General features: G+C 60.4%; 53 protein-coding genes and 1 pseudogene (1 of these 54 running past the window's edge). 19 read left to right on the top strand and 35 right to left on the bottom strand.

Annotation, left to right across the window (positions count from 1 at the left end):
• The 7 genes from AAE029_RS09095 to AAE029_RS09125 all read right to left on the bottom strand — a co-directional run.
• On the bottom strand, positions 1-178 hold a 178-nt coding region (locus AAE029_RS09095), incomplete at its 3' end, for an ACT domain-containing protein (protein ID WP_371072843.1).
• Between the two features lie 97 nt (positions 179-275).
• The gene (glnT, locus tag AAE029_RS09100; RefSeq protein ID WP_371072510.1) at positions 276-1,583 is read right to left on the bottom strand and encodes a type III glutamate--ammonia ligase; all 1,308 of its coding nucleotides are present in this window, start codon (positions 1,581-1,583) and stop codon (positions 276-278) included.
• Between the two features lie 80 nt (positions 1,584-1,663).
• Entirely contained in the window at positions 1,664-2,992 is a 1,329-nt protein-coding gene (locus AAE029_RS09105; RefSeq protein ID WP_371072511.1) for an FMN-binding glutamate synthase family protein, read from the bottom strand.
• Between the two features lie 18 nt (positions 2,993-3,010).
• The gene (locus tag AAE029_RS09110) at positions 3,011-3,697 is read right to left on the bottom strand and encodes a protein GlxC (protein WP_371072512.1); all 687 of its coding nucleotides are present in this window, start codon (positions 3,695-3,697) and stop codon (positions 3,011-3,013) included.
• Positions 3,698-3,752: 55 nt separating this feature from the next.
• A complete protein-coding gene (locus AAE029_RS09115) occupies positions 3,753-4,649 on the bottom strand; it encodes a glutamine amidotransferase family protein (RefSeq protein ID WP_371072513.1) in 897 nt (298 codons plus the stop codon).
• A gap of 90 nt (positions 4,650-4,739) precedes the next feature.
• Entirely contained in the window at positions 4,740-5,423 is a 684-nt protein-coding gene (locus AAE029_RS09120) for a helix-turn-helix domain-containing protein (protein ID WP_371072514.1), read from the bottom strand.
• 81 nt (positions 5,424-5,504) lie between these two features.
• Positions 5,505-6,464, bottom strand: coding sequence for a GlxA family transcriptional regulator (locus AAE029_RS09125; RefSeq protein WP_371072515.1), 960 nt, complete (start codon positions 6,462-6,464; stop codon positions 5,505-5,507).
• Positions 6,465-6,550: 86 nt separating this feature from the next.
• On the opposite strand from AAE029_RS09125, the gene AAE029_RS09130 reads away from it, so the two are divergent.
• The 5 genes from AAE029_RS09130 (at position 6,551) to AAE029_RS09150 (ending at position 12,639) form a co-directional block, all read left to right on the top strand.
• A complete protein-coding gene (locus AAE029_RS09130) occupies positions 6,551-7,801 on the top strand; it encodes a sarcosine oxidase subunit beta family protein (RefSeq protein WP_371072516.1) in 1,251 nt (416 codons plus the stop codon).
• 12 nt (positions 7,802-7,813) lie between these two features.
• Positions 7,814-8,095, top strand: a complete 282-nt coding sequence (locus tag AAE029_RS09135) for a sarcosine oxidase subunit delta (RefSeq protein ID WP_371072517.1) — start codon at positions 7,814-7,816, stop codon at positions 8,093-8,095.
• A complete protein-coding gene (locus AAE029_RS09140) occupies positions 8,092-11,049 on the top strand; it encodes a sarcosine oxidase subunit alpha family protein (RefSeq protein WP_371072518.1) in 2,958 nt (985 codons plus the stop codon). The genes AAE029_RS09135 and AAE029_RS09140 overlap by 4 nt, the downstream gene beginning before the upstream one ends.
• A complete protein-coding gene (locus AAE029_RS09145) occupies positions 11,042-11,557 on the top strand; it encodes a sarcosine oxidase subunit gamma (protein WP_371072519.1) in 516 nt (171 codons plus the stop codon). The genes AAE029_RS09140 and AAE029_RS09145 overlap by 8 nt, the downstream gene beginning before the upstream one ends.
• A gap of 155 nt (positions 11,558-11,712) precedes the next feature.
• Positions 11,713-12,639 carry a cation diffusion facilitator family transporter gene (locus tag AAE029_RS09150; RefSeq protein ID WP_371072520.1) on the top strand — a complete coding sequence of 309 codons (927 nt, stop codon included), beginning with the start codon at positions 11,713-11,715 and terminating at the stop codon, positions 12,637-12,639.
• Between the two features lie 29 nt (positions 12,640-12,668).
• On the opposite strand, the pseudogene AAE029_RS09155 reads toward AAE029_RS09150, so the two are convergent.
• From AAE029_RS09155 to AAE029_RS09195, 9 genes and pseudogenes are all read right to left on the bottom strand, one after another.
• A pseudogene (locus tag AAE029_RS09155) lies at positions 12,669-13,987 on the bottom strand (glucoamylase family protein).
• Positions 13,984-17,868 carry a GH36-type glycosyl hydrolase domain-containing protein gene (locus tag AAE029_RS09160; protein ID WP_371072521.1) on the bottom strand — a complete coding sequence of 1,295 codons (3,885 nt, stop codon included), beginning with the start codon at positions 17,866-17,868 and terminating at the stop codon, positions 13,984-13,986. Before AAE029_RS09160 ends, AAE029_RS09155 begins: the two are co-directional and overlap by 4 nt.
• 179 nt (positions 17,869-18,047) lie before the next feature.
• A complete protein-coding gene (locus tag AAE029_RS09165; RefSeq protein WP_371072522.1) occupies positions 18,048-20,513 on the bottom strand; it encodes a phosphoketolase in 2,466 nt (821 codons plus the stop codon).
• Positions 20,514-20,936: 423 nt separating this feature from the next.
• Entirely contained in the window at positions 20,937-21,611 is a 675-nt protein-coding gene (locus AAE029_RS09170) for a CBS domain-containing protein (RefSeq protein ID WP_371072523.1), read from the bottom strand.
• Positions 21,612-21,688: 77 nt separating this feature from the next.
• Positions 21,689-23,383, bottom strand: a complete 1,695-nt coding sequence (locus tag AAE029_RS09175; protein ID WP_371072524.1) for an ABC transporter ATP-binding protein/permease — start codon at positions 23,381-23,383, stop codon at positions 21,689-21,691.
• A gap of 60 nt (positions 23,384-23,443) precedes the next feature.
• Positions 23,444-24,631, bottom strand: a complete 1,188-nt coding sequence (locus AAE029_RS09180; RefSeq protein WP_371072844.1) for an acetate/propionate family kinase — start codon at positions 24,629-24,631, stop codon at positions 23,444-23,446.
• Between the two features lie 274 nt (positions 24,632-24,905).
• The gene (locus AAE029_RS09185) at positions 24,906-25,562 is read right to left on the bottom strand and encodes a helix-turn-helix domain-containing protein (RefSeq protein ID WP_371072525.1); all 657 of its coding nucleotides are present in this window, start codon (positions 25,560-25,562) and stop codon (positions 24,906-24,908) included.
• A gap of 194 nt (positions 25,563-25,756) precedes the next feature.
• A complete protein-coding gene (fixJ, locus tag AAE029_RS09190; RefSeq protein WP_371072526.1) occupies positions 25,757-26,380 on the bottom strand; it encodes a response regulator FixJ in 624 nt (207 codons plus the stop codon).
• The gene (locus AAE029_RS09195; protein WP_371072527.1) at positions 26,367-27,866 is read right to left on the bottom strand and encodes a PAS domain S-box protein; all 1,500 of its coding nucleotides are present in this window, start codon (positions 27,864-27,866) and stop codon (positions 26,367-26,369) included. Before AAE029_RS09195 ends, fixJ begins: the two co-directional genes overlap by 14 nt.
• Before the next feature lie 488 nt (positions 27,867-28,354).
• On the opposite strand from AAE029_RS09195, the gene AAE029_RS09200 reads away from it, so the two are divergent.
• On the top strand, positions 28,355-28,561 hold the full coding sequence (locus tag AAE029_RS09200; protein WP_371072528.1) for a hypothetical protein: 207 nt from the start codon (positions 28,355-28,357) through the stop codon (positions 28,559-28,561).
• Positions 28,562-28,567: 6 nt separating this feature from the next.
• Here the strand turns inward: AAE029_RS09200 and AAE029_RS09205 are convergent, their stop codons facing one another.
• Positions 28,568-28,735, bottom strand: coding sequence for a hypothetical protein (locus tag AAE029_RS09205; protein WP_371072529.1), 168 nt, complete (start codon positions 28,733-28,735; stop codon positions 28,568-28,570).
• 90 nt (positions 28,736-28,825) lie between these two features.
• Here AAE029_RS09205 and AAE029_RS09210 point away from each other — a divergent pair, with 90 nt between their 5' ends.
• The 5 genes from AAE029_RS09210 (at position 28,826) to AAE029_RS09230 (ending at position 32,026) form a co-directional block, all read left to right on the top strand.
• Positions 28,826-29,173, top strand: a complete 348-nt coding sequence (locus AAE029_RS09210) for a DUF3302 domain-containing protein (RefSeq protein ID WP_371072530.1) — start codon at positions 28,826-28,828, stop codon at positions 29,171-29,173.
• The gene (locus tag AAE029_RS09215; protein ID WP_371072531.1) at positions 29,173-30,330 is read left to right on the top strand and encodes an HlyD family secretion protein; all 1,158 of its coding nucleotides are present in this window, start codon (positions 29,173-29,175) and stop codon (positions 30,328-30,330) included. Before AAE029_RS09210 ends, AAE029_RS09215 begins: the two co-directional genes overlap by 1 nt.
• 33 nt (positions 30,331-30,363) lie before the next feature.
• Positions 30,364-30,567 (top strand): hypothetical protein, encoded by a 204-nt coding sequence (locus AAE029_RS09220; protein WP_371072532.1) that lies wholly within the window; start codon positions 30,364-30,366, stop codon positions 30,565-30,567.
• Positions 30,548-31,387, top strand: coding sequence for a polyphosphate kinase 2 (gene ppk2, locus AAE029_RS09225; protein WP_371072533.1), 840 nt, complete (start codon positions 30,548-30,550; stop codon positions 31,385-31,387). The genes AAE029_RS09220 and ppk2 overlap by 20 nt, the downstream gene beginning before the upstream one ends.
• 168 nt (positions 31,388-31,555) lie before the next feature.
• The gene (locus AAE029_RS09230) at positions 31,556-32,026 is read left to right on the top strand and encodes a hypothetical protein (protein ID WP_371072845.1); all 471 of its coding nucleotides are present in this window, start codon (positions 31,556-31,558) and stop codon (positions 32,024-32,026) included.
• Between the two features lie 234 nt (positions 32,027-32,260).
• Here the strand turns inward: AAE029_RS09230 and minE are convergent, their stop codons facing one another.
• The 6 genes from minE to AAE029_RS09260 all read right to left on the bottom strand — a co-directional run bounded on the left by minE (position 32,261) and on the right by AAE029_RS09260 (position 37,923).
• Positions 32,261-32,521, bottom strand: coding sequence for a cell division topological specificity factor MinE (gene minE / locus AAE029_RS09235; protein ID WP_371072534.1), 261 nt, complete (start codon positions 32,519-32,521; stop codon positions 32,261-32,263).
• Complete coding sequence (gene minD / locus AAE029_RS09240) at positions 32,518-33,333, bottom strand: septum site-determining protein MinD (RefSeq protein ID WP_371072535.1); 816 nt, start codon at positions 33,331-33,333, stop codon at positions 32,518-32,520. The genes minE and minD overlap by 4 nt, the downstream gene beginning before the upstream one ends.
• Positions 33,334-33,361: 28 nt before the next feature.
• The gene (gene minC, locus AAE029_RS09245) at positions 33,362-34,108 is read right to left on the bottom strand and encodes a septum site-determining protein MinC (RefSeq protein WP_371072536.1); all 747 of its coding nucleotides are present in this window, start codon (positions 34,106-34,108) and stop codon (positions 33,362-33,364) included.
• A gap of 183 nt (positions 34,109-34,291) precedes the next feature.
• The gene (locus tag AAE029_RS09250; RefSeq protein WP_371072537.1) at positions 34,292-35,677 is read right to left on the bottom strand and encodes an MFS transporter; all 1,386 of its coding nucleotides are present in this window, start codon (positions 35,675-35,677) and stop codon (positions 34,292-34,294) included.
• 73 nt (positions 35,678-35,750) lie between these two features.
• A complete protein-coding gene (locus AAE029_RS09255; RefSeq protein WP_371072538.1) occupies positions 35,751-37,274 on the bottom strand; it encodes an aldehyde dehydrogenase in 1,524 nt (507 codons plus the stop codon).
• A gap of 16 nt (positions 37,275-37,290) precedes the next feature.
• On the bottom strand, positions 37,291-37,923 hold the full coding sequence (locus tag AAE029_RS09260) for a GntR family transcriptional regulator (RefSeq protein WP_371072539.1): 633 nt from the start codon (positions 37,921-37,923) through the stop codon (positions 37,291-37,293).
• 136 nt (positions 37,924-38,059) lie between these two features.
• Between AAE029_RS09260 and AAE029_RS09265 the strand changes: the two genes are divergently transcribed.
• The gene (locus AAE029_RS09265) at positions 38,060-38,857 is read left to right on the top strand and encodes an alpha/beta fold hydrolase (RefSeq protein ID WP_371072540.1); all 798 of its coding nucleotides are present in this window, start codon (positions 38,060-38,062) and stop codon (positions 38,855-38,857) included.
• A gap of 1 nt (position 38,858) precedes the next feature.
• On the opposite strand, the gene AAE029_RS09270 is transcribed toward AAE029_RS09265, so the two are convergent.
• The 3 genes from AAE029_RS09270 to AAE029_RS09280 form a co-directional block, all read right to left on the bottom strand.
• On the bottom strand, positions 38,859-39,440 hold the full coding sequence (locus AAE029_RS09270; protein ID WP_371072541.1) for an RBBP9/YdeN family alpha/beta hydrolase: 582 nt from the start codon (positions 39,438-39,440) through the stop codon (positions 38,859-38,861).
• Between the two features lie 64 nt (positions 39,441-39,504).
• Positions 39,505-39,648: a hypothetical protein gene (locus tag AAE029_RS09275; RefSeq protein ID WP_371072542.1), complete on the bottom strand. Its 144-nt coding sequence runs from the start codon at positions 39,646-39,648 to the stop codon at positions 39,505-39,507.
• Positions 39,649-39,659: 11 nt separating this feature from the next.
• Complete coding sequence (locus tag AAE029_RS09280) at positions 39,660-39,848, bottom strand: hypothetical protein (RefSeq protein ID WP_371072543.1); 189 nt, start codon at positions 39,846-39,848, stop codon at positions 39,660-39,662.
• 201 nt (positions 39,849-40,049) lie between these two features.
• Between AAE029_RS09280 and AAE029_RS09285 the strand changes: the two genes are divergently transcribed.
• On the top strand, positions 40,050-40,304 hold the full coding sequence (locus AAE029_RS09285; protein ID WP_371072544.1) for a DUF3313 family protein: 255 nt from the start codon (positions 40,050-40,052) through the stop codon (positions 40,302-40,304).
• An 84-nt stretch (positions 40,305-40,388) separates the two neighbouring features.
• Here the strand turns inward: AAE029_RS09285 and AAE029_RS09290 are convergent, their stop codons facing one another.
• Genes AAE029_RS09290 through AAE029_RS09310 form a run of 5 tightly spaced genes read right to left on the bottom strand, consistent with a single transcriptional unit; the run spans position 40,389 to position 45,640 of the window.
• Positions 40,389-41,186 (bottom strand): ABC transporter ATP-binding protein, encoded by a 798-nt coding sequence (locus AAE029_RS09290; protein ID WP_371072846.1) that lies wholly within the window; start codon positions 41,184-41,186, stop codon positions 40,389-40,391.
• Positions 41,187-41,193: 7 nt separating this feature from the next.
• A complete protein-coding gene (locus tag AAE029_RS09295; protein ID WP_371072545.1) occupies positions 41,194-42,042 on the bottom strand; it encodes an ABC transporter ATP-binding protein in 849 nt (282 codons plus the stop codon).
• Complete coding sequence (locus tag AAE029_RS09300) at positions 42,035-42,946, bottom strand: ABC transporter permease (protein ID WP_371072546.1); 912 nt, start codon at positions 42,944-42,946, stop codon at positions 42,035-42,037. Before AAE029_RS09300 ends, AAE029_RS09295 begins: the two co-directional genes overlap by 8 nt.
• A 4-nt stretch (positions 42,947-42,950) precedes the next feature.
• Complete coding sequence (locus AAE029_RS09305; RefSeq protein ID WP_371072547.1) at positions 42,951-44,042, bottom strand: ABC transporter permease; 1,092 nt, start codon at positions 44,040-44,042, stop codon at positions 42,951-42,953.
• Positions 44,039-45,640: an ABC transporter substrate-binding protein gene (locus tag AAE029_RS09310; protein ID WP_371072548.1), complete on the bottom strand. Its 1,602-nt coding sequence runs from the start codon at positions 45,638-45,640 to the stop codon at positions 44,039-44,041. Before AAE029_RS09310 ends, AAE029_RS09305 begins: the two co-directional genes overlap by 4 nt.
• A gap of 122 nt (positions 45,641-45,762) precedes the next feature.
• Here AAE029_RS09310 and AAE029_RS09315 point away from each other — a divergent pair, with 122 nt between their 5' ends.
• From AAE029_RS09315 to AAE029_RS09330, 4 genes are all read left to right on the top strand, one after another.
• Positions 45,763-46,473 carry a GntR family transcriptional regulator gene (locus tag AAE029_RS09315; RefSeq protein ID WP_371072549.1) on the top strand — a complete coding sequence of 237 codons (711 nt, stop codon included), beginning with the start codon at positions 45,763-45,765 and terminating at the stop codon, positions 46,471-46,473.
• A gap of 13 nt (positions 46,474-46,486) precedes the next feature.
• Positions 46,487-47,386 (top strand): dihydrodipicolinate synthase family protein, encoded by a 900-nt coding sequence (locus AAE029_RS09320; protein ID WP_371072847.1) that lies wholly within the window; start codon positions 46,487-46,489, stop codon positions 47,384-47,386.
• Positions 47,387-47,397: 11 nt separating this feature from the next.
• Positions 47,398-48,537 (top strand): mandelate racemase/muconate lactonizing enzyme family protein, encoded by a 1,140-nt coding sequence (locus AAE029_RS09325; RefSeq protein WP_371072550.1) that lies wholly within the window; start codon positions 47,398-47,400, stop codon positions 48,535-48,537.
• Positions 48,538-48,737: 200 nt separating this feature from the next.
• A complete protein-coding gene (locus AAE029_RS09330; RefSeq protein ID WP_371072551.1) occupies positions 48,738-50,366 on the top strand; it encodes a Na+/H+ antiporter in 1,629 nt (542 codons plus the stop codon).
• 61 nt (positions 50,367-50,427) lie between these two features.
• Here the strand turns inward: AAE029_RS09330 and AAE029_RS09335 are convergent, their stop codons facing one another.
• Entirely contained in the window at positions 50,428-51,027 is a 600-nt protein-coding gene (locus tag AAE029_RS09335; protein WP_371072552.1) for a hypothetical protein, read from the bottom strand.
• 165 nt (positions 51,028-51,192) lie between these two features.
• On the opposite strand from AAE029_RS09335, the gene AAE029_RS09340 reads away from it, so the two are divergent.
• The gene (locus AAE029_RS09340) at positions 51,193-51,966 is read left to right on the top strand and encodes a TIGR01458 family HAD-type hydrolase (protein WP_371072848.1); all 774 of its coding nucleotides are present in this window, start codon (positions 51,193-51,195) and stop codon (positions 51,964-51,966) included.
• Between the two features lie 352 nt (positions 51,967-52,318).
• Positions 52,319-53,383: a class II fructose-bisphosphate aldolase gene (fba, locus tag AAE029_RS09345; RefSeq protein WP_371072553.1), complete on the top strand. Its 1,065-nt coding sequence runs from the start codon at positions 52,319-52,321 to the stop codon at positions 53,381-53,383.
• Between the two features lie 96 nt (positions 53,384-53,479).
• On the opposite strand, the gene AAE029_RS09350 is transcribed toward fba, so the two are convergent.
• The 3 genes from AAE029_RS09350 to AAE029_RS09360 all read right to left on the bottom strand — a co-directional run.
• Positions 53,480-55,240 (bottom strand): glycerol-3-phosphate dehydrogenase/oxidase, encoded by a 1,761-nt coding sequence (locus AAE029_RS09350; RefSeq protein WP_371072554.1) that lies wholly within the window; start codon positions 55,238-55,240, stop codon positions 53,480-53,482.
• Positions 55,241-55,300: 60 nt separating this feature from the next.
• Positions 55,301-56,830, bottom strand: a complete 1,530-nt coding sequence (locus tag AAE029_RS09355) for an FGGY-family carbohydrate kinase (protein ID WP_371072555.1) — start codon at positions 56,828-56,830, stop codon at positions 55,301-55,303.
• A gap of 72 nt (positions 56,831-56,902) precedes the next feature.
• On the bottom strand, positions 56,903-57,671 hold the 3' portion of the coding sequence (locus AAE029_RS09360) for a DeoR/GlpR family DNA-binding transcription regulator (protein ID WP_371072556.1). 74 nt of this gene lie beyond the right edge of the window; only the last 769 of its 843 coding nucleotides appear in the window; the start codon falls outside the window, past its right edge; it ends in the stop codon at positions 56,903-56,905.

Raw genomic sequence — 57,671 nt, forward strand, 5'->3', positions numbered from 1 at the left:
GCTGCCCGACGCCTTCCTCGGAGATGAAGCTGATGCGCATGAAGAACTTGCCGGTGTCGAGATCGTCAAACTGCGACGAGTCGATGATGTTGCAGCCCTGCTCGGCCAGATAGCCGGAGATCGCCGCGACAATGCCGCGTGTCGACTTGCAGGATACGGTCAGAACAAAGTTCTTCATGCTGTCTCTTCCTCCGCCCTTAGAGGCACGCGCATATCGACATCGGCGCCGGAGCTTTGAACTCCGGCCCGTGCGTTCATTCCGTGGAGCCGTCCGCTCAGATATCGAGCGTGCTGTCGCGTTCCCACTGCGTGAAATGCGAGCAGTAGGAGTTCCATTCCTGATGCTTGAGCTTGAGATAGGCAGCTGAGAACTCCGAGCCTATCGCTTCCTTGAGGCCTTCGTCGGCATCATAGGCACGCAGCGCATCGAGCAGGTTCAGCGGCAGGCGCGGAGCATCCTTCACCAGATGGCCCTGCGCATACATGTCGATGTCGTGGTGCGGACCCGGATCGGCCCTGTTGCGGATGCCGTCGAGGCCGGCCGCGATGATGACGGCCTGCAGCAGGTAGGGATTGACCGCGCCGTCCGGCAGGCGCAGCTCGAAGCGTCCGGGACCCGGCACACGCACCATGTGGGTGCGGTTGTTGCCGGTCCAGGTGACCGTATTCGGCGACCATGTGGCGCCGGAGATCGTTCGCGGCGCATTGATGCGCTTGTAGGAATTGACCGTCGGATTGGTGATCGCGGAAAGCGAAGAGGCATGTTTCATGATGCCGCCGAGGAAGTGCTTGCCTTCCGCCGAAAGGCCGAATTCCCTGCTCTTGTCGGCAAAGATGTTGGTCGTGCCCTCGTTGTCCCAGACGGAGATATGGCAATGGCAGCCATTACCCGTCAGACCCTTGAAGGGTTTCGGCATGAAGGTCGCGCGCAAGCCGTGCTTCTCGGCGATCGACTTGACCATGAACTTGAAGAAGGAGTGCTTGTCGGCCGTCTTCAGCGCGTCGTCGAACTCCCAGTTCATTTCGAACTGTCCGTTGGCGTCCTCGTGGTCGTTCTGATAGGCGCCCCACCCGAGCTCCAGCATGTAGTCGCAGATCTCGGCGATGACATCATAGCGGCGCATCACTGCCTGCTGGTCATAGCAGGGTTTTTCCGCCGTATCCCGGCCATCGGAGATCTGCTCGCCGTCCGCCGTGATCAGGAAGAATTCGGCCTCGACGCCGGTCTTGACTCGTCGGCCTTCGGCCTCGGCCTGCCTGACGAGCTTCTTCAGGACGTTGCGTGGGGCCTGTGCGACGAGTTCGCCTTCCATCATGCAGTCCGCCGCGACCCAGGCGACGTCCTTCTTCCATGGCAGCTGGATAACGGAGGCGGCGTCCGGTACGGCGAAAAGATCGGGATGGGCGGGCGTCATGTCGAGCCAGGTGGCAAAACCGGCAAAGCCCGCACCTTCCTCCTGCATGCCCGCGATCGCCTGCGCCGGCACCAGCTTGGCGCGCTGTCCGGAAAACAGGTCCGTATAACTGATCATGAAATATTTGATGCCTTTGTCCTTGGCAAAGGCAGCAAGATCCAGTGTCATTCTCGTTCCCCTTTGGATTTCTTCGAGACACTTTGGTTATGAATGCGGACGGCCGGGTCGTTTTGCCCGGCCGGTAGAAATCAGTAGCCTCCCTTCCCTGGTATCCAGCTCGTTCCCGCGAGCGGTACCTGCGCCATCGCCGATGCTTCGATCGTGAGAGCGCACAGATCTTCGGGTTCCAGGTTGTGGACATGGTTCTTGCCGCAGGCGCGGGCAATCGTCTGCGCCTCCAGCGCCATGACCTTGAGGTAGTTGGCGAGCCGGCGGCCGGCGGCGACCGGATCCACGCGCTTCATCAGTTCCGGATCCTGCGTGGTGATGCCGGCCGGGTCCTTGCCTTCATGCCAGTCGTCATAGGCAGCAGCCGTCGTGTTCAATGCCTCGTAATCGCCCGCCCAGCGCGGGTCGTTCTCGCCGATGGCGATGAGGGCGGCCGTGCCGATCGAGACGGCATCGGCGCCGAGCGCCAGCGCCTTGGCGACATCCGCGCCATTGCGAATACCGCCGGAGACGATGAGCTGGACCTTGCGGTGCATGCCGAGATCCTGCAGCGCCTGGACGGCCGGACGGATGCAGGCGAGCGTCGGCATGCCGACATGCTCGATGAAGACCTCCTGCGTCGCGGCGGTGCCTCCCTGCATGCCGTCGAGCACGACGACATCGGCGCCGGCCTTGACCGCAAGGGCGGTATCATAATAGGGCCGCGCGCCGCCGACCTTCACGTAGATCGGCTTTTCCCAGTTGGTGATCTCGCGCAGCTCCAGGATCTTGATTTCCAGATCGTCCGGTCCCGTCCAGTCCGGATGGCGGCTCGCCGAACGCTGGTCGATGCCCTTCGGCAAAGTGCGCATCTCGGCGACGCGGTCGGAAATCTTCTGGCCGAGCAGCATGCCGCCGCCGCCGGGCTTTGCCCCCTGGCCGACGACGATCTCGATCGCATCGGCGCGACGCAGATCGCGCGGGTTCATGCCGTAACGCGAGGGAAGATATTGATAGACGAGCAGCTGCGAATGGCCGCGCTCCTCCTCCGTCATGCCGCCGTCGCCAGTGGTCGTCGAGGTGCCGGCGATCGTGGCACCGCGGCCGAGCGCTTCCTTGGCCGGACCGGAAAGCGAGCCGAAGCTCATGCCGGCGATGGTGATCGGGATTTTCAGCTCGATCGGCTTCTTGGCATATCGCGAGCCGAGCACGACATTGGTGCCGCATTTCTCGCGGTAACCCTCCAGCGGATAGCGGGAAATCGAGGCGCCGAGGAAGAGCAGGTCGTCGAAATGCGGCAGCTTGCGCTTGGCGCCGCCGCCGCGGATGTCATAAATTCCGGTCGCCGCTGCGCGACGGATTTCCGACATGGTGTACTCGTCGAACGTAGCCGAAAGGCGAGGCTTTGTGGGCGGGTTGTGATAGCTCATGAAAGACCTCGATTTGTCTCAATAGGCGTCGGCATTGTCAACGTGAAAGCTGTAGAGCTTGCGAGCGGAGCCGTAGCGGCTGAATTCCTCGGGCCTGGCATCGGTGATGCCAGCTTTTTCGAGCAGCTTGCCAAGCAGCTCGATATGTTCGGACCGCATCTCCTTCTCGATGCAGTCGGCTCCGAGGCTCTGGACCTTGCCACGCACGAAGATGCGGGCCTCGTAAAGGGAATCGCCCAGCGCCTCGCCGGCATCGCCGAGCACGACGAGATTGCCCGCCTGAGCCATGAAAGCGGACATATGGCCGATATTGCCGCGCACGATGATATCGATGCCCTTCATCGAAATGCCGCAGCGCGAGGAGGCATTGCCTTCGATGACGAGCATGCCGCCGCAGCCGGTCGCACCCGCATATTGGCTGGCATCGCCTTTGACGATGATGCGGCCGGACATCATGTTTTCGCCGACACCGGGGCCTGCCGAGCCGTGCACAGTGATCACCGCCTCGTCATTCATGCCGCCGCAGTAATAGCCGACGCTGCCGTGGATATCGATGCTGACGGGCGCATGAACACCGGCAGCGACGGCATGGTGGCCGCGCGGATTGACGATTTCGAACTGGAGGTCGTTGTCACCAGGCGCAATGTCGTGCAGGGCCTGGTTAAGGTCACGAAGCGGTGTCACCGCAAGATCGAATTTAGGCATATAGTCGTCCTGAAATGAAATCGAGCCGATGGGGTGAAAGTCGCCGACGTCGTTCTCAGCGTTCCCAGAAATAGACGGTCGCCGGCTCTGGCTCCCAAACGCGCGCGGCTTCAATGCCAGGCAGGTTGACGAGCGCGCGATATTCCGAACCGAAAGCCACGTAGCGGTCGGTTTCGGCCATGACGGCCGGCTTGCAAGCGATCGCGTCGCGTACGACGCCGAAGCCCGACTTGGTGCCGACGACGAAGGTGAAGAAACCATCGAGATCATCGACCGCGCCTTCCAGCGCTTGGCCGAGATTCTTACCCTTGGCCATTTCGGCGGTGAGATAGGCGGCCGCGACCTCGGTGTCGTTTTCGGTCTCGAAGGTCATCCCGTCGCGCTTCAGTTCGCGGCGCAGATTGTTGTGGTTCGAGAGGGATCCGTTGTGCACGAGGCACTGGTCGGAGCCGGTCGAGAAGGGATGGGCACCGAGCGTGGTCACGGCCGATTCGGTGGCCATGCGTGTATGGCCGATCCCATGCGTACCGGACATCGCATTGACCGCGAAGCGGGAGACGACGTCCTTCGGCAGGCCAGTCTCCTTGTAGATCTCGATCGTATCGCCGCTGCTCATGATGCGCACGTTCGGCCGCAGCTTGGAGATGGCGACGCGCCCTTCTTCCAGCAGGTCCTTTGGCAAGGTGATAACGGCATGCGTGCTCTTGAGCTCGATCGCGACGGCAGCGTCGAGCGCCCTTCTGAGATCATCCTCGAGATCGTTGAAATCGCTTTCGGGATTGGCGGACTGGATTGTTATCTTAGCCTTGCTGCCGTTGGCTTCGCCATAGATTGCGATGCCGGCGCTATCAGGCCCGCGATCCGTCATCGTTACGAGCATGGACGACAGAAGCGTCCCCAGCTGTGGCTCGAGACTTTTGTCCTTCAGGAAGAGACCCACAATTCCGCACATGACCAGACCCTCCGTTCGCATCGGCAAAAGGAGTAACAGGTCTTTTTTGCAATTTCAACTCGCAAGAATAATTTTTTCCTTTAAGGCAAGTCACTCATTCTTGCCGCGTTGCGGATAGCAGATGATCGAGAGGTATCGGCTCGGCAGTTTGACGAGCACTTCCGGCCCGTGCGGCGCGTCGGCATCGAAGAACAGGCTGTCGCCCGGCTGCATGGGATAAAGCTGGTCGCCGTGACGGTAGACGACCTCTCCTTCCAGCATATAGAGGAACTCCATGCCTTCGTGCTGGAAGGTCGGGAAGACATCCGAATCCGCCGTCAAAGTGATCAGATAGGGTTCGACAATGACGCCGCTGTTATTGTTGTCGATGTGGCCGAGCAGATTATATTGATGACCGGCGCGTGTGCCGCGACGTTCGAGTTCAATCCCCTCTCCAGCCTTGACGAAGACAGCGTTGTGCGGCTCCTCATAGCGGCGGAAGAAGGCGGTCAGTGGCACGCCGAGCGCACGCGACAGCGATTGCAGCGTCGTCAGCGAAGGCGAGATGTTGCCATTTTCGATCTTAGACAGCATGCCGAGCGAAATGCCGGTTGCAGCTGCCAGATCCGTCACCGTAATGCCAAGGTTCTTGCGGTAGGCGCGAACCTCGTGGCCGATCGCCATTTCGAGGTTGTTTTCCTTAGGCTCACGAACGGCATGCGGATTCTGTGTGAAGGCGGGCCTGCCGCCATGCGTCTGATCCTGATGCTCGGCCGCTTTGGGCTTGCTTTTCATTCGATTTTCCTTCGGCGCCGGATGATCTCTAAAATAATCACACTATCGCCGTAGTGAAATTTCCTCAACCGTGAAGAAAGTCTAGCCCAGTCTCATATCGCGGGGGGCGCGGCCATAGGTCTCGCGAAACAGGCGCGAGAAATGGCCGACGCTGGAAAAGCCGGTCGCAACGGCGATTTCGGAGATTGAAAGCGGGCTTTGGCGTAGAAGCCGTAACGCGTGCTGCAGCCGGATGCGGCGGTACTGTTCGAGGAAGGTCGTGCCGAGATGGATGGCGAAAAGCCTGTCGAGGTGACGGGCCGTGACGCCTGCAATCCGGGCCATCGCCGCGCGATCAAGGGGCGTCTCGATCGTCTCTTCCATCTTGGCCAGCACGGCGAGCAGACCCGGGTGGTGAAGGCTGTAGCGCTCCGCAAGCGATGCGCGCTGCGGCGCCGCCGGCTCGCCGATCTCGGTGTGCAGATACCAGTCGCTGACGCGACGGGCGAAATCGGCCCCCATGTGCTCGGCGATCAGCGCATGCATCATGTCGAGCGGTGCAATGCCGCCGCCGCAGGTGATGCGGTTGCCGTCGATGACGAAGCGTGCCTGGCGCGGCGTCAGGTCGGGAAAGGCTTCCAGCAGCGCCGGCGCATGTTCCCAGTGAATGGTGAAATCACGCCCGGCAAGCAGCCAGGCGGCTGCGAGCAGATAGGGACCGCCGGAAATGCCGCCAATCCGAACGCCCTCGCGCGACAGCTGCCGCAGGCAGGCATGCACGGCCGGATGATGCCAATCGCGCGGCGAACCGCCGGCGCAGACGAAGACCATGTCGAGGCCGGCGCCACGAGACGGCAACGGTTCGGCCGGAACAATGGCACCGGACGACGAAGATACCGCCGAGCCGTCCGCAGAGAAAATTGAGAGACGGTATATCTCGCGGCCAGCAATAAGATTTGCCGCTCGAAGCGGTTCCGTTGCCGAGGCATAGGACATCAGCGCAAACCCCGGCACGAGGATGAAGCCGATGTTGTGGACGCTTTTGATGTCGCTGGAGGCCATGTCTCTTTTCTAGTGTTTTATGTCCTAAATGTGCAAGTCGTTCCGCACCAATCTGCCATCATGGGACATCTTTTTCGGATATGACCATGCGATATTCCGCACTTTCGATCTTTCTGAAGGGCCTCGGCGGCAACAGGGACTGGGCACACGCCTGGCGCAGTCCCGCGCCGAAGCCGCATTATGACGTCGTCATCGTCGGCGGTGGCGGCCATGGCCTTTCGACAGCCTATTATCTGGCCAAGGAATTCGGCATCACCAATGTTGCGGTTCTCGAAAAAGGCTATCTCGGCTCGGGAAATGTCGGCAGGAACACGACGATCATCCGCTCCAACTATCTGCTGCCGGGCAACAATCCCTTCTACGAACTGTCGATGAAGCTCTGGGAAGGGCTGGAGCAGGATTTCAATTTCAACGCCATGGTGTCGCAGCGCGGCGTGCTGAACCTCTTCCATTCCGATGCCCAGCGCGACGCCTACACCCGGCGCGGCAACGCCATGCGCCTGCACGGCGTCGATGCCGAGCTTCTCGACCGGCAGGCCGTGCGCAGGATGCTGCCCTTCCTGGATTTCGACAATGCCCGTTTCCCCATCATGGGTGGCCTCTTTCAGCCGCGTGGTGGCACGGTTCGCCACGACGCCGTCGCCTGGGGCTATGCCCGCGGCGCCGACAGCCGGGGCGTCGACATCATTACGGATTGCGAGGTGACCGGCATCCGCATGGAGAACGGCCGGGTGACGGGTGTGGACACCGGCAAGGGGTTTATCAGCTGCGGCAAGCTGGCACTGGCCGCAGCCGGCAATTCGACCGTGGTCGCCGACATGGCCGGCATCCGCCTGCCGATTGAAAGTCATGTGCTGCAGGCCTTTGTCTCTGAGGGGTTGAAGCCGTTCATCGATACCGTCGTGACATTCGGCGCCGGCCATTTCTACGTTTCCCAATCGGACAAGGGCGGCTTAGTCTTCGGCGGCGATATCGACGGCTATAATTCCTATGCCCAACGCGGCAATCTCGCAGCGGTCGAACATGTGGCCGAAGCAGGCCTCGCGATGATCCCCGCGCTGTCGCGTGTCCGCTACCTGCGCTCCTGGGGCGGTGTCATGGATATGAGCATGGACGGATCGCCGATCATCGACCGCACCCATATCGACAATCTCTATCTCAACGCCGGCTGGTGCTATGGCGGCTTCAAGGCGACGCCGGCTTCAGGCTTCTGTTACGCCCATCTGATCGCGCGAAACGCACCGCATGAGACTGCGCGCGCGCTGCGCCTGGACCGTTTTGCGCGCGGTTATCTGATCGACGAAAAGGGCGTCGGCGCCCAGCCCAATCTTCACTAGGGACCATTGACGATGGCAAGCCTGATTTCCTGCCCCCATTGCGGTCCGCGTCCCAAGGAGGAGTTCTCCATCCGCGGAGCGGCGAGCGCCGTCCGGCCGGCGCCCGAAGCCGGTGCCGATGCCTGGTTCGACTATGTCTATCTGCGCGACAATCCGCGAGGCCGGCATAGCGAATATTGGCATCATGTCTCCGGATGCCGTCGCTGGCTGATCGTCGAGCGCGATACCGTCTCCCATGCGATCTATGAAGTCCACGACGCCGCATTTTCGAAGCTTGGCGGAGACCGGGCATGACCAGTTTCCGTCTTTCCTCCGGCGGCCGCATCGACCGCGCCACCTCGCTTGGCTTCGCCTTCGACGGCAAGGTGCTCGCAGGCCACCCTGGCGACACGCTCGCCTCGGCCCTGCTTGCCAATGGCATCCAACTCGTCGGGCGCAGTTTCAAATATCATCGTCCGCGCGGCATCCTGACGGCAGGCGCTGCCGAGCCGAATGCGCTCGTGACGACCGGCAGCGGCGGCCGGACCGAGCCGAACAGCCGCGCCACGATGATCGAGCTTTACGAAGGCCTGAGTGCGCGAAGCCAGAACCGCTGGCCGTCGCTCGGCTTCGATGTCGGCGCGGTCAATGGGCTGCTTTCCCCGTTTCTTGGCGCCGGCTTCTATTACAAGACCTTCATGTGGCCGGCAGCCCTCTGGGAAAAACTCTACGAGCCTCTGATCCGAAAGGCGGCCGGGCTCGGCAGGGCTTCCTATGAGGCCGATCCGGACAGCTACGAGAAAAGCTGGGCGCATTGCGATCTGCTCGTCATCGGTGCCGGCCCGACCGGGCTTGCCGCCGCCGTAACGGCGGGCCGTGCGGGAGCACGCGTCATCCTCGCCGACGAGGGCTTCGAACTCGGCGGCAACCTGCTTGCCGAGACGGGGATAATTGACGGCAAGCCGGCGACCAGCCTTCTCACTGAACTGCTGGCCGAGCTCGAGAACCTGCCGAATGTCCGTCTCATGCCCCGTACAACGGTGTTCGGCTGGTATGACGACAATGTCTTCGGCGCGGTCGAGCGCGTGCAGAAGCATGTGGCGACTCCCGATCCGGGCCGCCCGGTGGAAAGGCTATGGCGCATCATCGCCAGACAGGCGGTTCTTGCGACCGGTGCGGAAGAACGTCCGCTCGTCTTCGGCGGCAACGACATTCCGGGCGTCATCATGGCGGGAGCCGTGCGCAGCTATCTGAACCGGCAAGCTGTTGCGCCCGGTTCGCGCAGCGTGGTCTTCACGACCAATGCCGTCGGCTATCGCGCCGCGGTCGATCTCGAGGCTGCGGGTGTGGAGGTCGCGGCGATCGTCGACAGCCGCGAGGATGCGGATGAGGGCTGGGCCGGCCGTGCCGAGGTGCTGAAGGGCTCCCGCGTCCTCGATGCACATGGCGGCAAACGCCTCAGCCACGTTACCATCGAAACCATAAGCGGCGTGCGCAAGATCGAGGCGGATGCACTTGCCATGTCCGGCGGCTGGAGCCCGATCATTCATCTTGCCTGCCATCGCGGCGGCAAGCCGCAATGGTCGGATGAAAAATCGGCCTTTCTGGCGCCGCCAATACAGGAGGGTTTGGCTGTTGCCGGCTCCGCCGCCGGCCTTGCCACAGTCGCGGCATGTCTCGGCGATGGAGCCGAGAAAGCTGTGACCGCACTGAAAGCGATCGGCTTCACCAAGGCAGAGCCAGCCTTCGCCCCCGTTGCCGATGCATCAGCGACACCAAAGCCGCTCTGGTACGTCAAGGGCGGCAAGGGCAAGGCTTTCGTCGACTATCAGAACGACGTCCACCTCAAGGATCTCGGCCTTGCCGTTCGCGAGGGTTACGGCCATGTCGAGCTTGCCAAGCGCTACACCACCAACGGCATGGCGACCGACCAGGGCAAGCTTTCCAACATCAATGCGATCGGCATTCTGGCGCAGGCGCGCGGCGTCTCGCCGGCGACGGTCGGCACCACGACCTTCCGCCCCTTCTATACGCCCGTATCCTTCGGCGCGCTGACCGGCTCCGCGCGCGGAAAGCACTTCCAGCCTGCCCGCAAATCGCCGCTGCACGGCTGGGCCGAGAAGAATGGCGCGGTCTTCGTCGAGACGGGTCTCTGGTATCGTTCGTCCTGGTTCCCCCGCGAAGGCGAGAGGACGTGGCGCGAAAGCGTCGACCGCGAAGTCCTGAATATCCGGAACAATGCCGGCATCTGCGACGTCTCGACCCTCGGCAAGATCGAAATCTTCGGCAAGGATGCCGCCACCTTCCTCGACCGGATCTACTGCAACGGCTTCGCCAAGCTTCCCGTCGGCAAGGCGCGTTACGGCATCATGCTGCGCGAAGACGGCTTCATCTATGACGACGGCACCACCAGCAGGCTCGGCGACGATCATTTCTTCATGACGACGACCACGGCGCTTGCCGCCGGTGTCCTCGCCCATCTGGAATTCTGCGCCCAGACGCTCTGGCCGGAGCTCGATGTCTATCTTGCCTCATCGACGGATCAGTGGGCGCAGATGGCGATAGCAGGGCCGAAGTCGCGCGCCATTCTGTCGAGTATTATCGACGAGGATATTTCCCACGCGGCGTTCCCCTTCATGAGTGCGCGCGCAGTCAGTCTCTTCGGCGGGAAGCTCGAAGGCCGGCTCTTCCGGATCTCCTTCTCCGGTGAGCTCGCCTACGAACTCGCCGTTCCCGCCGGCTACGGCGAGTGGGTGGCCGATGCCATCATGGCGGCCGGCGAAAACCACGGCATCTGCCCCTATGGCGCCGAAGCGCTCGGGGTCATGCGCATTGAGAAAGGCCATGTCACCCACGCGGAAATCAACGGCACCGTGACGCCGCACGACCTCGGATTCGACCGGATGGTTTCTGCCTCGAAGGCCGACTTCATCGGCAAGGCGATGCTGAGCCGCGAGGGACTGCAGGCAGACGACCGCCCGCGTCTCGTCGGCGTCAAGCCGCTCGATCCGGCGGCGAGCTTTCGCACCGGCGCTCATATCCTTGCTGACGGCGCCGCAGCGACCCTCGAAAACGATCAGGGTTATGTTACCTCCAGCGCCTACTCGCCGAGCCTCGGCCACACGATCGGGCTGGCGCTCGTCAAGCGCGGACCGGATCGCATTGGCGAAAAGGTGATCGTCTGGAACGGACTGCGCAAGGAATTTGCCGAGGCCGTGCTCTGCAATCCGGTATTTGTCGATCCCGAAAACGAGAGGCTCCATGTCTGATTTCCCCGAACACAGGCCAGCCTTGACCGGAAAGACCACCGTCCGCGGCGAGGACGTCCAATTAGAGGCGAGTCCCGAAGGCCACCTACTTCATGTATCGGGTGCGGTGGATGCGGCATTTCTGGCGCAGGTATTGGCACAATGCGGTTTCCCGGCGAGCTCGATCCGGGCCGCGGGATTCCGGCAGTGGTTCATTGCCGGCGACGAACGCGTGGCATCATCCGAGGTGAAGGAATTTGCAAGGATCTTGCAGGGCAGGGCCTTTGTCTCGGACCAGAGCCACGGCAGGGTTCGCATCGGACTTTCGGGCGCCCGTGCCGCTGAGGTGCTTGCCAAGGGTACCGCCATCGATACTGACTCGGACGCGTTCGCCGAGGGTCACGCAGCCATGACGCTCTTCGGCCATGTGTCGGTACAGATTGCCCGAACCGGCCACGATCGTTTTGAATTCACAGTCCTGCGCAGTTTTGCCGAAAGCCTCTGGGAGGAGCTTGAGCGATCGCTTTGAGGCTGGCTGAATGCCTCGCTGTGCAGATAATCTCCCCCGGCATACCGAAAATTGCCCGCTGCGGTGGCGGAAGCGCTAAAATGCTCCGCAGTTGGACCTGCGACCGTCGTGCCGGCGGATTCGAGGGGTCGGGCAAACCACCCCCGGAGGTGAAAATGTGGAGTGAGCAAGGCTTCCTGCGCGCTTCGATCGTCGCCACTGTCATAGTCGCCCTGTTCGGCATCGTCTTCGGTCTCGTTTCCGGATCCTTCTCCATCGCCTTTGACGGGGTCTATTCGCTTGCCGATGCCGGTATGACCATTCTCGCGCTCTGGGTTTCCAGCCTCATCGTCAGATCTGCGCGGGGCGATGCGATGTCCGGCAGGATCCGCAACCGCTTCACCATGGGTTTCTGGCATCTCGAGCCGATCGTGCTCATGCTGAACGGTGCCCTGCTGATTGCGGTCGCGATCTATGCCTTGATCAACGCCATCATCAACATCATGAACGGCGGCCATGATCTTCGCTTCGGCGTTGCGATCGTCTATGCCGCAGTCACGCTCGCCATCTGCACGATCATGGCCGCGGCCGGAAGGCGGGTGAACCGCAGGCTGCAATCGGATTTCGTCGCGCTGGACGTCAAGGCCTGGATCATGTCGGGCGGCATTACGCTTGCCCTGCTCGTCGCCTTCATCATCGGATACGCTTTGGAAGGCACCTCCGCCGGCTGGCTCTCGCCCTATGTCGATCCGGTCGTCCTGGCGCTGGTCTGTCTCGTTATCATCCCGCTGCCAGTCGGCACGGTGTGGCAGGCGCTCTCCGATATCCTGCTGATCACGCCCGTAGACCTCAAGGCGCATGTCGATCACGTCGCCGCCGAGACCGTGCGTCGGATGGGGTTCCTCTCCTACCGCGCCTATGTCGCAAAGGTCGGGCGCGCCACACAGATCGAACTTTATTTCATCGTGCCGCCGGGTCTGCCGCCCAAAAGCGTCGAGGAGTGGGACGCCGTCCGCGACGAGATCGGCGCGGCAATCGGCGACGAGAGCGTCAATCGCTGGCTGACAATCGCCTTCACTGCCGATGCGGAATGGGCCGAATGACCGGCTCCGACGGGGCGTCCCGCAAGCCGTCAGAGCCAGCCGCCGGAGAATCCGGCACGACGCAGCCCCGTCACAATCGGCCGGCATGATCGCATGATATTCCAGAGCAGAGCTGTTCGATAATTCTCGATCATAAGAACGACCGGCCCCTGGTCGATGCCGAAATGATAGGGCGTCACCCAGTAGCCGACCGAGCTGTCCTCCACGGTGAAGGTGTGATTGAACGATGGCTTGAATCCGTAAAGCTTTGTCATGCCTAGATTCATCCGCGCGAAATTACGCACCGTCGGCACGACAATCTCCGGTGCGAAGGGCAGAGCGGCCACTACGACCCATGGCGCCACCGTGCCGTCATCCGGCCCAAAGGGGGCACCGCGGGCGATATAGTCGAAGAACTTCCTCTCCACGCCGTCGACCTGCCGGTTGATCCAGCCGGGTCCGTCACAGGCGGTAAAGCCCCAGCAATGTTCGCCATATCCGGCGAAGTCCAGCGGATTGCGGATCGCGTATTCCTGCTGGACATAGGTTGCATGCCGGCTGTTTTCGAAATAGTCGCTGTCATGATCACGCATGAATTCGTCGCGGATGCCCCGAAAATCGATCCACATGTGCGACAGCTGATGGGTGAAAAGCGGTCCCGAATAGAGGAGCTCGCGGCCGTAGATATTTCTCCATTCATAGCTTTCCGTATAGGCGGCATAGCTTTCGGGGGGCAATGGATGGGTCGGCGACCCGAGCCCGAGAATGTAGAGAAGCAGGCCCTCGTCATAGCCGCGCCAGCGATAGGGGATGAACCCGGTTCAGGATGCCAACCATGCGTCAGCGTCGCTCCCTGGTCCCGTGCCCAATTCCAATCGGCACGCTCGTAGAGCGCATTGGCAAGCTCGCGTATCTCCACTTCGTCGGCCGTGTCCTGGTCGAAATAGGTGGCAACCGTCAGGGCGCCGGCAAACAGAAAAGCCGAGTCGATCGTGGAGAGCTCGCATTGCCACACACGCCGACCCGTCTCTATGTCGAGAAAATGATAGAAGAACCCCTTGTATCCGGAGGCGTCCGGTTCCGGTCCCTGCGGACAGGACATCAGGTATCGCAGGCGCCTGCGGGTTATCTTCGCGGCAAATTCCCGGATGATGACGCCGCGCTCCACAATGACGGGAATGGTTGCGAGCGCCATGCCGATCGCCGCGATGCTGGCCGGCGCGTGCGGCTCGGTCTTGTCGCGAACCAGCCCGTTATCGGGATTGGTGCAATGCAGGTAGTAGAGCAGTGTGGTGAACTGGAGCCGGGCCAGGTCCTGATCGGTCGGCAGTCGATTGAGATCGGCGTCGCCGAGGCTGATCTCTTTCATGGCCGCGTCCCCAATGTCACCTGGACGTCATGAACGCGCCCGTCGTCCTGGAGCGGCAAGGCTCCATCGGCCACGGGATTGCCGTCCAGCACGACGCCCGACACGCCCCGACCGGTCCCTGCGGAATTGTCGAAACGAATCTGGTAGGTCGCCGATCCGTATCGGTATTTCAGCTCGTATCCCGGCCAGCCGGCCGGTACGCATGGTTCAAACCGCAGGACCGCTCCCTGCCTTCGAAAGCCGAGAATGGCTTCCAGCGCGACGCGATAGAGCCAGCCGGCCGATCCCGTGTACCAGGTCCAGCCGCCACGGCCGACATGTGGTGGTGCACCGTATATGTCGGCGCAGACCACATAGGGCTCCACCTTGTAGTGCTCGACCTGGTCACCCGTCGCCGCATGATAGATCGGATTGATCAGGTTCCACAGCTTCAAGGCGCGATCGCCATCGCCCTGCAGCGCCGTGGCCAGAACGACCCAGGTAGCCGCGTGCGTGTATTGCCCGCCATTTTCGCGGATGCCCGGGACATAGCCCCTTATGTAGCCCGGCTGCAGCGCGCCATTGTCGAAGGGGGGTTCGAAAAGCTTGATCAACCGGTCTTCCTCGCGGACCAGACGATCATGGACGGCCTCCATTGCCTGCTTTGCCCGCTCAGCATCGGCGCGGCCCGAGATAACTGCCCATGCCTGAGGGATCGCGTCTATCTGACACTCGTCGTTCAGATGCGAGCCGAGCGGCGTTCCGTCGTCGAAAAAGGCACGAAGGTACCAGGCCCCATCCCAGGCCTTGTCTTCCAGTGCCCCCCTCAAGCCTTCGGCTCGCTCGCGGCACCAAGCGGCGCGTTGGTCATCACCGCGCGAAACGGCAATTGCGCAAAATGCGTCGAGCACCGTGACAAAGAACCATCCGTTCCACACACTTTCTCCCTTGCCGCCCGCTCCGACCTTGTTCATGCCGTCGTTCCAGTCGCCCGTTCCCATGAGCGGGAGACCGTGACTGCCGAGCCGATAGCCATGTTCCAGCGCCAGAATGCAGTGCTCGTAGACGGTGGCCGTCCGCTCGCTGGTGTCCGGCACGCCGAAGCGTTCCTCCTGATCGTCCTCCAGTACCGGCCAACTGACGAAGGGGAGCATCTCGTCGAGCAGTTGCACGTCGCCAGTTGTGGAAACGTAGTGATGAACGACCAGCGGCAGGAAATAGAGGTCGTCCGTGATCCTGGTACGGACTCCCACGCCGGACGGCGGGTGCCACCAGTGCTGTACATCGCCCTCTTCGAATTGTCGGGCGGCCGATCGCAGGATCTGCGCGCGCGCCTCGCCAGGTGCACAGTGGACCAGAGCCATGACGTCCTGAAGCTGGTCCCTGAAGCCGTAGGCGCCGCCGGACTGGTAGTTGGACGTGCGCGCCCAGACGCGGCAGGCGAGGACTTGGTATAGCAGCCATCGGTTCATCATTAGATCCAAGGCTGAGTCTGGCGTCGAAACCTGAAGCGCGCCCAGCATGCCGTCCCATTGACCGACAGCAGCGGCGAGACTCACGTGCGCCCTATCGGCTCGGGCATAGGCACCGACGAGCCGGCGAACCTCTTCGAGATCGCCCGCCTGCCCAAGCACAAAGACGACCTCCTTGTTCTCGCCCGGAGCCAGAGAGAGCTCCACCATCAGCGCTGAGCAAGGGTCTTGCAGCGGAGCGAAACGTCCGGCCAAATCGGATCCGTCAAGTGCTGCCGGTCGAGCTGCCGAGCCATGTCTGCCAAGAAACTCGGTCCGATCAGCGGTCGCGGATCGCGCGGTCTGACCTGCCGCCGTGAAGGCCATCTTTCCGGCGAAATCACCTGCCCAGGCGTTCTTCGCCAGGATGGCTCCCGTCTCCTCGTCCCGTTCACAGACGACCTGCATCGCGGCATTTTCGCGGTGGGTTCCAAGGACCCATTCGACGAAATGGGTCACAGTCAGGCGACGGCTCCTGTTGTCATCGTTCCTCAGCGAAAGCAGGATGATCTTGACCGGATCCTTCGACGGCACATGCACTGTAAGCTCATGATGAAGGCCATCGCTGTCGCAGATATACCGGCTATATCCCTGGCCATGCTGAACGGTCACCACAGTACTTGGTCCGCAGGGCAAGGGTGTGGGCGTCCAGATCTCCCCGGACTCCTCGTCACGCACGTACACCACCTCGCCCGGTGCGTCCGAAACAGGATCGTTCGACCAGGGCGTCAGCCTGTTCATCTGGCTATTGCCCGCCCAGCTATATCCAAAGCCAGCCTCCGTCGTCAGACAGCCGAAATCCGGATTCGCAATGACGTTCGTCCAGGGCGCCGGCGGTAAGGCTCTGCCACGCGAACTTTTGCTATCGATGACAATGACATATTCGCGCCCGTCAGGACCAAAACCACCGAATTCATTCCAGTGGGCGAGGTTCGCAACAGGAACGGAGCGAGCTGTTTCGACTTTCGCCGAGGGCCGTGTTTGCACCGTCTGCACCGGAACGGAGGCCGGCGCCGATCGACGAGCGAGCTGGTTGGCGAGCGAACCACGTCCACCGGAGAGGACGACGCGCGCGGCAGCCGCGACGGCTGTCAATTGCTCGTTTGAAGCCGCCGCTTCGGGCAGCACGAATATTCCTCCCGGCTTGCCCAGAAACTTGCCATTCGAACCGGCCCGGATCTCCTCGCTCAACCGGCTGCTGCTATCGCTGTCGCCCTCATCGGAGAAGACCAGATCGAATTGCAAACCTCGATGCCGAGCAAAAATCTGCGCGCGCAGCAGATCGTTGACGAAAGCCGCATGCTCGTCAGCGGAGACGCGCGCCAGCACGATCGGAAGATCCCCTGATATCCCCAAAGCCCAAAGCGCTGCACGGCCGAGCCGGTTCGCTCTGACCGCATCCTCGTCCCGTAATGCGGGATCAGCAAATACGATGCTCCCGGCCAGCCGGTTGAGCAGGGGAACTTCTCCGGAAGTCACCTTCAGGGCGGCAAGTTCCCGCTGACAGGCGCTAAGGGCGCCGGAAAGCGCCCGGTCTGCCGCGTCGATCATCGAATATCTCTCGGCGATTGCCTGCACGGCGGCCTGGCTGTTGGAGGCTCCCGTCACGAAGGACAGGCGAGCGGTCGCGCCCGGCTCCAGATCGACCCGCCGCCTGAGCGAGAAGACGGGATCGAGGACGGGTCCGACCGTCCTGGAAAGGGGCATGACGTCATCGAGAATAACGGGATTGGCGGGCGTGCGGCCGCGTCCAAGGAACTTAGCCCTGTCGGTCTCGTAGTCGATCGTATCCTGGACATTTTCGGTCGACGATGAAACGTGAACTGCCCAGAGCGCATCCTCTCCTGCGGCGCGCGGCCTTCGACGCGCAAACAGGGCGCCGGTAGCTTCATCGTAACTGGTCTCCACGAAAAGCTTGGCAAATGCCGGATGCGCCATATCCGCCCGGCGATCGTTCAGGCAGACTTCGGCATAGCTGGTGAACTCAAGGCTTCGCTTGCCCTGGCCGTGGTTCACGATCGTCAGCAGCCGAACTTCGGCATGCTCATCCGGAGCAACTGAAACCGTCCAACTTGTCTCGATGTCTTCGTGACGGCAACGGAACTCAGCCCTGTCACCATGAAAGTCGTGCTGATAGACATCTGGAGGGGTTAAAATTGGCTGTCGTCCGATGGACCAGGTGCGGCCATCGGAAAGATCCCTGACGTAGCAAAACTGTCCCCAGCAATCCCGTGTAGGATCCTCGCGCCACCGCGTCACGTCGGCGTTTCGCCAACTCGCATAGCCCGCGCCGGCTTCGGTGATCAGCACGCTATAGCGACCGTTTGACAGCAAGGCCGCATTTTCGCCTCGGCTCGAAGAAGACAATTTTCGATCGCCCGCCGTTTTCACTATGATCTCCCTCAATCTGCACGCCGATACAGACATCGCAGCCGATCGGTCAGCACCACGTGGAGCGGTTCAGCTTTTCATGGAATCGCCGAACCGCTCCAACTCTTTGTTTTTATGCAATTCCGAATGAAAAATTGCTCCGCACTTTTCCGTGAATTGCTCTGAACCTGCAGCCCTCTTCAGGCGTTATCGCCTTCGGTCGACGTCCTTTGACGCGCCTTCGACGTGCTCTTGACGCCCCATTTCCAGCCGCTGATCTCCGGCATGTCATCGCCGTACTTCTCGATATACTGCTTGTGTTCGATCAGCCGCTCATGGATGGCCTGCTTGAAGTATGCCGCGCGGGCCCCGAGTTGAGGCAGGCGGTCGATGACGTCCTGGACCAGGTGGAACCGATCGAGCTCATTCAGGACCACCATGTCGAAGGGTGTCGTCGTGGTACCCTCTTCCTTGTATCCGCGAACATGCAGATTGTAATGGTTGGTGCGGCGGTAAGTCAGGCGGTGGATCAGCCACGGATAGCCGTGGAAGGCGAAAATGATCGGCTTGTCCTTGGTGAAGAAGGCATCGAAATCGCGGTTGGACAGACCGTGCGGGTGCTCCTCCGGCGGCTGAAGCTTCATTAGGTTCACGACGTTGATCACGCGTACCTTCAACTCCGGCAGGTGCTCTCGTATCAGCTGGACGGCGGCCAATGTCTCGAGTGTCGGAACGTCGCCGCAGCATGCCATGACGACATCGGGTTCGGCGCCCTTGTCGTTGCTGGCCCATTCCCAGATGCCCAGTCCCTCGGTGCAATGCTTGATGGCCTGATCCATCGTGAGCCACTGTGGCGCTGGCTGCTTGCCCGCAACAACGACATTGACGTAATTGCGGCTGCGCAGGCAGTGATCCGTCACCGACAGAAGCGTGTTGGCATCCGGCGGGAGGTAGACCCTGATGACGTCGGCCTTCTTGTTGACCACATGATCGATGAAGCCCGGATCCTGATGACTGAAGCCGTTGTGATCCTGACGCCAGACGTGCGAACTCAGGAAATAGTTCAGCGAGGCGATCGGGCGACGCCATGGGATGTGATTGCAGACCTTCAGCCACTTGGCGTGTTGGTTGAACATGGAATCGATGATGTGGATGAAGGCTTCATAGCAGGAAAAGAACCCGTGGCGACCCGTGAGCAGATAGCCTTCCAGCCATCCCTGGCACTGGTGCTCGCTCAGCACTTCCATCACTCGGCCGTCCGGGGACAGATGATCGTCTTCCGGATAGATTTCCGCCATGTAGCAGCGGTTCGTGACCTCGAGGACGTCCTGCCAGCGATTGGAGTTGTTTTCGTCTGGACTGAACAGGCGGAAGTTCTTGCTCTCCAGGTTCTGTTTCATGACATCGCGGAGATACTTGCCCATCACCCGTGCCGATTCAACGACCACAGCGCCAGGGCTTGAAACATCCACCGCGTAGTCCCGGAAGTCGGGCATCTTGAGATCCCGCAGCACCAGTCCGCCATTGGCATGCGGGTTGTCGCTCATCCTGCGACGGCCCAACGGAGCCAACGCCTCCAGTTCGGGCTTGAACCGGCCGTTTTCGTCGAACAGTTCTTCGGGCCGGTAGCTCTTCATCCATTTTTCGAGAATGCGGATATGCTCCGGCTTGTCCATATCGCCCATCGGCACCTGGTGCGAACGCCAGTATCCCTCGCATTTCTTGCCGTCGATCTCCGGCGGACACGTCCAGCCCTTCGGCGTGCGGAAGACGATCATCGGCCACGCCGGACGCTTGACCTTCTTGCTGCTGCGCGCCTGGCGCCAGATCTCCTGTATATCGGCGACCGCCCTGTCGAGCGTGCGCGCAACGTCCTGATGCACAATCTTCGGATCGTCGCCCTCGACAAAATAGGGCGTATATCCCATCCCCTCGAAGAACTTCCGCAATTCATCCTCAGGTATCCGCGCGAGGAAGCACGGATTGGCGATCTTGTACCCATTGAGATGCAGGATCGGCAGAACGCAGCCGTCTCGCGCCGGATTCAGGAACTTGTTGCCGTGCCAGCCCGTCGCAAGCGGCCCGGTCTCCGCTTCACCGTCGCCGACGATACAGGCAACGATCAGATCCGGATTGTCGAATGCGGCCCCATAGGCGTGACTCAGGGCATAGCCGAGTTCGCCGCCCTCATGGATGCTGCCCGGTGTCTCCGGGGCGACGTGGCTCGGGATCCCGCCCGGGAAGCTGAACTGCTTGAACAGCCACCCCATCCCCTCTGCGTCCCGGCTTATATTCGGATAGACCTCGCTGTACGTGCCCTCCAGGTAAGCGTGCGCGACCAGGGACGGTCCGCCGTGACCGGGGCCGATGACATAGATCATGTTGAGATCATCCCGCTTGATGACGCGGTTCAGATGCACGTAAAGCATGTTCAGACCCGGCGACGTCCCCCAATGGCCGAGAAGTCGCGACTTGACGTGCGCGCGTTTCAGCGGCTCCTTCAACAGCGGGTTGTCGAGGAGGTAGATCTGGCCGACGGACAGATAGTTCGAGGCACGCCAATAGGCGTCCATCAACCGCAATTCTTCCTTTGAAAGTGGATCTCTCGTTGCCGTGTCTTCGTCGGCACGTAGGCTTTCACGCGTTGCCGTTTTCAAAGAAGCCATTTGTTCTTCCTCCCTCGAGAGCCGGACCGGTCGCTATGGAATTCTCGTGTCTTCAGGCTGCTGCATGCGGCAGTTGGCAATAACTTTCGATGCTTTCGCCGCCAGCTGGACGCGCACCTAGTAGAGGCCTTGCCCAGCATCAGGGGCGGCAGATGCCGGTGCTCCGATCCTGCCTAGCTTCAACGGGATGTTCACCCGTCTGACCCTGAATTTTCTTCGAAATCTACAATCGTTCAAAAACCACGAAACAGCAGTAAAATCAAATAAATTTTCCAGATTACTCTATAAGTATTGACGCATAAACGTGAACATAAACTAACAAAGCCAATAATATACATGGCACGGCTGCAATGCTGCCACGCTTATACATAGGCTATACATTACCACGCCAGAATTTATCTGGCATGGTGTGCCTGCAACGTTTTAGGCGCCACCAGCGTTTTCGCCGAAGTGCTCGACCACTCCTTTCACGCCGCGAACATTTTCCGCCACGACCCGCGCGACATTTCTGCACTCGGCCGAATCGACGCTTCCCCAGAGATGGACAATTCCGTCGGTAACGGTTGCCAACACATCCTGCCTTTCAAGGGCAGCATTTTCCTTCAGGCGCATCGCGATACTGCGACTGATTGCCTCGTCCCCCGGCGCCGTCCCGTCGAGCTCCGCCGAAACGATCGCCTGAAGCAGATCGGCGCGACTGACGATGCCGACGAGGGTGTCGCCTCTCATAACGGGAAGCCGTTTGATATGATGCTCTTCCATCAGTCTGGCGACACGCATCAGCAAGGCGTCTTCCATTACGGTGACTGGAGACGCGCTCATCACATCGCCAACCTTCCAGGCGTTACTCTTCACGAACAGGCGTGCTCTCTCTTCGGCAGACAGGTTTTCATCGCCGAGCGCGGCAATGGCACCACCTCCCAGTTCCGCCCGCCGCAACAGGTCGCCTTCGCTGATGATGCCTACGAGCCGGCCTTTATCGTCAACAACAGGAAGACCGCTGACATGATTAGCCAGCATGACTTCGGCCGCCCGTTTGACGCTGTTGTCCGGCGAGACCGTGACCACTTTCGTCATCATCACATCCTTAACATGCATCTCAGGCTCCTCCGTGTTGTCCTTTCAATTAGAAAATGCGCATATACATATTGCAAAGCTACGACAGGTCGCTGGATCTACGGCTCGGGCTGGTTCGCAGTCCACGTCCATGCTCCCTGTTCGCCAAAGTCCAGCACGGCGTCGTAAAAGCGACGAGCTTCATCCGCCTCCGCCATATTGACGCAACCGACCGAATTCTCTGAAAGCATCGACAGCAGCTTTCGGACCTTGTCGGAACCGAGCGTCGGCCCCAGATGATCCAGAAAAACAAGCCGCGGTTTGGCGAGCAGTATGTCGATAAAGGCGAGCAGTTGCTGTTCCCGCAGCGATAGCGATGTCCCCCAGTCCTGCTCCACGTCCAATCCACCCGCCCGCTTCGCCAGATATTCGAGTTCGAGTTCCCGTAGCAGCTGAAAAATGCTGTCATCCGGCATCTCGCCACGATATGCGGTACGGGTGAGAATCTGGCGCAAACTGCCTCGCGGCATGTAGGGCCGCTGGGCAAGAAAGAGAAGCTCGTCTGCATACGGGCGGAGAATGCGCCCCGCTCCCTCACTTCGGACGCCGGCGGTGGCTCTGAGCAGGGCTACTCCCGCTGACGGGTCCGATCCCGTGAGCAGAACACGCGTCCCGTCAGGGATCGATATTGACAAGTCCTTGATCAGGACCTTCCCGTCCGCCGGAGAGAGGAGAGTGAGGCTATCGTAGGCGAGAGGGCCTCCCCTCTCGACGAGCTCGACGGCAGAGCCCCTGGTCGATTTCGACTGCTCAATCGCTCGCAACAGGGAACTAAGCCGTGCGACCACTGCAGCGAAAGTCGACAGCGACTGAAACTGCGTGACGATCAGCGAGAACGCACCGACGAGCAGCGTGAAGGCTACGGCCGATTGGGTAATCACGCCGAAATCGATCTCTCCTTTGATGAAAGCCGGAGCAATGATCAATGCCGGAATGATCTGGATCATCCAGTTGTAGCCGGTGGTGAAAAAACCGACATTGCGATTGATGGATGTGATCCGGCGGAAGTTGCTCACCAGGTCGTCAACCCGGAGAATCAGCCGATCCGTCAGTCGCCTTTCGTCGCGCGCCAGCAGGATGGCTTCGGCGTTTTCCCGAACCTGAATGAGGTCGGAACGGAAGTTGGCCTCCTTGTCCAGCTGATCATAGTTCAGCTGGATCAGCGGCCGGCCAAGCGTGATCGTCAGGTAGGAACCGCAGGCGGCATAGAGGACGGCCACGCCGAACAGCAACGGACTGATCGTCCAGAGTACGCCCGAAAAAGCGAGGATCGTGAGGCTGCTGTTGAGCACCATGATGAGAAAGGAAAGCGTCGTGACCGTGAAGGCGCGAACGTCGTCGGCGATCCTCTGATCAGGGTTGGCGAGTTGTCCCGACCTATCGAGATGATAATAGGTCGCATCGGCGAGGTACAACTTGACCGCCCTGCGGGTCAGGAACTCGCGCCATAGAAGCGCCAGTCTTTCTTCGGCGAACCGTGCCATGACGCCGACAACCGTCAAGGCAGCGAAGACACCGACATAAAAAAACGCCTGCCGGAGGAATTCCGGCATGTCGCGATTTGCGATCGACGTCATGAAGTTTCGCCCGACATAGCTGTTGACGACATTCAGGCCGTTGATGCCGCACAGGAGTGCGACCAGTCCGGCAAACATCAATCTTGCTTTCCAGCCCACCTCTGATGTCATGAAGTGCCCGACCGCCTGTACAAAGCGCAACGCCGTCGTCCTGAACGGTACCTTTTGCGTGTCCATGTCAACCCCTATGGCAAACTCGACCGGCCTGAGCTCGAAGAACCATGCCGTGCGATCGCTTCACAGGCCGCTGCAGGAAGCAATCACGTCCAGCGCGTGCCGTGCGATCATCAATTCCTCATCCGTCGGAACGACGAACAATGGGATGCTGCTTTCCCCGCTCGATATCCGAAGCGCCCCTGCCTCGTTGGCCACTGGATCCAGCCGGGCTCCTAGCCAGGCGAGCCTCTCGACGATACGTGCCCGCACCACGGCGGAATTTTCGCCGATGCCCGCCGTGAAGACGAAGGCGTCGAGTCCGCCAAGCGCGGCAGCAAACTCGCCCGCATAGAGACCGACCCGATGGACGAAATAGTCGATCGCAAACGCGGCCCTCGGATGAGCGCTCTCCAGAAGCTCGCGCATGTCGTTGCTGATGCCCGACAATCCGATCAGGCCGCATTCGCGATAGAGCAGATCCCGTACCTGCGTCCCCGTCATCCCCTTCTCTGAGAGAAGATACAGGATGACGCCGGGATCGATCTGGCCGCAACGCGTTCCCATCGGCAGCCCATCAAGCGTCGTGAACCCGAATGTGCTTTCCACGCTGCGCCCGTGCTGGATGGCGCACATGGAGGCTCCGCTTCCAAGATGCGCGACGATCAGCCTCCCGCCCGCAATGTCGGGTGCGACCTCGCTTAAATGCTGGGAGACATATTCGTAGGACAACCCATGGAACCCGTATCTCCGTACGCCCTCGGCGTGAAGGTGCTCCGGGATCGCATAACGATCGGCAAGGGCGGAATGGCTGCGATGGAAGGCCGTGTCGAAGCAGGCGACTTGCGGCAGCTCTGGACGCCTGTCGCGCAGTATGCGGATCGGAGCGATGTTATGGGGCTGGTGGAGAGGCGCCAATGGTATGAATTGTTCGAGGCGGTGCAGCACGTCTTCATTGACGACCACCGGGCCGCTAAAGTCAGGGCCGCCATGGACGACGCGATGGGCGACCGCGGAAAGGCGGATTTTCTGCGTCTCGCGCAGCCATGCCTCGACATGGCGGATTGCCGCAGTCAGATCAGGAACCTCATCCGGCGCAAAGTCCTGTGTCACATTCAGATTCCCGGCGGCCCGAGCGCACAGCCGAGGCGTCACGCCAATGCCGTCCAGCTTGCCTCCGATGAGGGGCCGCAGGTTCCTCGAGTCCTCGATCCCGAAGATCTTGAACTTGAGGCTCGATGAGCCGGCGTTGACGGCGAGGATCGTTTCCATGGCGATAGACCGCTGTTTCCGCGCGCCGAACTGAAGCCGTGTATCCATCCCGCAGGACACCTGCCTCGCCCGGTCTGCCGGTCACCTTCCCCGGCGGCAGCTTTTTCCCGTGGTTCGGTTTTCTGTTCCCCTCGCGGACAGATCCGCAATTCGCGGCGCGCCAAGGGCGCAGGGCCGGCGACGCCGAAGGCACTATAGTGTGGTCTCCTTGTCGGTGCGTTGACCCAGATCAATATGAGGCGCGACTGGTGGGGAGAACGGACGCAAAATGCCGTTATGCGCAGAGCCTCTTCAATGCATCGCGCTGGAGCACTTCCACGCCTCGCAGGCCATGCAGCCGGATTATCCTCCGGTGCTTGAGTTTCGTCAGTGCCCGCGACACGGTCTCGACCGTGAGGCCGAGATAGTCGGCAATGTCCGTGCGCGACATCGGGAGCTCAAAATTGGCAAGTCCGCCGCGACGCGCCGACATTTCGACCAGGAAGGCGGCGATCCGCTCGACCGCACATTGCCGTCCAATCACCAGTTGATGTTCCTGCGCGCTGGCAAGGCTGTCGAGCGCAGCCGGCATGAGGCTTTGCAGGAATTCCTGAGGCTCATCGCGACCGAAGCTCTGTATGCCTGTGGCGCCGATCGCTTCGGCGGAAAACCGATAGGTGTTGCCATTCTGCAGGCCGAACCACTCTCCAGCCATGTGGAATGCCACGATAAGCCGTCGGCCGCTGCTCAGGATCCGGCACTCCCGAACGGCGCCGTATTCGACCCGATAGATCCGGGTCGCCCTTTCACCATCGATGTAGATGCTCTGCCCATCGGTCAATATGCTGATCGGAGCGTGCGCGCCGTCCCAAAAATCGAATGGATCGGCTGGAAAATTGCGGGCGCCGAGGCGATGTGAAGCGGTCGGTGATAGTGACGTCAGCCCGTGCATGATTGCCCCCTCTCCCAACGCCTCGCATGATCGGACGAAAATTTATCGGAGGATATTCGGGACTTCCTCTACGGGTATCTACGTAGACATCTGGATCACGACGATTTTGGCTCGATCAGGCCAAAAATCATAGACGTGATCGGTTCCAATATGTCGGAGCGGGATTCGGGCGGAAAACCGCATACACGTTTTCCTCAGCCAGCTCTGGTATCGAGCCCGGCGGCGAGCGTCATACGGACGAGTTCCGGCAGGCTGTGTGCCCCCATCTTCGCCATGACATTGGCGCGGTGAACTTCGACGGTGCGTGGGCTGATGGCGAGGTTGTAGGCGATGACCTTGTTCTGCTGGCCTTCGACAACGCGATACAGGACCTCTTTTTCGCGATCGGTCAGCAGCGCCATGTTCGATTGGATCGATGCGACATCCTCGCGAGCTTCGCCGCCGGCCAGCCCTTCGGCCGCAGACCGGATCGCCCCGATGAGAACCTCATCGGCGAAAGGCTTCTCGATAAAGTCGACAGCGCCGGCCTTCATTGCTCTGACGGCCATCGGAACGTCGCCGTGGCCGGTGACGACGATCGATGGGATCACGACCGGGATCTCCCTGAGGCGCTGCAGCAGTTCCACGCCGTCCATTTCAGGCATTCTCAGATCCGTAACGAGACAGCAATTCTTCAGGCCGGACGCGATCGCCAGGAACTGAGCTCCCGATTCGTGGACGCGAACGGTAAAGCCGACCGTGGTCAGCAGGAAGGTCAGCGACTTTCTGATCGATTCCTCGTCATCGACTATATGGACCACGCAATCAGTGGCTTGCATTGGAGGCATGCTCCCTGGCCGCGGGAAGCGAGAAGCGGAAGGTGGCGCCGCCCTTGTCGTTTCGCCGCGCCGTTATCCTGCCTCCATGGGCTTCCACTATACGTTTCGAAATGGACAGGCCTATCCCCATTCCTCCCGCCTTCGTCGTGACGAAAGGGCTGAACAGCTTCGCCTCTATCTCGTCCGGAATCCCCGGCCCCGTGTCGGAAACTTCCACGACAATATCTCCATCGGGAGCAAGGGCCGTGCTGACGAGAAGCTCGCGCGTCTCGCTTGCCTGCATGGCCTCGGTGGCGTTGCGCATCAGATTGGTCAGGACCTGCTGGATCTGGATGTGATCGACAAGGACCTTCTCGGCACCCGGTCCGAAGCGGTAGATCGTCTGCACGCCGCGCTCGCGCGAGCCGACGAGCGCGAGCGCGCCCGCATCCTGCACAAGCTTGCGGATATCCTCGGGTGTTCGCTCGGTTTCCCCGCGGACAACGAATTCCCGCAGATTCCTTATGATTTCGCCGGCGCGCAGGGAATGGCGGGTAATTTCGCCGATCGCCTCGCGCGCCTGCGTCGCCGGGGCGCCATCCATACCATGCAGCAGACGGCTGCAACCCTGCGCATAGTTGGCGATCGTCGATAGCGGCTGGTTGAGTTCGTGGGCGAGCGTCGAGACCATCTCGCCGAGTTCATTGAGGCGTGCCAGGCGGGCAAGTTCCGCCTGTATTTCGCGAAGCCGGGCGGCAGACTCCTCGCGTTCGGTTAGGTCCCGGACGAAGCCGGTGAAATAGGTCTTGCCCTCAACCACCATTTTGCCGACGACGAGCTTCATGGGAAAGGTGGTGCCGTCGTTGCGCTGTCCAACGACGACCCGGTCGAGGCCAATGATGTGCTTTTCCCCTGTCCGCAGATAGCGTGCGATATAGCCGTCATGCGCCTCCTGGTAGGGTGAGGGCATCAGCATGCTGACGTTCCTGCCGATCACTTCGCCCTCGCGATAGCCGAATTGCCGCACCGCAGCGGCATTGAAGGATATGACCACTCCCTGCTGATCGATCCCAATTGTCGGATCCGGGATCGTATCCAGCATGACCTTTATTTGCGCCACGCGACGATCCAGCGCCCGCTGGGTCTGGTCGATGACGCGCCAGGCGTTGTGGAGCGCAGCGCCCATCCATACGATCGCGAGGCCGACTACCCCGAAGATGAATCCGTCCAGCACCGTCAGGAGCGGGATTGCCGTCAGACTGGCCAGCAGGATCACGCCGGCAATCGACAGGGCAATGGTCAGCAATCCCGGCAGCCAGCCGCCGATACTGGCAGCCGCCAGGACGGCGGGAAAGAAGAACGTGAATCGAAAATGCTCTTCCACAAGGTTGTGAAGCAGCAGCCGGGCGAGAAGGGCAATCAGGACGGCGGCAACGGCAACGGAATAGGCTTGCGCCCGGTCGAAGCGTCGCGCAAAGGTGGATTGCAGAAAACGCCCCTTGATCAACCCGTCGCCCCCGCGAGAATTGCCTAAGTGCTTATAAAGTATCTCATATGAGCGACAAAATACATAAAAAATCACGCAAGGTGCCGAGCACGGGATGAAGACCCGGAACGCTGCTTCGTCACTTTTGAGCGGATGGGATGATCGAAATCAATGAGCCCTTGCCCGACAATCTATAAACTCGGTCCCTGCAATGGGGGAAATGTCAGCGGTGTCAGGACTTTTGGCGGTGCCCGATCACGCAGCTCGAATCCGCGAGCATGTTGCCAAGACGGGTAACCGGCATCCGTGCCCGCCAGCCTCTTCACATCCCGTGAAGCCCGCACGTTCCCGCGAGACCTGCTCCATGGTTCCGTAGATCAGGACCGATTTGAGGAACCATGCAGCCATTCAAAGTGTTACAGCGACCTTTGTGTGTCTGAAAAGAAGCACGGCGCTGTAAACGCCTTACTTTTTGCACTCGCGATGAAAGGGTGTGGGGGGCGTAGCAGATGTGGCAGCCCATTTTCAGTGCGCCTTTCGATCGCGAAATCGAACTCGCGGTCATCGACGAAGAGGGAGAGCACCCCCTGGTCTTCCCCTGCCGGCGCGTGCGTCTGGGCTGGGTCGACTCGAAAACGCTAGAGCCGATCGAAGTGCATCCCACGCATTGGCGCGAATGGCAGAACAGAAGCGAGGCTTCCTCGTCGCCCATTTGATTGCGCTCAATGACGCAGCCCCGATGAGCGTATAGCCTTATCGTTCGCAGTCGAGGCACGGGGAGCCGCGATCGGGTCGAACAGATTGCTGGCTTCCGGACCGCGGGCAAACAGGTTGGCATCAGCCAGATCATCGGGCGGTAATGGCTGCCAGGAGCGGATGATCTTCTGCACTGAATAATATCAGGCCTTTGGGAGCCGCAAGAGCATGGCCGCTTGATCTAAGGCTCGCGAACGCCATTGAGGGGAGATGGAGGAAAGGCCGTGTTTCTCGATTATTTTGCGCTCGGCGTTCTGCTCTTCGTCGTGCTGACGCTCTTCTACGGGATCATAGCGATCCACGATATTCCTCACCTGATCGCCAAGGCGCGCAACCATCCGCATCAGGATGCCATCCACATTGCAGGCTGGGTGAGCCTGTTCACGCTGCACGTCATCTGGCCCTTCCTGTTCATCTGGGCGACGCTCTATCGCGAGGATCGCGGCTGGGGCATGCGTCCGGACGGCGTGCTCAAATCGGAAATCGAAGCCAATGCCGAGATTGCCCGCCTCCAGGCCCGCATCACCGAGCTCGAGGGGCGGCAGCAACCGCTTGCGAGGGAGAAAGCCTGATGGATCTGCTCCTCATCCTGACCTATGCGGCAATCTGCGTGGCGGTCTTCAAGATCTTCAGGATCCCCATCAATCAATGGACGGTCTCGACGGCAGTGCTCGGCGGTATCTTCCTGATTGCAGGCCTTCTCCTGATCATGAGCTACAACCATCCGTATTCGGGCGACGGCCGCATCTATTTCACCTCCGCACCGGTCATTCCGACGGTCGGTGGTCAGGTCGTCGAAGTCTCGGTCACGCCCAATACGCCGCTGAAGAAGGGCGATGTACTATTCCGTATCGATCCGCGGCCTTACCAGTTCACTGTCGACCAGAAAAAGGCTGCTTTGGCTGAGGCCGAACAGTCGGTGCTGCAGCTCAAGGCCGCCCTCGACGCCGCCACGTCGGCAACCCAGGGTGCCGGTGCCTCGCGCGACCGGGCACAGCAGGCCTTCGACCGCGTCGTGCAGTCCAACGAGAACGCCAGGGCGAGCGGCAGACAGGCCGTGTATTCGGAACTCGAAGTCGACAACCGGCGCGGCATGTATCTGACGGCCGAGGCGGCGTTTGCCACGGCTCAGGCTCAGGAAACCCAGGCGAGGCTCGGCTACGAAGCGGAAATCGGAGGCGTCAATCCAACTGTCGCCCGCCTTCGCGCCGAACTCGGCAATGCGGAATACGAACTCGACCAGACGACCGTGCGGGCGCCGAGCGATGGTTATGTCACACAGGTCTTCCTGCGGCCGGGCATGATGGCCAACCCCCTGCCGCTGCGGCCCGTCATGGTCTTCATCAACAGCGAGGACCGGATGCTCGGCGCCGCCTTCATCCAGAACTCCCTGCAACGCGTGCGCGTCGGCGACGAGGCCGAGGTTTCCTTCAAGGCCATTCCCGGCAGGATTTTCAAGGCGAAGGTCGCAGGCATCATCGACGTCATGGCGCAGGGCCAGCTCCAGCCGTCCGGCGCACTGATCGACCCGCAATCGCCCGAGCGGCTCGCTCCGGGCCTGACGCTGGCCCAGATCGACATCGTCGATGATCTCTCCGGATACCAGCTGCCCGGCGGCGTCGTTGCCGATGTCGCTGTCTATACCGAGCACTGGCATCACGTCGCGATCCTGCGCAAGGTTCTGCTGCGCATGAGCGCATGGATGAATTACGTCTTCCTGGAGCACTGAAACCGATCGCGGCCGCAGCCCTCGGCCGCCATCATGCTCGGCATCGCGGAGTTGCATACTGAGGCAAAGCAATTGCTTGAACGCGCCGATGTCGTTGCGCGGGCTGGAGCGGCAAGGTTTTTCGATGATCTGGACGATGCGCTGCGCGCCTTTCGCGCCGAGGATATCGTGGCAGGGTCGACGCCGGTCGGCGTCTCGCAACGGGGAGGAGGCAAGCATGAACAAGAAGCAGGATAACGAGGTCGCCGAGCTGGAACCCGACAGCAAAAAGCTAGACAGCAAGAAGAACAAATCGGCAAAATACGACAAGGAGCTCGCCCGGCTGCAGGTCGAGCTGGCGCATCTGCAGGCCTGGGTGAGGAATTCGGGCGCCCGGATCGTCATCATCTTCGAGGGGCGTGACGCCGCCGGCAAGGGCGGGGTCATCAAACGGATCACGGAACGCGTGAGCCCGCGCGTTTTCCGGGTCGTCGCCCTGCCCGCACCGACGGAGCGGGAAAAGTCGCAGATGTACATGCAGCGCTACATCGCACATCTGCCCGCCGCCGGCGAGGTCGTGATCTTCGATCGCAGCTGGTACAATCGCCCCGGCGTCGAGAGGGTCATAGGCTACTGCACCGATAAGCAGGCCCGGCGCTTCCTTGAACTGGTGCCGCGCTTCGAAGCGGCAATCGTGGAAAGTGGTACCTTACTGCTGAAATATTTCCTGACCGTCAGCGAAGGGGAACAGGAGCGCCGCTTCCGCCGCCGGATCGACGATCCGCTGCGTCAATGGAAGCTCAGCCCGATGGACCTCGAATCCTACCGTCGCTGGTGGGATTATTCGCGCGCCTATGACGACATGCTCCGCATGAGTGACAGCAAGCACGCGCCCTGGTGGATCGTTCCATCGGACAACAAGAAGGCGGCGCGCATCAACTGCATCTCGCATATTCTGAGATCAATCCCCTACGAGAGGGTGAAGTTCGAGGAACCCCAACTCGGCAAGCGGCAAAAGCGCCCCGACGATTATGTGGTCGACAGCAGCGTACGCCACGTCGTTCCCAACGTGCTCTGAGTCTAGAGCGGTTCGCGGAAGCGTAGGACCGCTCTAATCTTTTGTTTTTACGCAATTCCGGACGGAAAACCGCTCCGCACTTTTCCTGGAATTGCTCTGGCTATCCCCAGCGCCACCCGCGGCGCCGGACACCGATGACCCGCCGTCGTTCCCATGGAGGACAAGATGATGAAAGAGACGCATAAGTCCACTACCCAGCCGCCGGTGCATAGCGCAGAGGAGTTGCGCAAACAGGCACTCGAGAAACGCCTCGCCGAGATGGAGCGCGAGAAGAACAAGAGAATGGCCTCGGGCGAGGATCTTGCGGAATTCACCGAAGACTTCTTCAGAAAGCATGTCGGCGATTCCGAGCGCGCCATGATCCGGCGCATGGTGATGAATGCGGTGGCCGACGGCAAGATGGAGGCGATGGTCTACAGCTTCCCCTCGAGCTTCTGCATCGATGGCGGCAGGGCCATCAACAATTTCGAGCCCGACTGGCCAAACACCCTGCAGGGAAAGGCAAAGGAAATCTACGACCTTTTCACGAAGGTCGCGGAGCCTGAGGGCTACAAGCTCAGAGCGATGGTCATCGACTTTCCCGGCGGCATCCCGGGAGATATCGGCTTCTTCCTGAACTGGGAGGCCTCCGGCACGTAATCGGCGTCGATCCCGATCTGTCCATGTTGACCTGGTGGCCGATGGGTCACGGGCGGCCCTCAAAGCGGTCATCAGGAAGGAGCTCGGCGGGGCAACACCTGCGCGGGCGGGGACTTTTTGCTTTACTTGAACATGCCCGGCGAATGGGTGCCGTCACCGTCAAGTTCTTGAGCGCCGGTTCGCCGATCCGTCAGGGCCAACCCGATGGGGCGGCCCCTCGGCATCACCTGTCCGTCACGCCGCCTGCATGCTGGCGTTCAGTGGGATTTCGACATCGATCTCGAGGATCGAAACGTGCTCGTCGTGATCCATTTTGACCTGCACCTTATCGGTGTCGACCTGTACGTGCTTGGCGATGACGGCCAGAATTTCTTCACGTAGCTGCAACACCAGATCCAGACCGTCCGTAGCGCGTTCATGGGCGAGCAGGACCTGCAGACGCTCGCGCGCCATAGGCGCCGACCGTTGCTTGCGAAAAAGTCCGAAAATGTTCATGCGGCCACCCTCCGTGCGAAGATCTTGCCGAAGATTCCCCGTTTCTCCGTGGGAATCGTGACTGCCAAAGTCTCCCCGGCGAGCCGGCGAGCGGCATCGAAATAGGCCATTGCCGGTGCGCTGCGGGCGTCGGCCAACGTGACCGGCGAGCCGATGTTGGAAGCGCGCAGAACATCGGAGCTTTCCGGGATGATGCCAAGGAGTGGGATGGAGAGGATTTCCAGGACATCATCGACCTTAAGCATGTCGCCGCGTTCGGCGCGCGTGGTGTCGTAGCGCGTCAGGAGCAGATGCTTTTCCATTCGCTCACCGCGCTCGGCCTTGAGCGTCTTGGAATCCACCAAACCGATGATGCGGTCTGAATCACGGACCGAGGAAACCTCCGGGTTGGTGACGACAACCGCCACATCCGCATGCCGCATGGCAAGAGTGGCGCCGCGCTCTATCCCGGCAGGGCTGTCGCATATAATCCAGTCGAAATGTTGCTTCAGCTCGTCGATGACCCGCTCGACGCCTTCAGGAGTGAGATTGTCCTTGTCGCGGGTCTGGGAGGCAGGCAGCAGGAACAGCGTCTCAAGCCTCTTGTCGCGGATCAGTGCCTGCGGGAGCTTGGCATCGCCCTGTATGACGTTGACCAGGTCGTAGACGACCCTTCGCTCGGCGCCCATGACCAGGTCGAGATTCCGCAAGCCAACGTCGAAATCGACGACGACGACTTTGCCTTTCTGCGCCAGAGCCGCTCCCAATGCGGCAGTCGAGGTCGTCTTGCCAACCCCGCCCTTGCCTGACGTGACGACGATTACCTTCCCCATCTTGCTCTCCTTCTTGGCCGGCTACGGCTCAGGTAAGTTTCTCTGCCATGATCGCATCGCCTTCGAGCCACAGCTGGACCGCTTGTCCGCGAAGGCCCGGCGGCATGTCTTCCGCCATTTTGTAGATGCCGTCGATTGCAAGCAGCTCGGCCTCGAGCTTGCGGCAAAAGATCCGGGCGGATGCGTTCCCGAGTGACCCCGCCATGGCACGGCCGCGCAACGTGCCATAGATATGGACCGAGCCTCCCGCGATGATCTCCGCGCCCGAGGCGACCGATCCGACAACCGTGACATCCCCTTCCGCAAAGATCACCGACTGTCCCGAACGCACGGGTTCCCTGATGATCAGGGATTGCAGTGCCGCGGGGCGGGTCTCTATGCGGACCTCCGGCGCCGGCGACCCGTTCTTGCTGTTGCGCGGCTCGACGACAGGCTCTGCCGGAGCACTCTCGAAATCGGCGACAGGCTTGCCGCCCTTGAGCACAGGCGGCATGCCGGGACCGGCGATCGATGGACGGCCGCCCTCGATCCCCATGATGCTCACGTTGCGCCCGGCAAGCGCTGCGATGAGGTCCTTCAACTGTGCGCGGTCGATCGGCAGATCTGTTACGTCGAGGACGACGGGTCGTCCCAGGAAGAAGCCCGCCGAGCGAGCGGCGAGATCATCAAGCCTGGCCAGCCAGTCATCGAATGGAAGATCTGGCGAAAGCACAACCGCAAGGAAAGAGCGGCCCTTTATACGGATCGAGCGAGCGTCTGTTAGCACTTTGGTCATCTACGTAAATAATTCGTTGACCATGTCTATCGCCGGTGTGGTTAAGAAATGGTTAACGCACGTCCCTTTCCGAGAGCGTTAGATCCCGCGAAGGGGCAGATCTAAACGGTCAAAAGCCTGCTTTGATGAAGTCGTGCTCAATGGGGGAAGGCACAGGGACTGCGCCCCTCCCTCATGCTCGTATTAACCGAGCGTCTGTTTGCTCACCCGTGCTTGCTGGACACTGATTCGATCGTCGCCGGGCTCCGTGAGTTCCTCCAGGCGCCGGGCGCGCGGTTCAATTCCCATGAAGGTCACGACAATGATTTGGAGCGCCAGGAGCCCGACCATCAGCACCAGGACACCCGAGATACTATGGGTCTGGAAGAGCGAGACGACGATGAAGGGAGTGACGATCGTCGCCCCTCGCCCGAAGGTCTGGCAGATGCCGGACGCACGGAGGCGAACTTCGGTCGGAAACAGCTCGGGAATATAGATGCCGAAGAGAAGCGCAACGAGCACGTAGATCGGAACGGTCAGGGCAAAGCCCACGACCGGCAGCCAGACGGGATCGGCAATCTGCGGATAGATAATGCCGAACACGATTGCGAGGAAGGAAGCGCCGATGATCGTCGGCTTGCGGCCCCAGGCGTCCGAGGTCAGCGCACCGATAGCGGAGCCGATCGGCGCGCCGAGCCCCATCAGAAGCGCAAAGCCGAAGGATTTCGCGGTGCTGAGACCCTGGCTGACGAAGAAGGTCGGTAGCCAGGTCACGAAGCCGTAGAGCAGCGTGTTTATCACCACGAGCGTGACGCAGCCGACAATCATGCGCGACAGCATCGGAGGCCGGAAAAGAGCAGAGAGTTCGAGCCGCGGGACGGAGGCAACGGCAACGGGCGGCGGGAGCTGGATGCCTTGGGCCACCTCCGCCTCGATATCGGATACGAGCCGTTCCGCCTCCGAAGTACGGCCGACCGATTCCAGCCAGCGCGGAGACTCCGGCAGCTTCTTTCTCATGTACCAGACGATCAGCGCGCCAAGACCGCCGATGATGAACATGACGCGCCAGCCGAAGGCCGGAATGATCAGATATCCAAGCAGGGAAGCGACGGGCAATCCCGTTACCACGAAGACGGCCATCAGCCCGAGCCAACGGCCGCGGGAACGCGCCGGAACGAATTCCGTCATCGTCGAATAGCCGACGACATTTTCCGCGCCGAGCCCGAGACCGATCAGGAAGCGCAGGAAGATCAGCACTTCCATGTTGGGCGCGAAAGCGGCGGCAATCGACGCGACACCGAAGAGCAGAAGATTGACCTGATAGGTGAAGCGGCGTCCGTAGCGGTCGCCAAGAAAGCCCGTGCCGAACGCGCCGAGCATCATGCCGACGAAAGTCGCCGAAACGAACAGGGCATTCTGGCCGAGCGTGGAAAAACCGCTTGCGAGCGTTGCCCCCAACACGGTCGCCGCCAAATAGATATCGAAGCCATCGAGGAACATGCCGATCCCGATGAGCCACATGATACGATAATGAAAAGGTCCTACGGGCAACCTGTCGAGGCGCCCACCGGCATTGACGATGGTTGACATAATCTCCTCCTGAAAATGGATTCGGGAGCCGAAGCAGCAGCCTCCAATGCTGGTCCGGCTCGATGCCTCTCGGTCAGTTTAGACGGGTCTGCGCCGCCGTTGCGCTATACCAGTCGAAGGGCTTGTCGTCGGTCGCGACCATCACGCTCTTGACGTTGAAATGATCGTTGAAGCTTTCGAGGCCGAATTCGCGGCCCACGCCGCTTTCGCCGACGCCACCCCAGGGTGAGGCAGGATCGAGACGATGATGGTCGTTGATCCAGACGATGCCGGCCTTCACGCCAGCGGCCACACGATGGGCCCGCGCCACGTCGCGGGTGCGGATCGCAGCCCCTAGGCCGAAGGGTGAATCATTGGCGAGGCGCAAAGCCTCGGCTTCGTCCTTGAACGGCGTAATGCTGGTGAAGGGCCCGAAGACCTCCTCCTGGAAAATCCGCATGTCAGCTTTGACATCGGCAAACACGGTCGGCTGCACGAAATAGCCGCCCTCGAAGCCAGCGACCATCGCGACATCGCCGCCCGCCACGGCACGTGCCCCGGCCTCGCGACCGAGCCGCGAATAGGTGAGCACACGCTCGCGCTGCTTGGCGGAGATCACCGGTCCAAGCTGTGTTTCAGAATTGAAGGGATCACCGATGCGAATGGAGCGCGCCTTGGCGGCGAGCTTTTCGACAAAGGCGTCGTAGATCGATTCCTGAACGAGATGGCGGCTGCCGCAGACACAGGTCTGGCCGGCGCCAATGAAGGCGCCAAAGGCAGCATAATTGACCGCTTGATCGAGATCGTAATCGTCGAAGACCATCACCGGCGTCTTTCCGCCGAGTTCGAGCGTCTGATGGGCAAACACCTTGGCGGCAGCGCTGCCTGCGATACGACCGGCTTCCGTGCCGCCGGTCAGCACGAGCTTGTTGATATCAGGATGTTCCGCCAGGAAGCGGCCCGCTTCCGCGCCGTAGCCGAGCACGACATTGAAGACACCCTTGGGCAAGCCCGCCTCGCAGAAGATCTCCGCAAGTTTCAAGGTGGTGAGAGGCGTATATTCGGAGGGCTTCACGACCGTCGTGCAGCCTGACGCCAAAACGGCGGCAAGCGATTTGCACATGATCATCAGCGGATGATTGAATGGCGTGCAATTGGCAACGACGCCGATCGGCGTGCGCAGCGTGTAGTTGAGATAGGATCCTTCGACCGGGATGACGTCGTCACGGCGCGCAAGCGCCAGACCGGCGAAGTAGCGGAAGAAGTCCGGCAGGCGGGAAAGCTGCGCGCGCGTTTCGTTGACCGGCCGACCGTTGTTCAGCGTCTCCAGACGGTACAGCGTCTCGAGATTTGCTTCGAAGGCGTCGGCAAGCCGGTTGATCAGCCTTGCGCGGGCGCGAACGTCCATGCCGCCCCATTCGCGTCCTTCAAAGGCGCCGCGGGCGCTCTTCATGGCTCGATCGATATCGGCCGGCGTCGAGTTCGGGATGCGCGCGATCACCATTCCTGTGGCGGGATTGCGAACGTCGATCACGGAGTTGCCGCCGGCTTCGATTTGCCTGCCGTCGACAAAGTTGCCGTGCGTTTCCACGGCGGTATTGCGGGGACTCTGGTTCACGATTTTCCTCCAGACGTCAAAGCCGGACGGCGCTGCGGCCGAGAGCGGACAGCACGCGTTTCTGACCGGCGGTTACATGAGCGCGAATGAGCTTGCGCGCGGTTCGGGCATCGCGCCGTTGGACGGCGTCGATGATGGCGCCATGCTCGGCAACGAGCTTTTGCGGATCCCGTCCCTTGATCGTGCTGACAGACAGCCGAACGAGCCGATCGGCCTGATCGAGGACGTCGCGTATGGCGGCTTCCATCCGCGCGTTGCCGGAGGCGGCAGCCAGCGCGTCATGGAAGCCCCTGTTGTAGTCAATGAAATTTTCGTTCGGCCCGATCGAGCGGAAACGGTCCAGTTGCGCCAGAACGTGATCGCTTGCCGTTTCGACGGCAGCGGTCGCACAAGCCGGCTCGAGCGCAAGGCGAAATTGAAAGAGGTCTCTCACATCTTTCATGGAGATCGGATTGACCTGATAGCCCTGGCGCGGCTGCACAGTCACCAAGCGATCCTGCTGTAGCCTCAGCAGGGCCTCGCGGATCGGCTGCCGGCTCACCTCGTATCGCTGAGCGAGATCCTGCTCGCGGATCTCCTCACCCGGCATCAACCGGCAGGTGAGGATTTCATTGCGGAGGGCGTCGTATATATTTTCTCGTAGCAGCAACTTGATAGCCTATATGTATCTATCTTGATCTCTTGTGATATTTCACACTGGAGTTATACACCTGTAAAATAAGGATTTGCAATACACAAAAATGGGATTTATGAAATATGACAAACATGCAAGAGGTAAAACTCTGATGGACAACAAACTGAATCTTTATCTCACGGGCAGCGGGCGGCCGATCGTTCTGCTCCATTCGCTGCTCTCCGATCGCGCCAGCTTTGACCGGCTGGCTCCAGCGCTTGCGGCGAAATACCGGGTGATCGTTCCGGACCTCCCAGGCTTCGGAGCGTCGGTTCCCGGGAAGAGAAGCCTCGTTCAGAGCGCCGATCTGATCGCATCGCTCGTCAGAACGTTCGCCACGGACGGAGAGGCCACAATCGTCGGCAACGGCTTTGGAGCTTTTGTCGCGCTTCAGGCGGCGATTCTCTGTCCCTCGCTTCCGGCCCGGCTCGTTCTCGTCGGATGCGGCGCAAGGTTCTCCGAGCCGGGACGAGAAGCATTTCGCAAGATGGAGCGAGCTGCATCCGAACGAGGGCTGGAGGCGGTTGCCGACACGGCCATGAACAGGCTCTTTGCAGCCGACTTTCAGGTAGGCAATCCGGATCTGATGCGGGATCGCCGTGATGCGTTTCTGCGCATCGATCCGCATGTGTTTGGCGCAGCGTGTGAAACACTCGCCAATCTCGACTTGACCGCAGCGGTCTCCGCCGTGCGGTGTCCTACACTTGTCGTCGTTGGTGAGAACGATCAGGCCACACCGCCAGAAATGGCGCGAGACCTGGTTGAAAGGCTTCCCCGCGCCCGTTTGCAGGTACTGGAGGGATGCGCTCATGTCCCCCCATTACAGGCACCCGATCGGCTCTTTGCCTTGATCGATCACTTCATCACGCAGGAAGGCGCTGAAGAGGCAGAACCAGAATTGGCCCGATGAGCTAGACTGCCGGCGCCGGCACTGGAAGGACATCGCGTCTTTTCTGCTTCGCCCGCTCTTTCAGCTTTTCCAGCAAAGCATAGCCGGCAGTCCACCGACCGAAACCGCTCGCCACATTGATGTGGCCGGCAAGCCCGATGTTCCTGACTTCCGATTTCCAAAGGCGCCCGAACAGGGTGAGCCGGTCAAGGGACATATAGACATCGTCAAGGCTGCCGACGATGATACTTGGAAACGGCAGCGCAGCCGTCGGCATGCTGCCGAAAGCAATGTATCCGGGATGGAGCAGCTCGGTTACTGGCAAGTCGCATGGCGCAACAAGCAGCGCCCCCTTCACGCGCCGCGCCGCGGCACTTCCCGCAAGTCGAGCGGTCAGCAGGCAGCCGAGGCTGTGGGCGACGATATATGCCTCACCCGCCTCTTCCAGGGCGGCATCGAGCTTCGTCATCCATTCCGTCAATCGCGGATGCTCCCAGTCATCCTGTTCCACCAGGCGACTATTAGCGCGATCCTGTAGCCAGTAGCGCTGCCAGTGGCCGTCGCCGGAACCGAACAGTCCTGGAAGAATGAGAACTCTGCTCATCGCGGTACGATCTCTCCGAGACGCATTTTTCGGGCATTCCAAATAACCGACATACGACAGTTCATCAGAATAGCCCCATCACGACGGCCAGGATGAATGTGAACGAGGAAACGATCGATCCCACCGCCAGGCAGTGCATGATTTTCGATCGGATATCCCTGATGCGTGGCCTGGAGATCGGCTGACGAAAGTCAAAGGTGAGTGCCATTGCCGATCTCCTTAGTACCACGGCCCCAAGGGCGAGCCCCAAAGATAGAGCTGCTGTTCACGCAATGAGTAGTCGCGGTCTTCGTGCGGCGGGATGCCCGATTTCTCGTCGGCACTCCGGACGTGGACCCTCGTGATCCACGATAGCGAAAGAAACCGCTCTAAACGCTCTTTCAAGGCATCGATGAAATTCGGCGTCATGCGATCCTCCGTTTTACCCTATTGGAGCCATCGTTTGTTCTGCGTTACGCGGGTGAGCGAATGCCGATGGGCATTGATGGGCAGCTCACGAGCTGCGTGACCTTAGTTCATCAATATTGTCTATAAAATTAATGGATTAAAGGAACGACCGTCTCTCCTTCCACCTGAAATCGAAAATCTGTTTCCTCTGGACGCTTTGGCGTGGTCGGCGTCGAGCCTACCGCGAAATCGGTGGTCTCGGGCAGTGTGGCACCGATCGAGCCCCCTGGCAGGGACCTGCCGCAGGCGAGCTACGCCGTCGAGGTCTATGACGCAATGAGCAACCATCTCCTCCTGGCATATGTATTCAAGCAATATCCGAACGCGATGAACATAGGCGCGAGCTTCGGTTCAATGGCGGCCGCCCGCGTCGGCGTGCGCAAGGGTGCGGAGGATCTGCTTGCGCAGATTCAATGAGCGGCGTTTCCAGCTTCTGACTGCTGGAAGCAGCCCTTTGAGCCAGAGCATTCAGATCCTGGAGAGCCTATAACGGCTCTCCGTTCAACTCTGGTCAATTGCAACCAGCGAAGCGGCATGCGCTCGCTGCCTCGTTGGCGCGATATAGCCACGGCTGCCATCCAGTAAGGTGCGTGTATAGGGATGCCCTACCGCACCGCCAAGAAGCTGTTCGCGCGTCGCCACCTCCACGAACACGCCATCCTGCATCACCGCAACCCGATTGCAGAGATGGGCAACGACCGCCATGTCGTGGCTGACAAGGATGTAAGTCAGCTTCTCCCGCTCCCGCAGGTCTTTGAGAAGGTTCAGGATCTCCGCCTGGATGGACACGTCGAGTGCCGAGGTTGGCTCGTCCAGAAGCAGGATGCGTGGTTTGAGAATCAGCGCACGTGCGATCGCCACACGCTGGCGTTGGCCGCCCGAGAGCTGATGCGGGAAGCGGTGTCGGAAAGCCGCCGGCAATCCCACATCGCGCAGGACCTCGTCCACACGCTCCTGACGCCGGTCCAGCGCATGGATCTCCAGGGGCTCAAGCAATGTTCTTCCGATCGTGTGACGCGGGTGGAGCGAGCCGAACGGGTCCTGGAACACCATCTGTTGCTTGGCAAGTTGCGATCGCGACCGCCTCGGCCCGATCTCGTCGCCGTCAATCCTGATCGCGCCGCTCCAGGTCTTGATCCTCCCGGCAAGCGCGCCGAGGACTGTGGACTTGCCGCAGCCGCTCTCGCCCACGAGCCCGAATGTTTCGCCGGCCACCACGTCGAAGGAGACACCCTTCACGACCTGCTTGATCGTGTGCCCGCTGCCAAAGGAAACAGCAAGATCTTTTACGGTTATCATCGTCATCTCATCCCTCCGCCCAGGTCGCTTCGCGCTTGAGAACCTCCAGCCGGTCGCGGGGATGATCGAGGCTTGGAAGGGCTTCGAGGAGACCGCGTGTGTAAGGGTGAGTAGCCTCGTCAAGCTTCGATGCTTCAAGCGTTTCGACGATCCGGCCCGCATACATGATGACGACGCGGTCGCAGAAGCTTTTTACCAGATTGAGGTCATGCGAGATGAAAATCAGGCCGATATTGCGTTCCAGTATCAGGTCATCGAGGATCGACAGCACCTGCTGCCGGACCGTCACATCCAGCGCCGACGTCGGCTCATCGGCTATGATCAGCGATGGCGAGGAAATCAGCATCATCGAGATCATGATCCGCTGTCCCATTCCGCCCGACACTTCGTGCGGATAGAGACCGAAGACGCGGCGAGGATCCCGAATGCTCACCCGCTCCAGCATTGCAAGCGTCCTCTCCCGCGCCTCACGCCGGCCGATGTGCTCGTGAAGAATGACGGTTTCGGCAATCTGCTCGCCGACGGTCATCACCGGATTGAGCGAGTATTTCGGATCCTGAAGGATCATCGAAATACGTCGTCCTCGAATGGAGCGCATTTCAGCCTCGCTGGCGGCAAGAAGGTTCACCTCCTCAAAACGCAGTTCGTCGGCGGTGATGCGGGCATTCGGTGGCTGAAGGCGCATGATGGCGCGGCCGGTCGTGCTCTTGCCGGAGCCGGACTCGCCGATGATGCCCACCTTCTCGCGGCCGATTTGAAAGGACACGCTCCTGACTGCAGTCGTCAGACCGGAAAGCGTCGGGAACTGGACCGACATGTTCTCGACCGAAAGGATCGGTTGTGAAAGATCAGGCATTTCGCGGGTCCATGATGTCACGCAGCCCGTCGCCCAAGAGATTGAAGGCGAGACTGACAACAAGAATTGCAATGCCCGGAACCGTCGTAAGCCACCAGGCATCGAGAAGGTATTGCCGTCCTGAGGCAGCCATTGCGCCCCATTCCGGCATAGGCGGCTGAGCGCCCAGACCCAGGAATCCCAGTCCGGCAGCCGTCAGGATCACGCTCGACATGTTGAGCGTGATGCGAATGATGATCGATGGCGCGCAGAGCGGCACGATGTGCCTCAGCAGGATGCGGCCCATGCCCGCGCCCTGCAGCTCGGCCGCGACGACGAAGTCCGCAGAACGAAAGGTCAGCGTTTCGGCGCGGGCCAGACGCGCGATCGGGGGCCAGACGGTCAGCGCGATGGCGATCACCGCATTTTCGATCCCGGGACCCAGACCCGCCGAGAAGGCCAGCGCGAGCACCAGGCTCGGAAACGAGAGGAAGATGTCCGTGATGCGCATCAGGACGACATCAACCCAGCCGCCGAGATAGCCGGCCGTCGCACCAATCACAAAACCGATGGGCGCCACGATCAGGGTGACGAGAATGCTGATGTAAAGTGTCGTGCGTGCGCCGTAGACAAGCCGCGAGTAGACGTCACGACCAAATTCATCCGTCCCGAACCAGTTCTCGGCTGACGGTGGCCGCAACGCCAGGGACAGATCCTGCAGGAGCGGGTCGTGATTTGTCAGAAGCGGAGCGAACAGGGCCACGAGAACCAGCACGAGCACCACCAGAAAACCGGCAAAGGCAAGCGGATTGGCAAGCAGGCTCAGCCACAGGACGTAGGCCTTGTGCAGCCGGGCCTGGCGTGTCGAGGTGAATTCCTCGTTGATGAGCCAATTGTGCAGGTCGTTAAAGTAACGTGTCGCCATGATGTCACCGGGTGCGCGGATCGAGGAACCGGTAGGTCAGATCCGACAGAAGGTTGACGGCAATCGAAATGATGCCGATAAGCAGAACGCTGCCAAGAACCGCGTTCATGTCCGCGAAGAACAGTGCCGAGGTCAGATACTGTCCGAGACCCGGCCAGGCAAAGACCGTCTCGATCAGCACCGTGCCATCCAGAAGCCCGCAATAGGCAAGCGCCACGATCGTCAGAAGCTGGACCCTGATATTGCGGAAGGCATGCCGCCAGATGATCGCGCGTTGACCGAGCCCTTTCGCCCGCGCCGTCAGCACATATTCCTGGCGGAGCTGCTCCAGCATGAAGCTGCGACTCATGCGGCTGAGATAGGCCATGGCGGCATATCCGAGGATCAAGGCAGGTGCCGCGACATGCAGAAGCGCATCGCGAAACACTTCCCACTCCCCGGCGAGGATCGCATCGACCAGGATCGAGTTCGTCGGACCCTCGACCAGCCCTTCATTGTAGACGTCCAGCCGGCCGCTGCCGGGGATGAGACCGAACTTTGCATAGAAAACAAGAATGACGATCGTGCCGAGCCAGAAGATTGGTGTCGAATGCCCCAGAAGCCCGACGATGCGCGCAAGGTGATCGACCCAGGTGCCCCTTCTGACGGCCGAGATGATGCCGAGAGGAATGCCGAGACCAGCACCGATGATCGTTGCCAGCGTCGCAAGCTCGAGCGTCGCCGGGAACACTCTTGCGAGATCGCTGGCGACAGGATTCTTGGTCACGTGGGACTGACCAAAATCCAGATGGGCAACATTACCAATATAGGTCGCAAACTGGACGTAGAGCGGCTGATCCAGGCCCATCTGCTTGTAGACGCGTTCATAGGTTGCCTGATCAGCCTGGTCGCCGATCACGGCGATGACCGGATCGGCCGGAACCATGCGCCCGACAACGAAGGTGATGACGAGCAGGCCAAACAACGTGGTGAGGATGACGGCAACGGACGTCGCCACTTTGCGCAGAGCCGCAAGGGCGGCGCTGCCGCCGCCCGGACCGGCCTCGGATGTCTGCGAGATACTCAACTTTTCCTCCTTCCACGGAGCGTGGGTCATTTGCCTTTGGAGACGGAGTCCCAGCGCGTGAGCCAGGTCGAATGGCCGACATATCCCTTGATATCCTTGCGGACCGCCTTGGCATCGGTGCGCTGGAACGACGTGATCAGCGCAGGAGAAGCGTCGAAGTAGGCTTGGTTGATCTTGGCATAGAGTGCCGTGCGCTTTGCCTGATCGGTTTCGTGGGCAGCGGCCGTTACCATATCCTGGATATCCTTCGGCACGTCCCAGGCCGTTCGCCAGGCAAGGAGGCCCGCCAGTTTCGCATCATCGGAATTGTTGGCGTTCGTTGCATAGGACGCAAGGACCGCATGCGGATCAGGCAGGCGCTCGCCGGATCGGGCGGAAAAGATTTCGAACTCGCGTGTGCGGAACTTGCCGATATGGTCGCCGCCCTGCAGGTCGAGCTTGATGCCTGCCTTTGCGGCATTGGCCTGTAGCGATTGGGCGACCTCATACTCCGGCGTGACAGGCGTTGCGTAGTAGACCTTCGAAAAACCGTTGGGATAGCCGGCTTCCGAAAGCAGTTGCTTGGCCTTGTCAATATCAAGCTTGTAGGGATTGCTGTCACTGGCGCCGGGCAGGCCGGCGGGAACGATCGTCTGCTGCTTGATGCCGTAGTACTTCATGACAGTATCAGCCAGCCCGTCATAGTCGATGAGATAGCGGAACGCCTCGCGCACCTTCGGATTTGAGAGGATCTCGTCCTTCTGGTTCAGGGCGAGATAGTAGAAGCCGTAGCCTGGTGTCTTCTGGATATCGGCGTTGCCGCCCGATTCCACGGCCGCCAGATCGGTTGACGACAGTCGCGTTGCAACATCGACATCACCCGCCTCGAGCTGCAGTCGCTGGCCCGACGATTCTGGAATATGACGAAGGATCACGCGGCGCATCTTTGGCTTACCCTGCCAGTAATCCTCGAACGCATCGGCAATCAGAAGGTCGTTTACGCGCCAGGTGCGCAGCGAATAGGGGCCGGATCCGGCGTCATTGGTCTGGAGAAATTCTCTCCCCATATCGCCGTTCTTGTCGTGCTCTGCCAGAAGCTCGCTGTCCAGGATCGACGTCGAGAAGCTCGCCAGCGAATAAAGGATGAGATTGGGGTTCCAGACCTCCGGCGTCTGCAGAACGAGGGTAGACTCATCCGTCGCCTTGATCAGATTATCGACGTTGTCCTCCTTGAAGCCCCACTGACGAAGATCGACGGACGGCGCCAATCCCAGCTTGACGAGGCGACGCAGCGACCATTCGACGTCCTTTGCGGTGACAGGATTGCCCGAATGAAAGGCGACATCCGGGCGGATCTTGAACGTGAAAGTCTTGCCATCGTCTGAAACGGACCAGCTTTCGGCCAAACCCGGCATCGGCTTCGTGACGTCGTCGGCCGGCAGCGCGATAAGGCGCTCGTAGAGATTGGCGACGACCTCAGCCGATTCCAGCTGATTGAGCTCGTTCGGATCCAGGCCGCGCATCGACGACATATTGACTGCAATCACCAGCTGATCCCTCGGCGTGGCGGCGTCAGCGGCCATCGGGGCCATGAGGCTCGCAGCGACAAGCGCTGACGTGATCAAAAACTGCCGTCTGAAGATGCGCATTTCTTCCTCCCGTTGGCATGTCGATAATCGCGTCATGCGCGAATTTTCGTATCGACATCGATCTGAAATCTGGTATATCAGATCTCACAAAATGATTTTGCCGTCAACGGGGAATTCTTCAAATGCTGAAAGATGAAGGCTCATCGTCGAACGACGATCGGATCGAAAAGATCGATCCGCGATATCTGAGCACGTTGCGGGATCATGTTCACCGCACGCTCCGAACGGCCATCCTGTCCGGACGCTTCGAGCCGAACGAGCGGGTAAACGAGCGCCAATTGGCTGAACAACTGGGCGTCAGCACGACGCCGATCAAGGAGGCGCTAAGGCAGCTCGAGGCCGAAGACCTGGTCGAGACCCTGCCGCGGCGCGGCGTCGTCATCCGATTCAATGCGGGATGGGCAGAAGAGATGATTTTTGCCCGTGCGGCGCTGGAATCAATGATCGCGCATCTGGCGGCAAAGCGGATCACCAAGGAAGACGCGGCGAAAATAGACGCGACCGTCGCGCTGATGCGGACGGCAACCGAAAACGGCTTGGCGGATGAGTTGATCGCGTTGAACGAGACCTTCCACGATCAGATCCACGTCGCCTCCCGCTGTCAGTATTTGTCGCGGATGATCGAGCGACAACAGTTCTACGACGCCAGCATTCGGCGCGTCATCCACTCCGATCCGCAAGAGCGTGATAAGGCGCTTGCCGAACATAGCGCGATCGCCGCGGCCATCATCTCGGGCAACAGCGATAAAGCTGAGCGCGCCATGCGCGATCACGTGGTGCGATCAGGCGAAACCTATCTCAACATCATATTCAAGAAGAAAGAGGACATCTGACGTGAGCGAGGCAATGGAAAAGATCCGGAAGGCTCTGACGGGAATATCCGGCGTACCGGTGACACCCTATGCTGCGGACGGAAGCGTTGATACGGCAAAGCTTTCGGCCCTGATTGCCCGACTCGCTGCCGCCGGTGTCCACAATCTGATGGCGGCCGGAAATACGGGGGAATTCTTTACGCTCTCGCTCGATGAAGTCCGTCTGGTGCACCGCACCACCATAGAGGCGGCGGACAAAAAGGCCCTCGTCAGCGCGGCCGTCGGCCGCTCGCTGACGGAAGCAAAGGGGCTGGCGCGTGACGCTATCGCCGCCGGGGCGGACGCCATCATGGGTCATCACCCGATGGATCCCTTCGCCGGCCCCAGTTACCAGGCTAAGTATTTTCTTGAGTTGGCCGAGGCGTCGACGGTCCCGGTTATCGCCTATGTGCGAAGCGATACATTCGCGGTCGCCGATTTCCGCCAGCTCGCCCTCCACCCGAACATCGCCGGCATCAAATTCGCTTCCGGCAACCTGATGCTGCTTGCCGAGGTGATCCGCGCCACCACGGATGCTCCCGCGATCTGGGTCTGCGGTCTCGCGGAAGGCTGGGCGCCTGCCTTTTACGCCATGGGCGCACGCGGCTTCACCTCAGGCCTTGTCAACGTCTTCCCCGAGCGCTCGCAGGCCATCCACCAGGCTCTGGAAGAAGGCGACTTTGCAAGAGCCCGCAGCCTTATCGACGATATTGCGGGCTTCGAGGCCATGCGCACGAAATATCTCAACGGTGCCAATGTCACGGTCGTCAAGGAAGCCCTTGGCATGCTCGGCACCGATGTCGGACCTGTCCGGATCCCCGGCGTTGAAAGCCTCAACGATACCGAACGTGCAGATCTGCGCACGATCGTCGAGCGCGTTGGCCACGCGGCCTGACGGAGGATGCCATGCATATCACCGCACTGAAGACCTATATGCAGCGGGTCGACGACCGCCCGCGCCTCCTCGTCAAGATGGAAACCAGCGAGGGCATTTCCGGATGGGGCGAGGCCTATAATCATGGTCCGGACTGGGCGCTGCCGCCGCTCCTGGACTACCTCTTTCGTCAGATCGAAGGCGAGGATCCGCGCCGTGTCGAATTCCTGGTCCTCAAGCTCAATCAGCAATGCCGCTTTCCGCCGGGTGCACTTGGCCTCGCAGCGATTTCGGCGATCGACCATGCCCTTTGGGATATCGCCGGCAAGGCGGCCGGCCTGCCGGTTTACATGCTGCTCGGCGGCAATGTCCGGGATCGGGTTCGGGTCTATTGCGGCGTCTACACGGCGCCGGACCCGGAAGCAGCCCTCGATCAAACATTGAAGCTCAACGAAGACTACGGCTATACCGCCTTCAAGCTCAGCCCCTATCGACGCGACCTGCACGCAGGCCGCTGGGGCGAACTCGTCAAGGAGACGGGCGACTATTTCGGCGCGATCCGCGAAATGACGCCATCGCATTTTGAATTTGCCTTCGATGCTCATGCGAAGATCTATGAGCCATATCAGGCCGTGCAGCTTGCGGCGGCCATCGCACCACACGACCCCCTCTTCTACGAGGAGCCGATCCGCCCGGAACACATCCCTGCCTGGGCTGAGTTGAAATCGAAGGTGACGGTGCCCTTGGCAACGGGGGAATCGCTTTATTCCCGCTTCGAATTCCTCTCGCTTCTGAGCGCGCGCGGGGCAGACATCATCCAGCCCGACATCTGCGTTGTCGGCGGCGTCACCGAGATGCGTCGCATAGCGGCGATCGCCGAAGCGCATTATGTGACGGTCGCGCCGCACAATCCGATGGGCCCGCTTGCAACGGCGGTCAATATTCACTTTTGCGCAGCACAGCCGAACTTCAAGATCCTGGAATTCAAGCCGCACGTGCATGCTCCCTGGGCCGCCGATCCGTACATGCCGGTTGACGGGCATATGGAACTTAGGCCCGATCGTCCCGGCTGGGGCATCGAGATCGATGAGAAGGCACTGATCAAGGAAGACTACATCCACTGGGAGAGGAAGATTACGCGCAAGCCCGACGGCGCAACCGCGTACCCTTGATGTCTATCTGCCTTTGAGGCATCAACGGCAATGGCCAACCGCTCAAGCTTGTAAAGCGGCTTCATAGACCTACAGCGTCTTTGCGCGTCACTTTTGATGTGCGGCGCTGTAGTTTCCGGCATTCAAGGTTGTCTTGACGAGCGTCCTTGGTATTCTCCCGGCATTGCATGATCAATTCGCCAACGGATATTGCTGAGACATTGGCCATCATAGCGACTGCCCTCATCCTGCTTTTCGCCGTTGTCATCAGCGGCATCATTTCAAGAAGCCTGCCTTTTTCATTGCCGCTGCCGCTTATCCAGATCGTCCTGGGCGCCTGCATCGGCCTCATTGCCAATCTTCGCGTTACTCTTGAGCCGGATATCTTCTTCCTTCTCTTCCTGCCCCCACTGCTGTTTCTCGATGGCTGGCGCATCCCGGCCGACGAATTGGCCAAGGACGGCTGGACGGTCCTCGAACTGGCGTTCGGCCTCGTCGTCTTCACCGTGGTCGGCGTCGGGCTCTTCGTGCATCTGATGATTCCGGCAATGCCGTTAGCCGTCGCCTTCGCGCTTGCCTCCGTGGTCTCGCCGACCGATCCTATCGCAGTCTCGGCGATCGCCCAGCGCGTGCCGATCCCCAAGCGCATGATGCATATCCTCGAAGGGGAATCGCTGCTGAATGATGCATCCGGTCTCGTTTGCCTCCGCTTTGCCGTAGCGGCTGCACTGACCGGCGTGTTTTCCCTCCATGAGGCCTTCCTGACGTTTCTGTGGCTCGCTATCGGGGGCGTAGCGATCGGCTTTGCCGTCACCTGGGCGATAACGCGGGCCAAGGATTGGGTCTCGCGGCAACTCGGAGAGGAGAGCGGCTCGCAGATCCTGATCAGCCTGCTGATCCCCTTCGCGGCCTATCTGCTCGCCGAGCACCTGCACTGCTCCGGCATCCTTGCGGCCGTGGCAGCCGGCGTTACCATGAGCTACGCCGAAAGCAGCGGCAACGCGGAAGCGATCACGCGCATTCGCCGCACGACCGTCTGGGACATGATACAGCTCTCGGCCAATGGCGCCATCTTCGTATTGCTCGGCGAGCAACTGCCGCAGATCATCACGAGCGCCATCGAGACTGTCAGGGTGACCGGCCATCAGAACCCGTGGTGGCTTGTCGTCTATGTCCTGGCCATCAATGCAGCACTCGCCCTGCTTCGCTTCATCTGGGTCTGGGTCTCGGTGCAGTTCACGCTGCTGCGCACCGGCCGACGCCAAGCCTCGCCGAGCTGGCGCATCATCGCGGCCATGTCCTTTGCAGGCGTGCGCGGCGCCATCACGCTTGCAGGCGTACTGACGCTGCCATTGACGATGAACGACGGTTCGGCTTTTCCAGCACGGGATCTGGCCATCTTTCTAGCCGCCGGCGTCATCATTGTTTCCCTCATCGCCGCAAGCATCGGCTTGCCTGCTTTTCTCAAGGGCCTGCGCATGCCCGCCGAGCCGACGCACGAAGCCGAGGAGGATGCCGCGCGTGTTGCGGCCGCCGAAGCGGCGATCGCCGAAGTCGAGCGGGTGCAACACACGCTGTCGGAGGGTCGAAGGGATGCTGATCTCTACGTCACAGCAGCCTCCCGCATCATGGAGATGTATCGGCAACGCATCGCAAGCCGCGGCAAGAACGGAGAAGAAGCAGCGCTCGCCCGTCGTAACGAGAGGATCGAACGCGATCTGAGACTGGCGGCGGTACGAGCCGAGCGCAGCGAGATCTTCCGCAGACGCCGAAAGCGACAGATCGATGCCGAGACGGCTCGCAAGCTGATCCGCGAGCTTGATCTCCTGGAGGCGAGATACGCGAGCTAGGGCAATTCCAGGAAAAGTGCGAAGCGGTTTCCGTTAGGGAATTGCGTGCTCGCGCTCGGCCCTACCAATTGACGGGAATGAGATTGTGGAGCGCTTGCCGCCCTCTCCTGAGGACCTTTCCGGATGCCTCCGATGCCGAGTCGAACATATGGCCGGCTTCCCGCAAGGGCGAGACACCAAATTCGACTTCCTCTTCATCGTCTGCCGGCGCATTCACGGGCACGAAGTCCCGGCTCGTTCCATGATATTCCGCGATCAAAGGATCTCGCGTCTCGCACTCCGGTAGGCAACTATCGAAACGCGCCACTCCTGACGGCATGACCACTGCAGCCTCTTCCTTGCGGCTCTTGGCAGGAGATTCAGCCAGCTTTGGCGCAACATGGCGGATTGCAACAGCGGCCGGCTTCGCAGCCGGCGGCGATGGAACAGCCGGGCTCGCGTCGATGGCTGCCTGGAGCATATTCACACTCGGTCGGTCCTTGACAGTTTCCACGGCAACCCGGTCGTTGGCGTCAATCGGCGCGATGACGACGTCGTTCCCTCCAACGTAGGCCGCCAGATACAATACACCGGCAAAGAGGCAGCAAGCGCCTAACCCGACGCCAAGTTTCTGAATCGACCCACCCTGCACATTCCACCGCTTCATCTCTTCGGTTTCCACGGCGCTCTCCTTCGACCACCTGTTTCAGAGGTGACAATTTCAGCATCCAAATTGCGGCGCGGTTTTTACCGAAACATGTCTGACCGAAGGCGATTTTATAAAGAAATGTTGCTGGGCATTCTGAGGGGATTTGACGCGCGATATCTCGGAGTTCATTCTGCCGTGATGATTAACGGCGTGCTTCTGGATCTCGCTGGCGTCGTCTATGACGGCGAGGACGTTCTACCGGGTGCTGCGGAAGCCATCGCACGGTTGCGGGAGACTGGCCTTCCGATCCGGTTCGTGAGCAACACGACACGTTCAAGCAGGCAGGCTATCGTTGAACGGCTCGATCGGTTCGGACTTTCCATCGCGAGCGGCGAACTCTTCACTCCCGCGCAGGCGGCGCGGGAATGGCTTAAGCAACACGACCTGTCGCCGCATCTCCTGGTTCATCCCGATCTGGCGTCGGAATTCCACGGCCTGGCGGGATGCCAGGGGAAGGCCGTCATCGTTGGCGATGCCGGCGAAACCTTTGACTACTTGACGCTTAACCGCGCATTTCGAGCGTTGACAGAGGGCGCGGATTTCCTGGCACTCGCGTCGAACCGGACCTTTCAGGACAGGGATGGAAAACTCAGTCTCGATGCGGGAGCCTTCGTCGCGGCGCTGGAATTCGCAAGCCAGAGAAGTGCTGTTGTCCTCGGCAAGCCGTCGCCAGCATTTTTCCGGTCCGCGCTTGCCAGCATGAATTGCTCGAAAGCGGAGGCGGTCATGATCGGTGACGACGCCGAAGTGGACGTGGCCGGGGCTCTGGAGACGGGAATTTCCCGGGCATTGCTGGTTCGCACCGGCAAATATCGTGATGGCGATGAGAGGCGTTTCAAACCTTCGCCAACCGCCACCGTGGCAGATCTTTCCGCCGCAGCCGACTGGATCATTGCAGCGCGCAATGATTAGGTCCCATCCTTTTGAACGCGAGAAATCTTTTTGCGCAGTCTCTGAGTTCACCTTTGGAGCTAGCCGCTGCACTCAGAATGGCGCAGGGATTCAAAAATCGTCCTTGGATATCTCGGCACGATGCGCCGACCGACGGCGGTTGGTGCGCAACCGATCGCCCGGCCGGAAAGTCCTTCGCACATGGCTTTAACAAAATATCGCATGTATTGTGATTTTGTTATTATTCATTGTTAATTATCTCGATGCGTGATATGCGCGTTTCAGCGGAGTTACGACAGTCGATCCTCGCTAATAGGACGATCCATGCAGTTATTTTGAACCCAACTACGGTTGCTCAGAAGGAGAGAGCTTGATGGCACGCATTACGTTGAGACAGTTGCTCGATCACGCCGCGGAAAAAAGCTACGGCGTGCCCGCATTCAATATCAACAATATGGAACAGGCCCTTGCCATCATGGAAGCAGCCGATTCCCTCGACGCGCCGGTGATCATGCAGGCTTCACGCGGCGCCCGAGCTTATGCCAATGACATCATGCTGAAGCACATGATGGATGCCGTCGTCGAAATCTATCCTCACATCCCCGTCTGCGTGCACCTCGATCACGGCAACGAACCGTCCAGTTGCATGACCGCCATTCAAGCTGGCTTCACATCCGTCATGATGGACGGCTCCCTCAAGGCGGATGCCAAGACACCGGCCGACTGGGACTACAATGTCGGGGTCACCAAAACGGTCACCGAAATGGCCCATCTCGGCGGGGTCTCGGTCGAGGGAGAACTCGGCGTTTTGGGTTCGCTGGAGACCGGCATGGGCGAAGCCGAGGACGGCCATGGAGCCGAAGGCAAGCTTTCTCACGATCAGCTTCTGACCAATCCGGACGAGGCGGTCAAATTCGTCCGCGAGACCCAGGTCGATGCACTGGCGATTGCGATGGGCACGTCGCATGGCGCATACAAGTTCAGCCGCAAGCCGGACGGCTCGGTTCTGGCGATGAACGTCATCGAAGCGATTCACCAGAAGCTGCCGAATACGCATCTGGTGATGCACGGCTCATCCTCCGTGCCGGTCGAGTTGCAGGAGATCATCAACAAGTACGGCGGCCAGATGAAGTCGACATGGGGCGTTCCGGTCGAGGAAATACAGCGCGGCATCAAGAATGGCGTCCGCAAGATCAACATCGATACCGATGGCCGAATGGCGATGACCGGTCAGATCCGGCGTGTACTGCAGGAAGACCCCAGTGAATTCGATCCGCGCAAATATCTCAAGCCGGCAATGGCGGCGCTGACGAAGCTCTGCAAGGAACGGTTCGAGCAATTTGGAACGGCCGGCAAGGCTTCCGACATCCGGCCGCTTCCGCTTTCGGAAATGGCAAAGCGCTACAAGTCCGGCGCACTGGACCCGACTTTTTCCTGAGTTAGCGAAACCGCAGCCGGCGCGCTACAGCGCCGTGCATCTTATCAGACGCACAAAGGTCGCTGTAGCACTTTGAATTGCTGCATGTTTTTATCCTTAAATCGGTTCCGATTTAAGGAAACATGCAGTAGCGTCCGCTGCGCCGCCGGCCGTTTCATCCAGGTTCTGGCCGTGAAAGGTCTTCAACGACGTCACGACGTCGTCGATCTCCGCGGCGAGCCGCTGCTCCGTCCATCCAAGCGCCGCCGCGGCGACCCCGCCGATCTGCCGCAAGCACTCCATTGTCAGGGTGCCCTCGATCGCAAGCGTGGTGCGCCTGAGAACGATGTCGGACAAATGGACGACGAGCTCCTGCCGCGCGATCCAATCGATTTCTAGATGGCTATAGTGGGCAGCACCGGAAAGGCGGTCCGCGTCGGTATAGGTTGACGGATGTTCAAGGATCGCCGACGCCGTCGTACCGTACCGCGCCAAAAGCGCGTCCACTCTCTTCGGGTCCGCACCCGTTCTCGTCGCAGTCGCTCGTATCCAATCCGCTCTGGCTGCGGGCCTGGCCGGAAAATTTCTGCCGCCGCCGATGGCGAGGTGCTGCGTGGATAGCTTGCGGACGCGTTGAAGACGTTTGAGCGCAAGGTCCGCAACCTCTTCGGCGAAACCGCGGAATGTAGTCCATTTACCACCGACCAGAGAGATGATCGGGAAAGGCCGTCTCGGCTGCGGCTCCATGACCGGGGCCGAGTGGTCGCGGCTGATCAGACCCGGGGAAGAGGCATCGGATGCCGGCAAGGGGCGAATGCCGCTATAGCTGTAGACTACCTGCTCGCGCTCAAAGCGAAGCCCCGACAAAAGGGATCTCAGACTATCCAGGAAATACTCGATTTCCGGCTCTTCGCACCGGACGTTATCGGGGTCGTCGCACGGGATATCTGTGGAGCCGACGAGGGCAAGGCCCAAATAACTGTAAACGAGGCAGATGCGGCCATCATCGGCTTCGAAATAGATCATATGGCCGTTGAGGCTGCGCACGAGCTCCGGATGATCGAGCAGGATATGCGATCCTTTCGTGCCGCCAATCAGCCTTGACGGCGCGCCGAGCGCTTCATTGACACGGTCGATCCACGGACCGGCCGCGTTGACGACGAGTTTTGGAGAAACGCAAAATGTGCTTCCGTTCGATCGTTGGAAGGTGAGCTTTCCGTCCATTGACGACGTCAGCGTTGTGAAGTTCGCTGCCAGTGATTTTGCGTTCGCTTCGAGCCCATCCATGACGAGTTCGTAGACGAGCCGCTCCGGCCGGCTGATCTTGGCATCATAATAGAAACCTCCGGCCACGATTGCCGGCGTGACATGCGGCAGTTCCCTCAGCGCCTGCTTCTTCAGCACAAATCTGTGGTGCGGCATGACGCGATTGCGCGATCCGAAGAAATCATACAGCGCAAGCCCGATCTTCACGAGCACGGCGCCGCGGCTGCGCGGTGCAGTCGTCGAACCCATCAGAGTCCGTAGTGCCGCCCATATGCCCCGCGTCCAGGAGAAGATCGGAATGAAAGTCGGAAGCGCCTCGACGCAGTGCGGGGCATTTTTGAGGAGCAAATTCCGTTCGAGCGTTGATTGCGCGACCAATCCGAACTCACCGGTCTCGAGATATTTGAGACCGCCGTGGATCAGTCGCGACGGCGCCGCGCTCGTCCCCGAACCGAAATCAGCCTTGTCGACGATAAGGCAGCTGACCCCCTGGGAGGCCAGATCGCGGAACAATCCCGCACCATTGACGCCTGCTCCCAAAATGACGACGTCGATGTCGTTTTCTTGCAGCCGCGCGAAACGCTGTTCCAGATCGGTGGCGATATCAGTCATTGAAGTATTGTCCTGGTGAACTGCCTAGAAGCGCCGTGCATGGCGGCAACTTCGGTCCTTTTATTCCTGGGTTTCGGCCGGAACGAGTTTTCCGAGCTTCGGCCAGATCGGCGTCATCGCGTCAGCGATCTCGCGAAAAAGGTCATATCGAACCTGATAGTCGGAGCTGCGGGCAGGATCGGGATAGCAGGTTCTGCCGCTCGCCTCGCCTTCGCGCAGACCGCTTTGGGGATCGGCGTAAAGGCCGATGCCCGCGCCTGCGCAGAGCGCAGCACCCCAGGCGGCAGCCTCGTCCGTCTGGGTTACGGTGACCGGCAAGCCGAGAATGTCGGCGAACATTTGCACGACCAATTTATTGCGCGAGATGCCACCGGCAAGCCTTGCCTCGGAAATTTCGAAGCCGTCGCGCAGTGCATCGACATGGATCTTATGGTTGAAGGCGATCCCTTCCAGGACAGCCCGCAACATGTCGCCCCTGTCGTGCCATCCACCGAGCCCAAAGAATCCGGCGCTTGCCGAGGCACCGTAGGGAGAGCCGAAGAGATAGGGATGGAACAGCGCGGTCGATGGACGGCTGAACGCCGCTTCAATCTCGGGCGCAAGCAACGCATGCACCGATTGTCCCGCCGCCTCGACGCGCGTGCGCTCACTCTCGCACAGGGTATCGAGGAACCAGTCATAATTTGCCGTCGATGCTGGCGAAATCGACATGTTGTTCCATTGACCGGGCGCAATGGCATTACGGCAAAACCACCGCCTGTCGACTCTCGGTTCGCTCGACAAGGTCTCGTTGATCGAATAGGTGCCGGCTATCACCGCGACGACACCGGATGCATAGCCTCCGGCTCCCAAGGCGGACGCCGTCACGTCGTGAAGGCCGGCGACCACAGGAGTGCCCTCCGACAGGCCGGTACGCTCTGCGACGGCACGCGTGACATGTCCTACAATCTCATCAGAACGGGACGCCGGCGGCAGCGCATGGCTCAGCTCGCCCAGTCCGAAAAGGCGAAGCGCCTCTTCCGAATAGTCCTGTGTTTCGACATTCGTGAAGGACGTGCTTGCTTCCGTTCGGTCAGTGCCGATCTCGCCTGTCAGGCAGAAGCGCAGCCAATCCTTGCAGCTTAGGATATGACCGATCTGTTCGAAACGGGCGGGTTCCCTTTCCTTGATCCACGCGAGAAGGGCAGACGGCGCAGAGACATGCGGAAGCTGGCCGGTCAGTCTTACGGCTTCGTCCGCAATGCTGCTTCCCAGCCATCGGTCGACGACGGATCCCGCCCGGCTGTCGAGCGACAGGAACGCGCGCCCAAGCGGCTTGCGAGAGCGATCCAGCAGATAGATACCGTCGCCGTGAGCAGTGGCCGCAATCGCCTTGATATCGGTGGCCGGGCGATTGCTGAGGCGCACTGCCTCTGCAATTGCGTCGGCGGTGGCGTTCCAGAGTTCGTCCATATCCCGTTCGACATGACGGGCCTTGCGCATGAACTGCGTGACGCGCCGGCGCGCCACGGCAATCGGCGTACCATCGACGTCGAAAATCACCGCTTTGGTCACGGTCAAGCCGCTGTCAATTCCGAGCAGACTAGGCATTCAGGTTACTCTCACTGGTGAAGACGACGACCGACATGCTCTTGAACCGTAGGGCGACGGTATCGCGCAGGTTCAGGACCGGACTTCGTCGTTCTTGGCGATGACGACATTGATATCCTTTGATCGCATGCGATCGACGTGAGTGGCTGGCGTCTTGTCATCAACGATGACGACGTCGAATTCCGTCAGCGCCGCGAAGCTGTGCAACGCGCGCCGCTCGAATTTGGTGTGATCCATGAGAAGGATGCGTTTGACGGCGCAATCGAACATTGCCCGCTTGGTATCGACAAGCTCCGGGGATTGGTGGAAGACGATGTCGTCGGTGATCGCGGACATGGAAATGAATGCCACATCCGCCCTCAGCCTGTTGATTTCGTTGATCGTCATGCGCCCCATGAATGCATTGCACCAGTTGTAATACTGACCTCCGAGGGCCAGAAGGGTGACATCGTGCATTCCCTTTAGCGCGTTCATGAGGGTCAGCGAGTTTGTGATCGCTGTCAGCGGGACCTTGGCCGGCAGATGTTCGGCCATTTGAAGGACGGTGGTGGAATCGTCGAAGAAGATCGCCTGCCCTGGCTCGACAAATTGCATAGCGGCTTTCGCGATTATCTTTTTCTCCGCCGACTGGCGGCTCGCACGATAAACATCGCTCGACTCGATCAGGCTGGTGGCGGCGGCCGTGACAATGCCACGCGTCTTCCGGAAAAGACCCCTGCTGACCAGTTCGTCCACATCGCGGTGCGCCGTCATCAGGCTTATTCCGAAGCGATCGGTCAGGTCCTCGATGCGCATCGAACCTTCCGCCATAACCGCCTCCGCAATCATTTGTCGGCGAACG

The sequence above is a fragment of the Sinorhizobium sp. CB7 genome (assembly GCF_041357635.1).
GTDB lineage: Bacteria > Pseudomonadota > Alphaproteobacteria > Rhizobiales > Rhizobiaceae > Rhizobium.

Bases quoted from the DNA above. Each gene is read 5' to 3' on its own strand.
- glnT (WP_371072510.1), bottom strand. From the start codon at position 1,583: ATGACACTGGATCTTGCTGCCTTTGCCAAGGACAAAGGCATCAAATAT.
- AAE029_RS09105 (WP_371072511.1), bottom strand. From the start codon at position 2,992: ATGAGCTATCACAACCCGCCCACAAAGCCTCGCCTTTCGGCTACGTTC.
- AAE029_RS09110 (WP_371072512.1), bottom strand. From the start codon at position 3,697: ATGCCTAAATTCGATCTTGCGGTGACACCGCTTCGTGACCTTAACCAG.
- AAE029_RS09115 (WP_371072513.1), bottom strand. From the start codon at position 4,649: ATGTGCGGAATTGTGGGTCTCTTCCTGAAGGACAAAAGTCTCGAGCCA.
- AAE029_RS09120 (WP_371072514.1), bottom strand. From the start codon at position 5,423: ATGAAAAGCAAGCCCAAAGCGGCCGAGCATCAGGATCAGACGCATGGC.
- AAE029_RS09125 (WP_371072515.1), bottom strand. From the start codon at position 6,464: ATGGCCTCCAGCGACATCAAAAGCGTCCACAACATCGGCTTCATCCTC.
- AAE029_RS09130 (WP_371072516.1), top strand. From the start codon at position 6,551: ATGCGATATTCCGCACTTTCGATCTTTCTGAAGGGCCTCGGCGGCAAC.
- AAE029_RS09135 (WP_371072517.1), top strand. From the start codon at position 7,814: ATGGCAAGCCTGATTTCCTGCCCCCATTGCGGTCCGCGTCCCAAGGAG.
- AAE029_RS09140 (WP_371072518.1), top strand. From the start codon at position 8,092: ATGACCAGTTTCCGTCTTTCCTCCGGCGGCCGCATCGACCGCGCCACC.
- AAE029_RS09145 (WP_371072519.1), top strand. From the start codon at position 11,042: ATGTCTGATTTCCCCGAACACAGGCCAGCCTTGACCGGAAAGACCACC.
- AAE029_RS09150 (WP_371072520.1), top strand. From the start codon at position 11,713: ATGTGGAGTGAGCAAGGCTTCCTGCGCGCTTCGATCGTCGCCACTGTC.
- AAE029_RS09165 (WP_371072522.1), bottom strand. From the start codon at position 20,513: ATGGCTTCTTTGAAAACGGCAACGCGTGAAAGCCTACGTGCCGACGAA.
- AAE029_RS09170 (WP_371072523.1), bottom strand. From the start codon at position 21,611: ATGCATGTTAAGGATGTGATGATGACGAAAGTGGTCACGGTCTCGCCG.
- AAE029_RS09175 (WP_371072524.1), bottom strand. From the start codon at position 23,383: ATGGACACGCAAAAGGTACCGTTCAGGACGACGGCGTTGCGCTTTGTA.
- AAE029_RS09180 (WP_371072844.1), bottom strand. From the start codon at position 24,631: ATGGAAACGATCCTCGCCGTCAACGCCGGCTCATCGAGCCTCAAGTTC.
- AAE029_RS09185 (WP_371072525.1), bottom strand. From the start codon at position 25,562: ATGCACGGGCTGACGTCACTATCACCGACCGCTTCACATCGCCTCGGC.
- fixJ (WP_371072526.1), bottom strand. From the start codon at position 26,380: ATGCAAGCCACTGATTGCGTGGTCCATATAGTCGATGACGAGGAATCG.
- AAE029_RS09200 (WP_371072528.1), top strand. From the start codon at position 28,355: ATGTGGCAGCCCATTTTCAGTGCGCCTTTCGATCGCGAAATCGAACTC.
- AAE029_RS09215 (WP_371072531.1), top strand. From the start codon at position 29,173: ATGGATCTGCTCCTCATCCTGACCTATGCGGCAATCTGCGTGGCGGTC.
- AAE029_RS09220 (WP_371072532.1), top strand. From the start codon at position 30,364: ATGCTCGGCATCGCGGAGTTGCATACTGAGGCAAAGCAATTGCTTGAA.
- ppk2 (WP_371072533.1), top strand. From the start codon at position 30,548: ATGAACAAGAAGCAGGATAACGAGGTCGCCGAGCTGGAACCCGACAGC.
- AAE029_RS09230 (WP_371072845.1), top strand. From the start codon at position 31,556: ATGAAAGAGACGCATAAGTCCACTACCCAGCCGCCGGTGCATAGCGCA.
- minE (WP_371072534.1), bottom strand. From the start codon at position 32,521: ATGAACATTTTCGGACTTTTTCGCAAGCAACGGTCGGCGCCTATGGCG.
- minD (WP_371072535.1), bottom strand. From the start codon at position 33,333: ATGGGGAAGGTAATCGTCGTCACGTCAGGCAAGGGCGGGGTTGGCAAG.
- minC (WP_371072536.1), bottom strand. From the start codon at position 34,108: ATGACCAAAGTGCTAACAGACGCTCGCTCGATCCGTATAAAGGGCCGC.
- AAE029_RS09250 (WP_371072537.1), bottom strand. From the start codon at position 35,677: ATGTCAACCATCGTCAATGCCGGTGGGCGCCTCGACAGGTTGCCCGTA.
- AAE029_RS09265 (WP_371072540.1), top strand. From the start codon at position 38,060: ATGGACAACAAACTGAATCTTTATCTCACGGGCAGCGGGCGGCCGATC.
- AAE029_RS09270 (WP_371072541.1), bottom strand. From the start codon at position 39,440: ATGAGCAGAGTTCTCATTCTTCCAGGACTGTTCGGTTCCGGCGACGGC.
- AAE029_RS09275 (WP_371072542.1), bottom strand. From the start codon at position 39,648: ATGGCACTCACCTTTGACTTTCGTCAGCCGATCTCCAGGCCACGCATC.
- AAE029_RS09280 (WP_371072543.1), bottom strand. From the start codon at position 39,848: ATGACGCCGAATTTCATCGATGCCTTGAAAGAGCGTTTAGAGCGGTTT.
- AAE029_RS09290 (WP_371072846.1), bottom strand. From the start codon at position 41,186: ATGATAACCGTAAAAGATCTTGCTGTTTCCTTTGGCAGCGGGCACACG.
- AAE029_RS09295 (WP_371072545.1), bottom strand. From the start codon at position 42,042: ATGCCTGATCTTTCACAACCGATCCTTTCGGTCGAGAACATGTCGGTC.
- AAE029_RS09300 (WP_371072546.1), bottom strand. From the start codon at position 42,946: ATGGCGACACGTTACTTTAACGACCTGCACAATTGGCTCATCAACGAG.
- AAE029_RS09305 (WP_371072547.1), bottom strand. From the start codon at position 44,042: ATGACCCACGCTCCGTGGAAGGAGGAAAAGTTGAGTATCTCGCAGACA.
- AAE029_RS09310 (WP_371072548.1), bottom strand. From the start codon at position 45,640: ATGCGCATCTTCAGACGGCAGTTTTTGATCACGTCAGCGCTTGTCGCT.
- AAE029_RS09315 (WP_371072549.1), top strand. From the start codon at position 45,763: ATGCTGAAAGATGAAGGCTCATCGTCGAACGACGATCGGATCGAAAAG.
- AAE029_RS09320 (WP_371072847.1), top strand. From the start codon at position 46,487: ATGGAAAAGATCCGGAAGGCTCTGACGGGAATATCCGGCGTACCGGTG.
- AAE029_RS09325 (WP_371072550.1), top strand. From the start codon at position 47,398: ATGCATATCACCGCACTGAAGACCTATATGCAGCGGGTCGACGACCGC.
- AAE029_RS09340 (WP_371072848.1), top strand. From the start codon at position 51,193: ATGATTAACGGCGTGCTTCTGGATCTCGCTGGCGTCGTCTATGACGGC.
- fba (WP_371072553.1), top strand. From the start codon at position 52,319: ATGGCACGCATTACGTTGAGACAGTTGCTCGATCACGCCGCGGAAAAA.
- AAE029_RS09350 (WP_371072554.1), bottom strand. From the start codon at position 55,240: ATGACTGATATCGCCACCGATCTGGAACAGCGTTTCGCGCGGCTGCAA.
- AAE029_RS09355 (WP_371072555.1), bottom strand. From the start codon at position 56,830: ATGCCTAGTCTGCTCGGAATTGACAGCGGCTTGACCGTGACCAAAGCG.